Annotated in this window: 49 protein-coding genes, 5 tRNA genes and 1 pseudogene (1 of these 55 cut by a window edge); 26 read left to right on the top strand and 29 right to left on the bottom strand. The window is 64.6% G+C overall.

The annotated features are described in order from the left end of the window. From ASC81_RS13080 to ASC81_RS13025, 12 genes are all read left to right on the top strand, one after another. Positions 1–1,660 carry the 3' portion of a glycoside hydrolase family 127 protein gene (locus tag ASC81_RS13080; RefSeq protein WP_056267710.1) on the top strand. The gene continues 689 nt to the left of window position 1, outside the view, so the window shows 1,660 of its 2,349 coding nt (coding positions 690–2,349); its start codon lies off the left edge, out of view; its stop codon occupies positions 1,658–1,660. 303 nt (positions 1,661–1,963) lie between these two features. Then, complete coding sequence (locus ASC81_RS13075) at positions 1,964–2,704, top strand: ABC transporter substrate-binding protein (protein WP_056267707.1); 741 nt, start codon at positions 1,964–1,966, stop codon at positions 2,702–2,704. A 109-nt stretch (positions 2,705–2,813) separates the two neighbouring features. Further along, on the top strand, positions 2,814–3,764 hold the full coding sequence (locus ASC81_RS13070) for an ABC transporter substrate-binding protein (protein ID WP_056268991.1): 951 nt from the start codon (positions 2,814–2,816) through the stop codon (positions 3,762–3,764). A gap of 196 nt (positions 3,765–3,960) precedes the next feature. Next, positions 3,961–5,493 carry a sugar ABC transporter ATP-binding protein gene (locus ASC81_RS13065; protein WP_056267703.1) on the top strand — a complete coding sequence of 511 codons (1,533 nt, stop codon included), beginning with the start codon at positions 3,961–3,963 and terminating at the stop codon, positions 5,491–5,493. Then, positions 5,490–6,503 carry an ABC transporter permease gene (locus tag ASC81_RS13060; RefSeq protein ID WP_056267701.1) on the top strand — a complete coding sequence of 338 codons (1,014 nt, stop codon included), beginning with the start codon at positions 5,490–5,492 and terminating at the stop codon, positions 6,501–6,503. Before ASC81_RS13065 ends, ASC81_RS13060 begins: the two co-directional genes overlap by 4 nt. Further along, positions 6,500–7,471 carry a galactofuranose ABC transporter, permease protein YjfF gene (yjfF, locus tag ASC81_RS13055; protein WP_056267698.1) on the top strand — a complete coding sequence of 324 codons (972 nt, stop codon included), beginning with the start codon at positions 6,500–6,502 and terminating at the stop codon, positions 7,469–7,471. The genes ASC81_RS13060 and yjfF overlap by 4 nt, the downstream gene beginning before the upstream one ends. A 19-nt stretch (positions 7,472–7,490) precedes the next feature. Continuing rightward, positions 7,491–8,270 (top strand): DUF1080 domain-containing protein, encoded by a 780-nt coding sequence (locus tag ASC81_RS13050; protein ID WP_056268990.1) that lies wholly within the window; start codon positions 7,491–7,493, stop codon positions 8,268–8,270. Between the two features lie 28 nt (positions 8,271–8,298). Beyond that, positions 8,299–9,270, top strand: a complete 972-nt coding sequence (locus ASC81_RS13045; protein ID WP_056267696.1) for a glycoside hydrolase family 43 protein — start codon at positions 8,299–8,301, stop codon at positions 9,268–9,270. A gap of 44 nt (positions 9,271–9,314) precedes the next feature. Continuing rightward, entirely contained in the window at positions 9,315–10,010 is a 696-nt protein-coding gene (locus ASC81_RS13040; protein ID WP_056267694.1) for a PAS domain-containing protein, read from the top strand. Between the two features lie 47 nt (positions 10,011–10,057). Further along, complete coding sequence (locus ASC81_RS13035) at positions 10,058–10,471, top strand: YbjQ family protein (RefSeq protein WP_235533651.1); 414 nt, start codon at positions 10,058–10,060, stop codon at positions 10,469–10,471. Positions 10,472–10,490: 19 nt separating this feature from the next. Continuing rightward, positions 10,491–10,985: a YbjQ family protein gene (locus ASC81_RS13030; RefSeq protein ID WP_056267690.1), complete on the top strand. Its 495-nt coding sequence runs from the start codon at positions 10,491–10,493 to the stop codon at positions 10,983–10,985. A 10-nt stretch (positions 10,986–10,995) separates the two neighbouring features. Continuing rightward, entirely contained in the window at positions 10,996–11,880 is an 885-nt protein-coding gene (locus ASC81_RS13025) for a M48 family metallopeptidase (protein ID WP_156392083.1), read from the top strand. A gap of 100 nt (positions 11,881–11,980) precedes the next feature. Here the strand turns inward: ASC81_RS13025 and ASC81_RS13020 are convergent, their stop codons facing one another. Then, positions 11,981–13,588 (bottom strand): NAD(P)/FAD-dependent oxidoreductase, encoded by a 1,608-nt coding sequence (locus tag ASC81_RS13020; protein ID WP_162245897.1) that lies wholly within the window; start codon positions 13,586–13,588, stop codon positions 11,981–11,983. Positions 13,589–13,905: 317 nt separating this feature from the next. Here ASC81_RS13020 and ASC81_RS26580 point away from each other — a divergent pair, with 317 nt between their 5' ends. From ASC81_RS26580 to ASC81_RS27050, 4 genes are all read left to right on the top strand, one after another. After that, positions 13,906–14,139, top strand: a complete 234-nt coding sequence (locus ASC81_RS26580; protein WP_369820859.1) for a helix-turn-helix transcriptional regulator — start codon at positions 13,906–13,908, stop codon at positions 14,137–14,139. Positions 14,140–14,187: 48 nt separating this feature from the next. Then, positions 14,188–14,379, top strand: coding sequence for a hypothetical protein (locus tag ASC81_RS13015; RefSeq protein WP_056267681.1), 192 nt, complete (start codon positions 14,188–14,190; stop codon positions 14,377–14,379). Positions 14,380–14,496: 117 nt separating this feature from the next. After that, positions 14,497–15,069, top strand: coding sequence for an H-NS family nucleoid-associated regulatory protein (locus tag ASC81_RS13010; protein WP_056267678.1), 573 nt, complete (start codon positions 14,497–14,499; stop codon positions 15,067–15,069). 209 nt (positions 15,070–15,278) lie between these two features. Continuing rightward, positions 15,279–15,494, top strand: a complete 216-nt coding sequence (locus tag ASC81_RS27050) for a hypothetical protein (protein WP_156392081.1) — start codon at positions 15,279–15,281, stop codon at positions 15,492–15,494. A 91-nt stretch (positions 15,495–15,585) separates the two neighbouring features. On the opposite strand, the gene ASC81_RS13000 is transcribed toward ASC81_RS27050, so the two are convergent. From ASC81_RS13000 to ASC81_RS12975, 8 genes are all read right to left on the bottom strand, one after another. After that, entirely contained in the window at positions 15,586–17,583 is a 1,998-nt protein-coding gene (locus ASC81_RS13000) for an AAA family ATPase (RefSeq protein WP_082536493.1), read from the bottom strand. Next, the gene (locus ASC81_RS26575; RefSeq protein WP_082536557.1) at positions 17,576–17,818 is read right to left on the bottom strand and encodes a hypothetical protein; all 243 of its coding nucleotides are present in this window, start codon (positions 17,816–17,818) and stop codon (positions 17,576–17,578) included. The genes ASC81_RS13000 and ASC81_RS26575 overlap by 8 nt, the downstream gene beginning before the upstream one ends. A 271-nt stretch (positions 17,819–18,089) precedes the next feature. Next, positions 18,090–18,650 (bottom strand): HNH endonuclease, encoded by a 561-nt coding sequence (locus tag ASC81_RS12995; protein ID WP_056267672.1) that lies wholly within the window; start codon positions 18,648–18,650, stop codon positions 18,090–18,092. A 124-nt stretch (positions 18,651–18,774) separates the two neighbouring features. Further along, a tRNA-His gene (locus tag ASC81_RS12990) sits at positions 18,775–18,847 on the bottom strand. A 31-nt stretch (positions 18,848–18,878) separates the two neighbouring features. Next, positions 18,879–18,954: transfer RNA gene (locus ASC81_RS12985), tRNA-Asp, on the bottom strand. Between the two features lie 11 nt (positions 18,955–18,965). Beyond that, positions 18,966–19,042, bottom strand: a tRNA-Pro gene (locus ASC81_RS12980). Positions 19,043–19,151: 109 nt separating this feature from the next. Next, positions 19,152–19,226, bottom strand: a tRNA-Glu gene (locus tag ASC81_RS27045). Positions 19,227–19,233: 7 nt separating this feature from the next. Continuing rightward, positions 19,234–19,310 (bottom strand) — tRNA-Arg (locus tag ASC81_RS12975). A gap of 548 nt (positions 19,311–19,858) precedes the next feature. Here ASC81_RS12975 and ASC81_RS12970 point away from each other — a divergent pair. Further along, a complete protein-coding gene (locus tag ASC81_RS12970) occupies positions 19,859–20,221 on the top strand; it encodes a hypothetical protein (RefSeq protein ID WP_235533650.1) in 363 nt (120 codons plus the stop codon). 41 nt (positions 20,222–20,262) lie between these two features. On the opposite strand, the gene rtcA is transcribed toward ASC81_RS12970, so the two are convergent. The 4 genes from rtcA to ASC81_RS12950 all read right to left on the bottom strand — a co-directional run bounded on the left by rtcA (position 20,263) and on the right by ASC81_RS12950 (position 25,649). After that, the gene (gene rtcA / locus ASC81_RS12965; protein ID WP_056267666.1) at positions 20,263–21,300 is read right to left on the bottom strand and encodes an RNA 3'-terminal phosphate cyclase; all 1,038 of its coding nucleotides are present in this window, start codon (positions 21,298–21,300) and stop codon (positions 20,263–20,265) included. A gap of 17 nt (positions 21,301–21,317) precedes the next feature. Further along, positions 21,318–22,133: a nucleotidyltransferase domain-containing protein gene (locus ASC81_RS12960; protein WP_056267663.1), complete on the bottom strand. Its 816-nt coding sequence runs from the start codon at positions 22,131–22,133 to the stop codon at positions 21,318–21,320. A gap of 55 nt (positions 22,134–22,188) precedes the next feature. After that, positions 22,189–23,415, bottom strand: coding sequence for an RtcB family protein (locus tag ASC81_RS12955; protein WP_056267661.1), 1,227 nt, complete (start codon positions 23,413–23,415; stop codon positions 22,189–22,191). A gap of 659 nt (positions 23,416–24,074) precedes the next feature. Then, positions 24,075–25,649 (bottom strand): RNA-binding protein, encoded by a 1,575-nt coding sequence (locus ASC81_RS12950; protein ID WP_056267659.1) that lies wholly within the window; start codon positions 25,647–25,649, stop codon positions 24,075–24,077. 205 nt (positions 25,650–25,854) lie between these two features. Here ASC81_RS12950 and rtcR point away from each other — a divergent pair, with 205 nt between their 5' ends. Beyond that, the gene (rtcR, locus tag ASC81_RS12945) at positions 25,855–27,459 is read left to right on the top strand and encodes an RNA repair transcriptional activator RtcR (protein ID WP_056267657.1); all 1,605 of its coding nucleotides are present in this window, start codon (positions 25,855–25,857) and stop codon (positions 27,457–27,459) included. Between the two features lie 206 nt (positions 27,460–27,665). Here the strand turns inward: rtcR and ASC81_RS12940 are convergent, their stop codons facing one another. From ASC81_RS12940 to ASC81_RS27040, 3 genes and pseudogenes are all read right to left on the bottom strand, one after another. Then, a complete protein-coding gene (locus ASC81_RS12940; protein WP_056267655.1) occupies positions 27,666–28,259 on the bottom strand; it encodes a DedA family protein in 594 nt (197 codons plus the stop codon). Positions 28,260–28,626: 367 nt separating this feature from the next. Then, positions 28,627–29,367, bottom strand: coding sequence for a hypothetical protein (locus ASC81_RS12935; protein ID WP_235533649.1), 741 nt, complete (start codon positions 29,365–29,367; stop codon positions 28,627–28,629). Between the two features lie 126 nt (positions 29,368–29,493). Beyond that, positions 29,494–29,648: pseudogene (locus ASC81_RS27040) on the bottom strand (IS110 family transposase); the annotation flags it as partial. A gap of 134 nt (positions 29,649–29,782) precedes the next feature. Between ASC81_RS27040 and ASC81_RS12930 the strand changes: the two are divergent. Then, positions 29,783–30,244 (top strand): hypothetical protein, encoded by a 462-nt coding sequence (locus ASC81_RS12930; RefSeq protein WP_056267651.1) that lies wholly within the window; start codon positions 29,783–29,785, stop codon positions 30,242–30,244. 326 nt (positions 30,245–30,570) lie between these two features. Here the strand turns inward: ASC81_RS12930 and ASC81_RS12925 are convergent, their stop codons facing one another. The 6 genes from ASC81_RS12925 to ASC81_RS12900 all read right to left on the bottom strand — a co-directional run bounded on the left by ASC81_RS12925 (position 30,571) and on the right by ASC81_RS12900 (position 36,158). Continuing rightward, complete coding sequence (locus ASC81_RS12925; protein WP_056267648.1) at positions 30,571–31,653, bottom strand: IS110 family transposase; 1,083 nt, start codon at positions 31,651–31,653, stop codon at positions 30,571–30,573. Between the two features lie 506 nt (positions 31,654–32,159). Further along, positions 32,160–33,173 (bottom strand): thioredoxin family protein, encoded by a 1,014-nt coding sequence (locus ASC81_RS12920; RefSeq protein WP_082536492.1) that lies wholly within the window; start codon positions 33,171–33,173, stop codon positions 32,160–32,162. 9 nt (positions 33,174–33,182) lie between these two features. Continuing rightward, a complete protein-coding gene (locus ASC81_RS12915; RefSeq protein WP_056267643.1) occupies positions 33,183–34,010 on the bottom strand; it encodes an alpha/beta fold hydrolase in 828 nt (275 codons plus the stop codon). 144 nt (positions 34,011–34,154) lie between these two features. Next, positions 34,155–34,580 (bottom strand): cupin domain-containing protein, encoded by a 426-nt coding sequence (locus tag ASC81_RS12910; protein WP_056267640.1) that lies wholly within the window; start codon positions 34,578–34,580, stop codon positions 34,155–34,157. A 126-nt stretch (positions 34,581–34,706) separates the two neighbouring features. Next, positions 34,707–35,057, bottom strand: coding sequence for a DUF4148 domain-containing protein (locus tag ASC81_RS12905; protein WP_056267637.1), 351 nt, complete (start codon positions 35,055–35,057; stop codon positions 34,707–34,709). Positions 35,058–35,213: 156 nt separating this feature from the next. After that, entirely contained in the window at positions 35,214–36,158 is a 945-nt protein-coding gene (locus ASC81_RS12900) for an alpha/beta fold hydrolase (RefSeq protein ID WP_056267636.1), read from the bottom strand. 243 nt (positions 36,159–36,401) lie between these two features. On the opposite strand from ASC81_RS12900, the gene ASC81_RS12895 reads away from it, so the two are divergent. Continuing rightward, entirely contained in the window at positions 36,402–39,050 is a 2,649-nt protein-coding gene (locus ASC81_RS12895) for a winged helix-turn-helix domain-containing protein (RefSeq protein WP_082536490.1), read from the top strand. A 133-nt stretch (positions 39,051–39,183) separates the two neighbouring features. Beyond that, positions 39,184–40,629, top strand: a complete 1,446-nt coding sequence (locus ASC81_RS12890; RefSeq protein ID WP_056267631.1) for a peptide MFS transporter — start codon at positions 39,184–39,186, stop codon at positions 40,627–40,629. 1,786 nt (positions 40,630–42,415) lie between these two features. On the opposite strand, the gene ASC81_RS12880 is transcribed toward ASC81_RS12890, so the two are convergent. From ASC81_RS12880 to ASC81_RS12875, 4 genes are all read right to left on the bottom strand, one after another. After that, on the bottom strand, positions 42,416–42,679 hold the full coding sequence (locus tag ASC81_RS12880; protein WP_156392079.1) for a hypothetical protein: 264 nt from the start codon (positions 42,677–42,679) through the stop codon (positions 42,416–42,418). A 12-nt stretch (positions 42,680–42,691) separates the two neighbouring features. Further along, positions 42,692–43,006 (bottom strand): hypothetical protein, encoded by a 315-nt coding sequence (locus ASC81_RS27035; protein WP_156392077.1) that lies wholly within the window; start codon positions 43,004–43,006, stop codon positions 42,692–42,694. Between the two features lie 563 nt (positions 43,007–43,569). After that, a complete protein-coding gene (locus ASC81_RS27030) occupies positions 43,570–43,866 on the bottom strand; it encodes a hypothetical protein (RefSeq protein WP_156392075.1) in 297 nt (98 codons plus the stop codon). Between the two features lie 495 nt (positions 43,867–44,361). Continuing rightward, a complete protein-coding gene (locus tag ASC81_RS12875) occupies positions 44,362–44,583 on the bottom strand; it encodes a hypothetical protein (protein ID WP_056267623.1) in 222 nt (73 codons plus the stop codon). 258 nt (positions 44,584–44,841) lie between these two features. Here ASC81_RS12875 and ASC81_RS27025 point away from each other — a divergent pair, with 258 nt between their 5' ends. The 4 genes from ASC81_RS27025 to ASC81_RS12860 all read left to right on the top strand — a co-directional run bounded on the left by ASC81_RS27025 (position 44,842) and on the right by ASC81_RS12860 (position 53,523). Beyond that, complete coding sequence (locus ASC81_RS27025) at positions 44,842–45,447, top strand: hypothetical protein (RefSeq protein ID WP_156392073.1); 606 nt, start codon at positions 44,842–44,844, stop codon at positions 45,445–45,447. Positions 45,448–46,097: 650 nt separating this feature from the next. Continuing rightward, the gene (locus tag ASC81_RS12870) at positions 46,098–47,927 is read left to right on the top strand and encodes a patatin-like phospholipase family protein (protein ID WP_162245896.1); all 1,830 of its coding nucleotides are present in this window, start codon (positions 46,098–46,100) and stop codon (positions 47,925–47,927) included. Between the two features lie 95 nt (positions 47,928–48,022). Continuing rightward, entirely contained in the window at positions 48,023–49,864 is a 1,842-nt protein-coding gene (locus ASC81_RS12865) for a bifunctional acetyl-CoA hydrolase/transferase family protein/GNAT family N-acetyltransferase (protein ID WP_056267621.1), read from the top strand. A 311-nt stretch (positions 49,865–50,175) separates the two neighbouring features. Further along, the gene (locus ASC81_RS12860; RefSeq protein WP_056267618.1) at positions 50,176–53,523 is read left to right on the top strand and encodes an adenylate/guanylate cyclase domain-containing protein; all 3,348 of its coding nucleotides are present in this window, start codon (positions 50,176–50,178) and stop codon (positions 53,521–53,523) included. Here the strand turns inward: ASC81_RS12860 and ASC81_RS28095 are convergent. The 3 genes from ASC81_RS28095 to ASC81_RS28290 all read right to left on the bottom strand — a co-directional run bounded on the left by ASC81_RS28095 (position 53,516) and on the right by ASC81_RS28290 (position 55,955). Then, positions 53,516–53,641 (bottom strand): hypothetical protein, encoded by a 126-nt coding sequence (locus ASC81_RS28095; protein WP_255354422.1) that lies wholly within the window; start codon positions 53,639–53,641, stop codon positions 53,516–53,518. The two genes, ASC81_RS12860 and ASC81_RS28095, sit on opposite strands and share 8 nt — an antisense overlap. Before the next feature lie 542 nt (positions 53,642–54,183). Next, positions 54,184–55,476 carry a type II toxin-antitoxin system HipA family toxin gene (locus tag ASC81_RS12855; protein WP_056267615.1) on the bottom strand — a complete coding sequence of 431 codons (1,293 nt, stop codon included), beginning with the start codon at positions 55,474–55,476 and terminating at the stop codon, positions 54,184–54,186. After that, positions 55,473–55,955, bottom strand: coding sequence for a helix-turn-helix transcriptional regulator (locus ASC81_RS28290; RefSeq protein ID WP_369820854.1), 483 nt, complete (start codon positions 55,953–55,955; stop codon positions 55,473–55,475). Before ASC81_RS28290 ends, ASC81_RS12855 begins: the two co-directional genes overlap by 4 nt. A gap of 206 nt (positions 55,956–56,161) precedes the next feature. Here ASC81_RS28290 and ASC81_RS28090 point away from each other — a divergent pair, with 206 nt between their 5' ends. Continuing rightward, positions 56,162–56,290 carry a hypothetical protein gene (locus tag ASC81_RS28090; protein WP_255354421.1) on the top strand — a complete coding sequence of 43 codons (129 nt, stop codon included), beginning with the start codon at positions 56,162–56,164 and terminating at the stop codon, positions 56,288–56,290. The last annotated feature ends 489 nt before the right edge of the window (positions 56,291–56,779 follow it).

Below are 56,779 nucleotides of genomic sequence, written 5' to 3'. Positions count from 1 at the left end.
CTACCTGGCGCTGGCCCGGCGCTTCTCGCACCAGGCCATCCTGCAGCCGCTTGCCAGCCAGCAGGACAAGCTGACCGGCCTGCATGCCAACACGCAGATCCCAAAGGTCATCGGCTTCGCGCGCATCGCGCAGATCTCGGGTGAGGACGAGGGCCGGCAGGCGGCCGAGTTCTTCTGGCGCACGGTGGTCGAGAAGCGTTCGGTCGCCATCGGCGGCAACAGCGTCAAGGAGCACTTCCACCCGGCCGACGACTTCAAGCCCATGCTCAACGAGGTGGAGGGGCCCGAGACCTGCAACAGCTACAACATGCTGAAGCTGACCGCGCTGCTGCAGCAGGCCGCGCCGGGTCAGGGCCGGTATGCCGACTACTACGAGCGCACTCTCTACAACCACATCCTCGCGTCCCAGCATCCGCAGGGCGGCTTCGTCTACTTCACGCCGGTGCGGCCACAGCACTACCGCGTCTACTCGCAGGTGCACGAAGGCATGTGGTGCTGCGTGGGGTCGGGCATTGAAAGCCACGCGCGCCATGGCGAGTTCATCTACGCGCATGACGGCGATGCGCTGCACGTCAACCTCTTCGTCGCGTCGACGCTGGACTGGCGCGAGCGCGGCGTGAAGCTGACGCAGTCCACGCGCTTTCCCGACGAGTCGCGCACGCGGCTGACGGTGGACGGTGCCGGCAGCTTCGCGCTGAAGATCCGCTATCCCGGCTGGGTTGCGCCCGGCGCGCTGAAGGTCAGGCTCAACGGCAAGCCGGTCGCCGTCAAGGCCAGGCCCGGCGGGCATGTCGAGCTGCGCCGCGACTGGAAGGCGGGCGACCAGGTCGACGTCGAGCTGCCGATGCGCACGACGCTGGAGCCCATGCCGGCGCTGAAGAACTACGTGGCCGTGCTGCACGGCCCTATCGTGCTGGCCGCCAAGACGCCGCAGCCCGGAGAGAAGCTCGACTTCCGCGCCGATGGCTCCCGCATGGGCCACATCGCGCACGGCGCTGTCTGCCCGCAGGACAGCGCGCCCGTCTTCGTCAGTGACAAGGCGGACTTCATGCGCCGCTTCAAGCCCGTGCCCGGCCAGCCGCTGACCTTCGTCGCACCCGGCCTGATCCAGGGCGGCAGGGGAGCCGAGGATCTGCAGCTCATCCCCTTCTTTCGCCTTCACGACTCGCGCTACATGCTCTATTGGGCGCGCAGCACACCCGCCCAGCAGAGCCTGCTGCGCCTGGAGCTGGCCAAGGCCGAGGAGGCGCGTCTGGCGCTGGACGCACAAACCATCGACCAGGTCGCCCCTGGCGAGCAGCAGCCCGAGTCCGACCATGGCTTCAAGGGCGAAGGTGCCGAAAGCGGCATCGCCCCGGCCGGCCGCTGGCGGCATGCCAAGCAGTGGTTCAGCTATGTGCTGAACGACCGCGAGGCGCAGGCCCGCACGCTGCGCCTGACACTGGCCAGCAGCGACGCCGGCCGGCGCTTCGACGTGATCGTGAATGGCCAGCTGCTGGCCGAGCTGGTGCTGGCCGCCGAGACCGCGCCGCTGTACAGCCGCGACATTGCGTTGCCGGACGAACTGGTGCGTGCTGCGGGCGGCAAGCTGGAGGTGCGCTTCGTCGCCAAGCCGGGTTCCCTCGCGGGCGGGCTCTACGGCCTGCGCTTGTTGCGGTAGGGCCTGTTAACGCCACGGCAACGGGTCGCGTTGCGGCCAGAAAGGCCGCGAGCAAGGCGCAAAGCGGAGCCGGGTTGGGCACCCGGCGAGCATTTGCAACGCCGCGCGCGGCCTTTCTGGCCGCAACCCGAAGGGAAGGCCTGCCGCCAGGGGCCACTCGGCGTTGCGCCACTTGCCCGCACATGAGTGCGGGCGGCGTGTCGCGCCTTGATTGGCCCCTGGCGGCAGGCCTTCGCGACCCATTGCCGTGGCGTTAACAGGCCCAGGCTTGACGAAGCGGTGCGGCGGACTTCAACTTCCCCCATGCCGCTGACCCGCCGCACCTGTCTGGCCCTCGCTGCCGCGCCGCTGGCCGCACGCGCTACGGCGGAGCTCGTCATCGCCATCGACGTGCAGAACCCGCCCTTCATGTACGCCGGCCGCGACGGCCAGCCGCGCGGCGTCTACCCGCTGTTGTTGCGCACGGTGTTCGCCCAGCTGGGTGTGCCCATGCGAGTCATCTGTCTGCCGTGGACACGCGCGCTGGCCGGGCTGGAGCGCGCCGAACATGGCGTGGGCGGGCTGTACTCGACGGCTGAGCGTCTGGCGCGCTGCGACTTCAGCCAGCCGCTGCATGTCGAGACGCTGAAGATCTACGCGCGGCGCGGCAGCCTGCGCGTGTTCGACCGCATCGAGGATCTGCGCGGCCTTCGCGTGGGCGTGCTGCGGGGCTGGAGCTATGGCGACGCCTTCGACGCGGCCGCCCGCGCCAGCCTCTTCCTGGCCGAGCCAGTGGCGTCCGACGTGCAGAACTTCGGCAAGCTGGAGCGCGGTTTCCTGGATGTGGCCGTCGTCATCGAACAGTCGGGCGACGCGCTGCTGGCCGGCGGCGAGTTCCCGTCAGTGCGCTCGCTGCCCAACCCGCTGACCGAAAACCCGACCTTCATCGCCTTCAACAAGTCGGCCCAGCAGCGCCCGCTGCTGGGCCGCGTGGACGAGCAGTTGGAGAAACTGCGCCGCAACGGCGAGCATGCGCGCCTGGTCAGCCTGGGCCTGAGAGACTGAGGGACGAGGGATATCGGAAACGACATGCCTTCGGCGACAAATGTCATTGGTCGCGCATCACCGGGCTTCCTACCATCGGCCGTCACAAGATCACGATATGGAGACAACCATGAACTTCCTGCGTCGCAGCCTGCTCGCTGCCGCCTTGCTGACCCCCGCGGTCAGCGCCTTTGCCGCCCCGCTCGTCATGGGCTTCTCCCAGGTCGGCGCCGAGAGCGAATGGCGCACCGCCAACACCGCCTCCATCAAGTCCGCGGCCAAGGCCGCCGGTGTGACGCTGAAGTTCGCCGACGCGCAGCAGAAGCAGGAAAACCAGGTCAAGGCCATCCGCAGCTTCATCGCGCAGAAGGTGGACGTGATCGCCTTCTCGCCGGTGGTCGAGTCCGGGTGGGACACGGTGCTGAAGGAAGCCCAGAAGGCCGGCATTCCCGTCATCCTGACCGACCGCGCCGTCAAGGTCGCCGACCCGTCGCTGTACGTGACCTTCATCGGCTCCGACTTCGTCGAGGAAGGCCGCAAGGCCGCGCGTTGGCTGCTGGAGCGTGCCGCCAAGACGCCGGGAGCTGCGCTGAATATCGTCGAGCTGCAGGGCACCGTGGGTTCGGCGCCGGCCATCGACCGCAAGAAGGGCTTCGAGGAGGTCATCAAGACCAACCCCAAGCTGCAGATCATCCGTTCGCAGTCCGGCGAGTTCACGCGCGCCAAGGGCAAGGAAGTCATGGAGTCCTTCCTGAAGCAGCGCGACAAGAAGATCGACGTGCTGTACGCGCACAACGACGACATGGCGATCGGCGCCATTCAGGCCATCGAGGAAGCCGGCCTGAAGCCGGGCAAGGACATCGTCATCATCTCGATCGACGGCGTGCGCGGTGCCTTTGAAGCCATGAAGGCGGGCAAGCTCAACGTGACCGTCGAGTGCAACCCGCTGCTCGGGCCGCAGCTGATGCAGCTGGCCAAGGATGTGGTGGCCAAGAAGCCGGTGGAGAAGCGGATCACGGTGGAAGAGGGCGTGTTCACGGCGGATATGGCGGCGAAGGAATTGCCGAATCGGAAGTATTGATTTCCGTCGCGGTTGATTCGGCTCGCTCGTCGTGGGAGCAGGCAAAACCGCCCCTGCGCAATGCCCTTCGCGCCGGTTCTGAAGGGAAAGTTCCAAGAACAGCCGAACAGCCAACACGCCCTAGCCAAACCCGAGGGTCGCCCGCCGGGGCGAACTCTCGGCATCACTCGTGGCACCAAGCCAGAGGTGAACAGACATGACAACGCCTCAGCCCGTGCTGGCACTGACCGGCATCCACAAATCCTTCCCCGGCGTCAAAGCCCTGACCGATGTCAGCCTGCGCCTGTACCCCGGCGAAGTCCACGCGCTGATGGGCCAGAACGGCGCCGGCAAGTCCACGCTGATCAAGGTGCTGACGGGCCTCTACACGCCCGAGGCCGGTCGCATCACGCTCGACGGCGAAACCATCGCCCCAAGGCGCACCGAGGAGGCCCAGGCCCTCGGTATCCAGACCGTCTACCAGGAAGTCAACCTCTGCACCAACCTCAGCGTCGCAGAGAACATCTGCGCCGGCCGCTTCCCACGCAAATGGGGCCGCATTGATTGGCAAGCCGTCAACGCCGAAGCCAAGCGCGTGCTCGCGCAGATGGACCTGGACATCGACGTGACGGCGCCGTTGTCGCGCTATTCGCTTTCCGTCCAGCAGATGGTCGCCATCGCCCGCGCGCTGCGTGTGCAGGCCAAGGTGCTCATCCTCGACGAGCCTACGTCCAGCCTGGACGATGCCGCGGTGCAGCGCCTGTTCACCGTGCTGAAGCGCCTGCGCAGCCAGGGCCTGGCGATCCTCTTCGTCACCCACTTCCTCGACCAGACCTATGCGCTCGCCGACCGCATCACGGTGATGCGCAATGGCGAGACCGAGGGCGAGTACCTGGCGAGCGACCTCAGCCGTCTGGCACTCGTCAACAAGATGGTGGGCGCGCCGCCCGATCAGCAACCCACCCGGTTGGACAGCCGCGCCCCGAAAACCGGTGCCCCTGTCCTGAAGGCACAAGGGTTGTCCCGGCGTGGCGCGCTTCACCCGCTTGACCTTGAACTGCGCCGCGGCGAGGTGCTCGGCCTGGCCGGCCTGCTCGGCTCCGGCCGCACCGAGGCCGCGCGGCTGCTGTTTGGTGCGGACACCGCCGACGCGGGCCATGTCGAGACCGGCGAGCACAGCGGCCGCTGGCACTCGCCGCGTCAGGCCATCGCCGCCGGCATTGCCTTCTGCTCCGAGGACCGCAAGCACGAAGGCGCCATCCTCGATCTCTCGGTGCGCGACAACATCCTGCTCGCGCTGCAGGCCAGGGCCGGCCTGCGTCTCGTCATGAACCATGAGCAGCAGCAGGCGCTGGCCGACGACTACATCCAGCGCCTGGGCATCAAGACGCCGAACGCCGACACGCCGATCGGACAGTTGTCGGGCGGCAACCAGCAGAAGGCCCTGATGGCTCGTTGGCTCGCAACCGATCCTGCCGTCCTCATCCTCGACGAGCCCACCCGCGGCATCGACGTGCGCGCCAAGGAAGACCTGATGGACGCCGTGCGTGCACTCGCCCACCGTGAAGACGGGCAGGGCATGTCGATCCTCTTCATTTCTTCCGAACTGCCCGAGGTCCTGCACTGCAGCGACCGCGTCCTCGTGCTGCGCGACCGCCGCGCTGCCGGCGAATACCGCCGCGGCGAGCTGGACGAACGCAGCGTGCTCGAAGTCATCGCCGCCGAGCCCGCCGCGACCGAAGCCGCATGAATTCCCAGAGTCTTCCCATGTCCACGCCAAGCGCCCCTTCCGCAGTTTCCAGGGCCTGGAATCACCCGCTCGCGCGGCCCGTCGCCGCGCTCGCGCTGCTGCTCGCCGTCGCGGCCATCTTCGTGCCGGGCTTCCTGCACCTGGAGATCAAGGACGGCCACCTCTACGGCAGCCTCATCGACATCCTGCATCGCGCAGCACCCTTGATGCTCGCGGCCCTCGGCATGACGCTGGTCATCGCCACGCGCGGCATCGACGTCTCGGTGGGGGCCGTCGTGGCCATCTCCGGTACCGTCGCCTGCGTGCTGGTGGGCTCGCACGGCTTGCTCATCGCCTTCGCCGCCGCGCTGGCCGCCGCGCTGCTGTGCGGGCTCTGGAACGGCCTGCTCGTGTCCGCACTCGGCCTGCAGCCCATCATCGCCACACTGATCCTGATGGTCGCCGGCCGGGGCCTGGCTCAACTGCTGACCGACGGCCAGATCATCACCGTCTACGAGCCGGAGTCCTTCTTCTGGCTGGGCGGCGGCTATCTGCTGGGCCTGCCGGTGTCGCTGTTCGTCGTGGCCGCCGTGGCCGGCCTCACGGCGCTGCTGATGAAGCGCACGGCGCTGGGCCTGTTCATCCAGACCGTCGGCATCAACCCTGTCGCCGCGCGCCTGGCCGGCGTCCGCACGGCGGCCATCGTGTTCTTCGTCTACGTCTACTGCAGCCTCGGCGCGGGGCTGGCCGGGCTGATGATCTCGTCCAACATCAAGAGCGCCGACGCCAACAACGCCGGCATGCTGTTGGAGCTGGACGCCATCCTCGCCGTCACCCTCGGCGGCGGCCAGCTCAATGGCGGCAAGTTCAGCTTGCTCGGCAGCCTCATCGGCGCGCTGATCATCCAGACGCTGACGTCCGCGATCTACGCTTTGGGCGTGCCGCCGCAGGTGACCATGGTCGTCAAAGCCGTCGTCGTGTTCGCGGTCTGCATCTCGCAGTCGTCGTTCTGGTCGCGGAGGTCCGCATGAAGCGCCTCCTCTCAGCGCCGTCCTTCACCACCTGGGTCAGCGTCGTGCTGATGGTGCTGCTCTTCGTCGCGGGTGCGACCAGCTACACCGGCTTCGGCTCCACCCAGGTCGTGCTCAACCTGCTGATCGACAACGCCTTCCTGCTGGTCATCGCGGTGGGCATGAGCTTCGTCATCCTGTCCGGCGGCATCGACCTGTCGGTGGGCTCCGTGCTGGCGCTGACCACCATGGTGGCCGCCTGGCTGTTGCAGGTGGCGCAGTGGCCGGCCGAGCTGGTCATCGTGGTCGTGTTGTTGGGCGGCGCGGCCTTCGGCGCGCTACAGGGCGTGGTGATTCACGTCTTCAAGCTGCAGCCCTTCATCGTCACGCTGGCGGGCATGTTCCTGGCGCGCGGGCTGTGCTTCCTGATCAGCGTCGACAGCATCACCATCGATGCGCCGCTGTTCGTCACGCTGTCGCAGACGCAGATCCCGCTGCCCTTCGGCGACGCCTTCCTGTCGCCCGGCGCGGTGATCGCGCTCGTCATGCTGGGCATCGGCCTGTGGGTGGCGCATTGCACCGCCTTCGGCCGCACTGTCTACGCGTTGGGCGGCAGCGAGCAGTCGGCGCTGATGATGGGCCTGAACGTCGGCCGCGCCAAGGTCGCTGTGTATGGCCTGAGCGGCTTGTGCGCGTCGCTGGCCGGCCTGCTGTTCGCGTTCTACATGCTCAGCGGCTATGGCCAGCATGCGCAGGGCGTGGAGCTGGACGCGATTGCCGCGGTGGTCATCGGCGGCACCGTGCTGACGGGCGGCTATGGCTATGTGGCCGGCGCGCTGTCCGGCGTGCTGGTGCTGGGCCTGATCCAGACGCTGATCGCCTTCGACGGCACGCTCAGCTCCTGGTGGACCAAGATCGTCATCGGTGCGCTGCTGTTCGTCTTCTGCGCCGTGCAACGGCTGCTGTCGCTCAAGAAGGCAGTGGCCTGATCGCCGCATGGAGTCCTTGATGAAAATGCTTTGCGCATCGTTGCTGGCGGGCCTGGCCTTCGCAGCGTCGCCCGCCCGGAGCGCGGACGAAGGCGAATGGCAGTCGCTGTTCAACGGGCGCGACCTCTCCGGCTGGACCGTCAAGATCAACAAGCATCCGCTGGGCGACAACCACGCGAACACCTTTCGCGTCGAAGACGGCGTGCTCAAGGTCAGCTACGACGGCTACGGCAAGTTCGACGAGCGATTCGGCCACCTCTACTCCAACCTCGCCTACTCGCACTACATCCTGCGGCTCGACTACCGCATCACCGGCGCGGCCATGGCCGATGCGCCGCCCTGGGCCAAGCTCAACAGCGGCGTGATGGTCCATGCGCAGTCGCCGCTGACCCTGGGCCTGAACCAGGCCTGGCCGGTCAGCATGGAGTTCCAGTTCCTCAGCCAGGGCGCAAGAGCCGGCCGGCAGACGGGCAACGTGGTCACACCGGGCACCAACCTCCAGATCGACGGCAAGCTGCGCACCGACCACATCGTGGAATCGACGGCCAAGCTGTTCCCGCTTGACGAGTGGGTGGCCGTCGAAGTCGAGGTGCGCGGCAACGAGGAAGTCATCCACCGCGTCAACGGCGTCGAAGTGCTGCGCTACCAGCGCCCGCAGCTCGACCCGAGGGACGACAGCGCCAAGGCCTTGCTCGCTGCGGGCGCGCCGCTGCAGCTGTCGTTCGGCCATATCGCGCTGCAGGCCGAGTCGCAGCCGGTGTGGTTTCGCAATATCCGGATTCGCCCGCTCGCGCGCTGACCGCATCCCTCCGAGAGAGCCCCACACGATGTTCAAGAAGATCGCCGCTGCGGCGGCGCTGTCGCTGCTCGCCACGGCCGCCACCCATGCCGCCAACCCGCTGTTCGCGCCGCTCTACACCGCCGACCCCGCCGTGCTGGTCGACGGCGGTCGCGTCTACCTCTTCACCGGGCGCGACGAGGCGCTGCCGGCGGGCAAGGACTTCGTCATGCATGAGTGGCGCGTGTTCTCCAGCTGCGACATGGTGAACTGGCAGGACCACGGCGTGCCGCTGAACGTCAAGACCTTCGCCTGGGCCAAGGCCCGCGCCTGGGCATCGGACATCGTCAAGCGCGATGGCAAGTACTGGTTCTATTCGACGGTGGAGCACGCCACGGTGCCGGGCTTTGCCGTGGGCGTGGCGGTGTCCGACTCACCCACCGGTCCCTTCGTCGATGCGCGCGGCTCCGCGCTTGTCACCAACGACATGACCAAGCAGACCGACATTGCCTGGGACGACATCGACCCCGGCGTGTTCGTCGACGATGACGGCCAGGCGTATCTGTACTGGGGCAACACGGTGCTCAAGTACGCCAAGCTCAAGGCCAACATGACCGAGCTCGACGGGCCGATCCAGGTGCTGCCGGTGAAGGACTTCGTCGAGGCGCCCTACGTGCACAAGCGCAAGGTCGATGGCAAGAGCACCTACTACCTCAGCTACTCGGAGTTCTTCCCCGAGCAGACGGCCTATCTGACCGGCCCGTCGCCCACCGGCCCGTGGACGCCGCGCGGCGTCATCATGGCCAAGAACCTCAAGACACCGACCATCCACCAGGCGATCTTCGACTTCAACGGCAAGAGCTACATCGCGTATCACAACGCCGAACTGCCGGGCGGTGGCGAGTACCGTCGCTCGGTGGCCATCGAGGAGTTCTCGTATCGCGCGGATGGCAGCATCCCGTTCATCGAGCAGACCCGAGCGGGGCCGAAGCCCAATCCCACTTCGACCTGCAAACCTTGAGCGTGGCCGGCGGGCGGGAGCACGGTCTTCCAGACGCGTAATCCGTGCCGAAGTTCACCCGGCGCGCGCGGGCGGGCGTGGACGCCGGCGGCCGCGCGGCGTGGACCGTGACAATGCCGCCCATGGACATGAAGGCCCACCCCCACACGCTGCGCTTGCGAGCGGCTGTCGACGCGGGTGATATCGGGCTTTGGGACCTTCGCCCCGAGCTGGAGACCGTCCACTACTCTGCGCAGTGGAAATTGCGGCTCGGCTTCCCCGAGCCTGACAGCGCCGACAGCACGCACTTCTGGCGCTGCCGCGTGCATCCGGGCGACCTGCAAGGCATGCTGGCGGCGATGCTGGCGCATATGCGTGGCGCCGAACCGATGTACCAAGCCACGTTCCGCGTGCGCAGCAACGGTTCGGGCTACCGCCTGATGCATTCCCGCGGGCGCGTCATCGAGTCGGCCAGCGACGGTCGTGCAACCCGCATGGTCGGGACGATGGTGGACCTCAGCCCGACGCCCTGTGCGCCCCGGTGCGGCTTGGCGGACGGACCGCGTGACGCGATGGCCGGCACACCGATGGCGTTGCCGTTCCATCTGCTGCTGGGGGCCTACCGGGTCTGCGATGGCACCGACGCGGCTGCCGTGGCTGCGGCTGAGCGCGAGCGCGTGCTCGCCCTCCTGGACGATGTGGTGCGCGCCACGCTGACGCAGCTCGATGAGCTGCGCACTGCCGGACCGCGCATGGGTTGATCGGTGGGCCGACTGCGGTCGGGCGCTGGCAGGGCTGATCCGGCGTCTTGCCGAGCGTCTGGCGGGGAGGATTCACCGGCCTGCGCCGCCGCGCCTCGGGCATCATCACGGCCGCAAACAACACCGGGGAGTTCACCGCCATGCTCGTCAGCAACCTTGAAACCGCCCCCGGGCACCGCATCACCGGCCACCTGGGCATCGTGCAGGGCAGCACGGTGCGCGCCAAGCACGCCGGCAAGGACATCCTGGCCGGGCTGAAGAACATCGTGGGCGGCGAGCTCAAGGCCTACACCGACCTGATGCAGGAGGCCCGCGCCGAGGCCGTGGAGCGCATGACGGCCGAAGCGCGTGCGGTAGGCGCCAATGCGGTGCTCAACGTGCGCTTCGTCACCACCAGCATCACGATGGGCGCAGCCGAGATCCTGGCCTATGGCTCTGCCGTGACGGTCGAACCGACCTGAACCCCGCCCGCTCATCGTCATGGATTGGAAATTCTGGCTCGAGACCTTCAACCTGTGGGTGGTGCTGGTCCCGCTGGTGTTCGGCTACGGCATCGGGCGCTGGCTGGAGCGGCGCCATTACCAGAGCATCCGCGAGCGTGAGCAGGCGCTGCGCCACGTCGTGGCGCTGAACACGCGCTATGTGCCCGAGGGTGTGGTGGCCGGCTCGGCGCAGCTGGTGACGGGTGGCGTGGTCATCTCGTCGGACTACTTCAAGACCTTCGTCGCCGGCTTCCGCTCCTTCTTCGGCGGGCGCTTCCGCGGCTACGAGACGCTGCTGGAGCGCGCGCGCCGCGAAGCGCTGCTGCGCCTGAAGGCGCAGGCCCAGGCCGCGGGCAGCACGCTGGTCATCGGTGTGCGCTTCCAGACTACCACCATCGCGGGGTCCGCCACGCCTTCGGTGGAGATCCTGGCCTTCGGCACCGCGCTGATCGGACCAATGGGTCAGGCGGCAGCGGCCACGCGTGCGCCGTGAGCGCTGCTGCATGACCCCACCGACCCTGGAAAACCGGCTGCCACCGGAAGACCTCCTGGAGCGCGACGACCACCCGCTGCGCGAGCTGGCCTGGCTGGTGGCCGCCAGCCTCGCGGTCCTGGCTGTGCTGGTGCTCGTGACGGGCCTGTCCGCGCGCTGGCTCGCGCCCAAGTTGCCCTTCGAATACGAAGTCGCGCTGGCCGAACGGGTGTTCGACGCTGAACCGAAAGCCGCTGCTTCGGCAGACGCTGCCGCCGAGCGCGAGCGTCGGGTCGCCCTGCAGTCGCTGGCCGACCGGGTGGCCGCGGTGATGGCGCTGCCGCCCGGCATGAAGGTGGTGGTCAGCGACGACGCCTCGGAGCTGGTGAACGCCTACGCAACCGTGGGCGGCCGTATCCGCGTCTTCCACGGCCTGCTGCGCAAGCTCGACAGCGAGCAGGCCCTGGCCGCGCTGCTCGCCCATGAGATCGCCCACGTCAAGCACCGGCACGTTGCCGCCAACATGGGGCACGGTCTGGCCGTGTCGCTGTTGCTTTCGGTGGTGATGCCCGAAGGCGCTGCTCAGGCCGCACAGGGCCTGCTGGGCGGTGCTGCGCAGTTGGCGCTGCTCGGCTATTCACGCGACGCCGAGCGGCAGGCCGACGCCGAGGCGCTGGCGGCAAGCCTCGCTCTTTACGGCCACGCCGGCGGGCTGGCTGCGCTGTTCACCGTGCTGCCACAAGCCGACCATGCGCCGTCAGGGACGGCGTGGTTGAGGAGCCATCCGGATACCGTTGAGCGGTTGGCGGTGCTGAAGGCGGCGGCGGGCGCGAGGGGGGCGGCGATGGTGGGGGCGGTGACGCCATTGCCGGGGGCGTTGAGGGCGTTGCCGCCCGCTGCGGCGCACAAGTCCTGAGTCTCCATTCGCTTGTTCGGCGATTGCATCGCCCGGACCTTTGACCGGTCGGAGAACGTCAGGTCAGGCCGCAGTTCTCGTGCTCAGACACGGCGTCGCCCTAGGCTCTGGATTGAACGGCCCGAAGCACTTGATCCGCGGCCCGAGCGCCTGACAACAACGCGCCTTCCATGAAGCCTTGATAGGTGTAGAACGAATCGGTGTGCTCGCCCGCGAAGTGGACGTTGCCTGCCGGTTGGGCATACAGACCTTCGATGGTCGTGAAGTAGCCCGGTTGGTTGTTGCTGTAGGCGCCCTGGAAGAGCGGCAGTCGAGCCCAGTTTTCCAGATGCGCCTGCACACGACCGCTGTTGTCCCGGCGTGCAAGCACGCTGCTGCCGGGATAGACCCGGTCGAGGTCGCCAAGGAACGCTGCGGCTTCCGATTGCACCTTCGATGGGTCGAGCCGCGCGCCCCGCTCACCGCCGGAAAAGTCGGTGAGAACACCTCGGCTGAACGCCCTGGCCTGTGAGGGGTTGGTTTCCCAGGTCGATTGATGGTTGCTCAGGTCGCTGTAGCTGGCGCCATTGCTGTTGCCACGTTCGTACCAAGGGCGACCGTTGAAGCCGATCATGAGCTTGGAACTGGTGCCGTAGTCGAACTGGTCAATGGCAAAGCGGTTGCTCGCAGGCAGGGCAACGCTGGCCGCGAATTCGATGTGCCGCATCATCGGTGCTGGCAGCGTGAGCACCACGGCATCATGGACCGTTTCCACCGTGCCACCTGCGGTTGCGAAGCTCAGGCGCACGCGGCCGTCGGACTGGCGGGCGACGCGAAGCAGTCGGTGGCCCAGCGTGACTGGCTGCGGCAGTGCGGCAGCCATGGCATGTGCCACAGCGTCGTTGCCCTCGACGATATGAAATCGCTCGTCGCTGAACACGCCGAACGGTGTGAAAGCCTGGCGCTTGTTGGTCGCGATGAAGAACAGCATTGACAGTGCGCTCTGGCGGTTGATCTCGCGGCCGAACTCGATCGTGTAGGCCACGTCGAGCACGGCGCGAATCAGCGGGCCGGCGCCTCGTTGCGCCAAATAGTCTTCCAGCGAAGTGAAGTCGAGCCGCCGGTCGGTCGCGTTGTACGACAGTGCCGTCGGCCCGTTGCTGAGCTTGCTCAGGTCATCCCTCAGGGCGGGAATGAAGGCACGGAACTCGTCGACGACTTGCGCTTCGGTCCAGTGGCGGCCGAAGAAGTAGAAAGCCTCTTCTCCGGGCAGCTTGCTGGGCGCGTAGCTTTCCAGCGTGAGGCCGTACGCGCCCGCCAGGCCTCGCAACGTTGAGTGCGTGGTGTCGATCAATTCGGCACCACGCTCGGCAACCTGGCCCGGAAAGACGCCGCGAAGCGACCAGACGCGGCCACCGACACGGTCGCCTGCTTCAAACACCTGTGGCCGAGCGCCCTTGCTCGCCAGCAAGGTGGCGGCGTACAGACCTGCGAAGCCGGCGCCGACCACCGCAACATCTGTACCTCGGGCGCCTGGGGCCGCTCTTGCAGGCAGCGCGGACGCCAGCCCCAGTCCAGCGGCAGCCTGCAATACACGCCGACGCGGCGTCATCGCCGCCTGCGAACGCAGTCGCTGCAACGCTTCTTCACCTTGCTCTCCTGAGGCGGCGCAGTGCGCGGCAACACGAATGAGCTGTTGGATCTTGTGAAAATAGCGGGATCGAGCCATGACCTGTTTCAGTGTTGGATGAACCATTTGACGTTAGCAGGACGTCGTCCAAACAGGCCGCTTGGTACCCCCCTGGTCCTGGTGCTCTGAAGCGCCGGCGGACTGGTGATCTCTGCAGGCACATTGCTGCTGGACGGATGCCGACCGCGGCCGTCAGCACCCGTTGTGAAGCGCACGTCGACTTCCTGAGCTTGCCGGATCACTAGCGCGGCCCGCCCAGCGCTGTTGCAAGGAAACAGCTCAGGACCCGTAGATTGCAAAACAGCTCTTGGGGCGTCAGCTGACGAGAACACATCAGGAGCTGTAATTTGCTCTGACTGCTTCCAGTCTGTATCTCTCAATTCTCCGTCCGAACCGCCGAGCGGTTCCCCTCGCTACTTCAAGGCTTCCGAAAGCGGGCCGGCTTCACGCAAGGGGAGGTCGCACTTCGCTTGGACGTTTCGCAGCAAACCTACTCCGCGATGGAGCGCAACGCCGACAAGGTGAGCGGCGCCAACTACGTGAATGCCAGCCGGAAGCGTGCGGCACTTAGTCGCAGTTCCCAAGGCTGACGAGGAGGCCTGGGAAGGCACAGAGATCGATTTCCGCCGGACGGTGCTGTGAAGTTCACCGACTTGGCCCAGGCCTCCGTCCAGCAGCTGCGCGAGACCATCCGGCGCGTGACATTGGCAAACGTTCCCGCGGCTGACCAGCTCGACGAAGACGAGTTCCTTGCGGGCGTCGTCGTCACCGATTCCTGCTCGGCGGATTGGCAGGAGACGAACTTCGACGTGCGCCAGTTGCCTGGCTGAAGGAGACCGTTCGCAATCCGCGCGCCCATCGCATCGCGGGGCCGCTCGTGTGCGAGGTGCTCACTGAAAAGCGATTCCAGTAGATAGACTCCAGCCATAACTATTTTGGAGTTGTGAATGGCAAAGTCCCTCGCGAAACTGAACGAGCAGATCGCAAAGCTTCAAAAAGAGGTCGACTCGATTCAGTCGACTGTCATCGCGCGCATCAAGCGCGAGATTGCACAGCACGGACTCACCGCCGAGCATCTTTTCAGCTCGACTGACAGCACGTTCATCGGCAATGGCCGAAAGGCTGCTGCGAAGACAGCAAAGACCAGCGCAGCCAAGAAGCCTGGTGCTGCCAAGCCAGCGAAGTACGCTGACGACCAGGGCAACAGCTGGCATGGAATCGGCAAGCGCCCACAGTGGATTCACGCGGCGCTGAATGCTGGGCATGCACTCGAGAGCTTTCTCGTGTCGTCAACGAAGGCAGCGGCGAAGAAGCCGACTGCCACGGTGACGCCGACTTCCAAGACGGCAAAGAAGAGCGTCGCCAGGAAGAAGGCGGCACCTGCCAAGAAGGCGACCAAAGCCGCGGTTGCCGCGAAGACACCCGTCAAGAAGGCCGTCAAAGCTGCTCCCGTGAAGAAGGCCGCAGGGAAGAAGTCCACGAAGGCGAAAGCCGATCTTGCACCGTCCTCAGAAGCTTGACGCTGGGTCGGCCAATTCGCCTTGAACTGCGCCGCGCCCGCCGGCGCTGTGCGCAACGCCGTTGAGTACCGGCGCGTCCAGGCCAACTTCGCTTGGCGTTGCGACGCGTCCCTGGCCGAGTATGAGCGCACAGGAGTGTTCATCCCAGCCGCTCAGGTCATCGCCAAGCTCGAATCCAAGTCGGCCGAGCGCCGTAAGCAGCTGGGCGGATGAGATACGCCGTTGAATTCACGGCAGGCGCCGAAGAAGCGCGACTGGCGCGGGCGACGTCGAGGAGAACTTCGGACCGCTTCCGCACCGACGGCGGGAGCCGGCCGATGCCGGCGGTGCATGCCTTGCGGCCCTTGCCTTGCTCCTGTGACCACGTCGCCACCGACGCGCTGCGCGAAGTGATGAGCCGCCTGGAGAACTTGCTGCCGTCGTGAGGCCCACGCCGCGGCGCACTCCCTTGAGGTCGCCGACATCTTCCGCCGCCACGGCCACGCTTTGCGTGTCGCCCAGCGCGGGCAGCCTGGGTCAGCTCAACGTCATGTCGGCCATCGCGATGTCCGCCACGCAAAAGCCAGCGTTGTCGGCCGGCATCGATCCCCCCAGCGCGTCACCGCTCTGCGCCCGCGTCCGCTCTCTCGCTTTGACACCCGCCTGTCGGAACGATGCCAGCCGGTTGGCATAGGGATCCAGTGCATCCTCGGGCATCTCCAACGGCAGCTCGACCACGGTTGCAAACCGTGCCGGCGTGACCTGGCCGTGATCGATCAGCTCGTCCACCAGCGCCAGCAGCGCGTCGCGGTGCTCCTCCATCAGCCTCGTCGCTCGCTCATGCTCAGCCTGCAGCAATGTCTCGATCGGCGCGTTGGTGGCTTCAACGTCGGTGCACAGGTTGTCGTCACTGTCTCGGGACACGTCGCTGCGACCGACGCGCGTGCCGTGACCCAAATGGCGCAGCATGCGCGCGGCGGTTTCGGTCGCTTTGCGAAGGTCGCTCTCGGCGCCGCTGGAACTGAGTTCCGGCCCGAAAACGAACAACTCGGCGGCGCGCCCGGCGAGGCTGGTGCAGATGGAATCCAGCAGGTTGCGACGCGACCAGACCTTTCTCGAGGTGTAGGCGTTGTAGCCGCCCTCGAAACTCGCGACGTGGATCTTGATCTCGCTCGGGGCACGGCCGAACAGCAGGGCGTGGACCAGGCCGTGACCGGCCTCGTGCACGGCGAGCAGGGCACGGAAGTCGGCGTTGCTGCGCTGGCGCAGACGGTTGATCTCGAACGGCGCAGCGATAGCATGCGTTTGACCGTGCCAGTGCGCGATGAGACTGCGGCCGTCGGCCGTCAGGCCAACCCTGTCGCCTGTCGTGGCGCCCTGTTCGAAGGCCCATAGCGCCGCCTTGGCCAGGCCGGACCCAAGGACGGCGTGCAGTGACGAAAAGAGCGGCCGCGTGCCTTGGGCCGGGAAAACGGCGTTGGCGTAGATCTGCTCGCCCACGCTGGTGGCCAACTCGAAATGCAGGCCGCAACGCTCCCCCGTCTCGCGGGCGTAGCGGGTGCAACCCTGCTCGATCAATTGCTCGTAGGCATGCCGCGACAGCGATGGATACACCACGTGTTCGTTGCCCAGCCGCGCCACCTGCTCGGGCTTGAAGCGCTTGTTGAGCGCCTGCTTGACGTCAATGACACTCAGCTTGCCGGTGACGGTGTGGAAAGTGTCGGCATCGCTGTCGCAGTCGTCCACGCTGGTGGCGAGGTCTTCATACATCTCGTCGAGGTTGCCGCACACGAAGACGAGCAGGCGGCTGTAGTCGGTATCCCACTGCTGCTGGCCGCTTTCGCGGAAGGCATGCAGGCGCTGCTGGATCTGCTCGGGCGTCCAGGCCATGATTTCCAGCAGCGGCTCGTCGAGCTTGAGGTTGCGCTGCAGTTCCTGCGCCTCCCAGCTGCGCAGCTTGAAGCGGTGCTTGGCTTCATCCGCATCGACGCGCTCGGCGTCGAACGCCGCCTCGGCGATGGACGACTCGATGTCGCCCAGCAGTGAGAGCGCGGGCGGCAGGCGGCCGTCGGACAGGAGTGCCCAGACGTCCTGGTAACGCTCGACGCGCATCTCGTTGCGCTTGCCGTCGATGGTCCGAAAGCGCTGGAACTCGTCGAGCGCCAGGATGCCCGGCTCGCCCTCGCGCACGCCGGATTGCGCCAGCATGCCCGAGATGCTCTGCGCACCGCGCCAGCCGGCCCCATTGGAGAAGCCGTCCATCTGCACCTCGACGAAGCGGTCATAGAACCCCAGCAGTTGCGCCAGGCGGCGCACCAGTTGGGTCTTGCCCGTACCGGTCAGGCCCCACAGGCAGACGATGACGGGCCGGGAGACGAGCCCAGGCAGCACGTACCAGGCGCGCACCGAGTCAATGACGCGATCGATGATGGCATCGATGCCGAACAACTCGGTCTTAAGCTGGGCGGCGATCTCTTGCAGCTGCTGGTTCCTCTGCGCCAGCTGCGCGCGCAGTTCATTCTGGGATTCAATCATCCCAATCCTTTCTTCGCGCCAGCGCCTGGAGCGCGATGCGGTCGGCACGGCGCTGGGCACCGCGGCTTTGGATGTGCTGGCCTGCGCCACGCAGGCCACGTTGAGCGAGGGCGCGAGCGACAGGATCGCGGGCACCAAGACTGGTTTCGAGCACCAGCGTCATCGGCTGTTTCATGCGGCGCAGGGCCTTGACGCGCCCCTCCTGGAGGGCGCGGGAACGGAGTTGTGCACTCATTGCGGTTTCCGAAAAGCGATGCCCCGGCTCCATGGCCACGGGCGATGAACGCTGCGCGAGCCGAAGCCGTATCTGTGAACGGACACGGTTCGGCCGGGGCTCGGAACCGTGTTCAGTCGATCGTCGAGATGGACTGGTAGGACATATGCGTGATCTCCGTCTCGCGTGCGCTGTCGTGGGCGCCTTCCGCAGGTGTCGATGATGTGGAGCGACGCACGCAACCGCGCGTCGCTGTCTGAGAAACAGGTCTCGGCCTGAGCCGACGTTTCGGTCAGCTCAGACGCGACTCCTTCGGTAGCCGTGCGGCCAGCCATTCATGCACGTCCGCCCGGATGCGCCTGCCCTTGAGCAGGAAGTCCTCGAAGCGGCTGGGCACGTAGGGCGCGAACAGCAGCGGCGTGCGCGACTCTTCCGGCGTGCGGTCGGCTTTCAATGCGTTGCAGGCGCGGCAGGCCGCGACCGTGTTCATCCAGCTCAGCGCTCCGCCTCGAGAGGCCGGCAGGATGTGGTCGACCGTGAGGTCACGCAGCTCCTGCTGGCAGCCGCAGTAGGCGCAGGTCAGTCGGTCACGCCGGATCACCTTGGCTTTGCTGAAGCATGGCGTCACGTCGAAAAGGTTCAGGCGCGAGCTGCCCCGCAGGGCCATGATGGCCGGCACCTCCAGCATCGACTGCTGGCCGGTGCGCACGTTCATGCCGCCGCGCAGTACGGCCACCGGCGTGTCGCCCAGAGACCAGGCGATAGAGCGGGTGGCCACATGGCCGGCCGCCTGCTCGATCGAGATCCAGGCCTGGGGCAGGCCGGTGATGTCCAACTGCAATACGTCGTGCATGGCGTCCTCCCTTTCTTCGACTGGGCACGATGGAGTTCCCTGGCTTGATCCGGCATGCCGCGAGGCACGCGCTTTTCAATCCACTGTTTATGCGACGCACCCAGTGGGGTGGCATGCGCTTGGGGGTGGCCGGCCGGATTCGAACCGGCGATGCAAGGATCACAACCTTGAGCCTTCGACCGCTAGGCGACGGCCACACCCAAACGCACGCTGCGCTTTTCTTGCCTATGGCGTCGCCAGCGGGTCTCGATCCCGCGACCTCCGGTTCGACAGACCGGCGCTCTTCCAACTGAGCTATGGCGACGTACTCTCAACTGGTCCGTGCGGCAGGACTTGAACCTGCAACTCTCTGCTCCCAAAGCAGTTGCGCTCGCTGGTTGCACCACGCACGGCTTCTTCTCGATGCTCCGAAAGGTTGTCGGTGACGGGTTCCGACGCCGCCCAATCGTTGCGGCCGGTTTGCGCCTGTCGAAGCGTGAGCTCGACGACAGGCTTCTGGTCTGGCATCCCGTGCGGGAGTCGAACCCGCCTCTTCGGCTTGAAGGGCCGAGGACCTCACCCGAAGTCCAACGGGACATAAAACTGGCGCCTCGTGAAGGAGTCGAACCTCCGGCCTCCGGCTTCGTAGGCCGGCGCTCTTCTCCACTGAGCTAACGAGGCGATGCCATCTCGGCTGTGTCCGCACGCGACCAGGGCAAGGGTGGCTTGCCTTCACCGCTGCATGCCGGCTCCGTCTGCAGAACGTGCTCGGCACACATGCACACCGGGCCAGCCGGTGCTTGTGCACGGGCACACCCGAGATGGGTCCATCGGGATTCACGTCGTCCTGCAGGTAAGGCCTGCGCGGCTGATGAATCGGACTGAACAGCAGGAGCAAAGCAAAAAGCCCGGTTCCTGCAGGAGACCGGGCTTCATGGGATCACGAGATCCCTTGAGTCTGAAAGCTTCAGTGGGCTGGAGCTTTCCCCGGTTGCGTTGAATCACCGAATCGGTCGTGGCGTGCGCCCTCATCGCGATGCGCAGCGCCGTACAAGGCCATCTCGCCCGGGTGGGGGCGCTTGGCGATGGAGGTGCGGGCTGTGCGAAGCATGATTGAACCGTCTGGTGTGGGTGAATCAACGAATGCATGGATTGTGAAGAGTGTTCACGGGCGCGTCAACGCGATTCGACACCTAGAATGAATGTGAAGGTTTTTAACAACACCCGCCGTGGCCAGCCTCTCGACCTTTCGACGACTCAATGCGATTGCACTCTTCCAAATGTTTGCGGAAGAGCGCATCGCCGCGGGCGATCCGCCCAAGGGGCTGGAGTCCGCCTGGGCCCTGAAGATCGAGGTCAGCGGCGCGACCTGGTCGATGGCCAAGAGCGGCGCCAGGCCAATCGGCGACAAGCTGGCCAGGCAGATTGAGCGGCATTGCGGCAAGGAGGCTGGCTGGCTCGACGACGAGCGGGAGCCGGCGGGGCTGACGCCGGGCGAGCAGCAGTTCCTGTCACTCGCTTTGAGCACCTTCCGACAGACGAACAGCGATGGCCGCAAGCGACTGAAGCAGCTGCTCAAGAGTTTTGGCTGAACAGTGCGGCGGGTGGTTCGCAACCGGCCCGCCTCCTGCTCTCAGCGAGCCTCGACGCTGACGCACCAGTGGCTTCCTGATCCAGACGTCGAGAACCTCACCGGCAGGAACAGCTCGATGGTCTCGAAGTTGGTCAGCGCGTGAGGCGTCAGCTCCGTGCAGGTATATGACGCCGCTCCCCCGCGCCGCCACACGGCAAGCGCCAGCGGCAGTGTCCACTGGTCGGCCAGGTGAGGCCCGAGCGCACCGTCACTGACTTGGTACGACCGCACCTCGCGCACGACGTCGCGCGCGACCTGCTCGGCGCTGACACCCTTCTCGCCAAACCCGGTGACGACCTCGCAGACGTTTTCGTACACCAGCGTCGCCAGAAGCGCATTGCCAGGGCCTTCGTTCTGGCGGCTGGCTGCCTCGCGCAGCTGCTCGTCACTCCAGCCGAGGTCCGCACCCAGTTGCTGCAGCTCGCGCCGGGCCACCGAGCGCGGCAGCGCCGGCGCAAAGCATTCGGCGTACCCCTCAAGCTTGGCACCCCTCTCGATCAGATCGAAAGGCTGCAGTCGGTCGCCCGCGGGCCAGACCTTGACTTCGATCTCGCCTCCGCCGGCCGGGTAGAAGCCCAAGCGACGCAGTTCGAGTTCGACCTCCGCGCCGAGCTTGCGCAGCAGCGGCGCATAGCTGCGCTCCAGGAAGTGGAACGGCGGCGCCATGGGGTTGTGTGTCCCCCCGCTGAGCTTCAGCTGGCTGTTTGCATCGGCGAGCATCAGTGCCGGCCAGACGGTCTGCAGCACGAGCGTGCAGCTGCCCGCAGTACCGACATTGAAGGTGTAGTCGCCCGCGAGGACCCGGCCTGGCGTGAACGTCAGGGACTGCGAATTCAGCTCGGCGCCCTCTACCTCGGCGCCAGAGATCTCCGCCGCCGCGTTGACGCACGTCAGGTGCTGCCGCATCAAGCCGGGCTTGGCGCGGCCCGCGCGAATCTTGCTCAGCGCGAAGGGCTGGCCTGTGCACATGGACAGGGCCAGCGAAGTCCGCAGGATTTGTCCTCCGCCCTCACCGACAGAGCCATCAATTTCAATCATGTCGTTCTCTTCTTGTTCTAGGTTCGGCTGTCGAAGCGCAGCGCGGCGTCGTGCAGGTACTGGTCCAACTGCCGCTCGTCCGCCTTCGGGCCCTTGTCGGGTGTGTGGTCCATGGCTTCGGCCAGCTCCGCTTCGATGAAGTCGTGGATGCCCACCCAGCGGGGGCTCGTCGCAGACTCACCCGCGCGCATCTTCACTTCCAGCAGCGCGTTGACTTCAGTCAGCACCGCGCTGTCGGTCAGGATTTGGCTCGCCAGCTCTGCAAAGCGCATGGGCGGCACACCGCGCCCCTCGCGTATCCAGCGGGCCGCTAGCAAGGGCCTCAGCACATAGAGGTACTTCTTGTAGCGGACGGCCTCGCCATAGAGGTGCTCGCGCAGGTTCTTCCTGGCCATCGACACGTAGTGGTGATAGCCCCGCACCGGCGAGAAGCCTTCCTCGGCCAGCGTGCGCAGCCGAGCGACCCAGTCCGCTTCCTGCTGATAGACGATGGGCGAGCGCAGCCACTCCAGCAGCGTCGGGTTGGATTCCCGCAGCAGCTGCAGCGTCTTGCGAAGGTCCCAGCCATTGATGTCCAGCTCGCCGCTGATGGGCTGCTCGATGACGTCGCGGCCCGGCTCCACGGTCAGGTACCAGGGCAGCCGGTTGATGTAGACGAACCTGACGTCGTAGTCGCTATCCGGCGACGCGAAACCCCAGCCACGGCTGCCTGACTCGCACGCGAACAACACCTTCACCTGATGCTGCCGCTCCAGCGCGGCGAGGTTTTCGATGACGGTGGCGCGCATCTCGTCGGAGACGGGATGCGCGCTCAGTACGGTTTCGTTGTTCATGCTCTTCCTCACCATCTCACTTTGATGAGGGTGAGAGCATGAAGCTCTCACCCGTTCATCCCTTCACGCACACCACCTGCTTCAAGGTGTGCACCACTTCCACGAGGTCGCTCTGCGCGGCCATGACGGCGTCGATGTCCTTGTAGGCCATCGGGATCTCGTCGATGACGTCCGCGTCCTTGCGGCACTCGACGCCTTCCGTCGCCTTGACCTGGTCCTCAACCGTGAACATCTTCTTGGCCTTGGTACGGCTCATCACGCGACCCGCACCGTGGCTGCAGCTCTCGAAGCTTTCGGGGTTGCCCAGGCCACGAACGATGTAGCTGCGCGCACCCATGCTGCCCGGGATGATGCCCATCTCGCCGCGCTTGGCGCTCACCGCGCCCTTGCGGGTCACGAACACGTCCTGGCCGAAGTGGCGCTCCTGCTGCACATAGTTGTGATGGCAGTTCACCGCCTCGACATGAGCCTCGAAGGGCTTGGCGATGACCGAGCGCACGGTGGCGATCAGGTTGGTCATCATCACTTCGCGGTTCTTCATCGCGAACTTCTGGGCCCAGGACACGCCGCGCACGTAGTCGCCGAAGTACTGAGCGCCCTCCTCGAAGTAGGCCAGGTCCTTGTCCGGCAGGTTGCGCATGTTGCGCTCCGCGTCCTTCTTGGCCAGCTCGATGAAGTGCGTGCCGATGGCGTTGCCCACGCCGCGCGAGCCCGAGTGCAGCATGAACCAGACGAAGCCAGCCTCGTCGAGGCAGACCTCGATGAAGTGGTTGCCCGTGCCCAGCGTACCCAGGTGCTTGCGGTTGTTCGTGTTCTTCAGGCGCGGGTGCAGCTCGCACAGCGCGTTGAACTCGTCGACCAGCGTGGCCCAGATCTGGTCCACCGTCTCGGGCGGGTTCTCCCAGCTGCCGGGGTCACGGCCACGGTGCTTCGGCGCCGAACCGTGCGGCACGGCCTTCTCGATGGCCGAGCGCAGCGGGCCCAGATTGTCCGGCAAGTCTTCGGCGCGCAGCGTGGTCTTCGCGGCCATCATGCCGCAGCCGATGTCCACGCCGACGGCTGCCGGGATGATGGCTTTCAGCGTCGGGATCACCGAGCCGACGGTCGCGCCGATGCCCAGGTGCACGTCCGGCATGGCCGCGATGTGCTTGAAGACGATCGGCAGACGAGCGGCGTTGGCGAGCTGCTCGCGAGCCGCGTCCTCGACGGGGACGCCCTTGGTCCACATCTTCACCGGCACGCCGCCGGCGACTTGTTCGACGTTGTAGTTCTGATCGTTCATGTTGTTCTTCCCATCAAAAAGGTGCGGTGACCAGAGGCGATGAAATCTTCACTCCGCCATCCATTGCTGGACCGGGACTTGAACCCGGGCGCCTCAGGATCGCTCCCAAGGCACGCAGCTTGCGCCGCGTGCGTCTACCTGTAATTCCATCCGCATTCACCACCGAACGGGTGATGCCTTGCCGCGACAAGGATTGGTGAAACGTCGTGCTCTACCAACTGAGCTACGGTCCCCCTGATTTGGGACCGGCGGGATTCGAACCCGCGACCACGAGATTAAGAGTCTGTAGTTCCACCTGCATTCGCAGCAGGGCATCTCAAAAAGGCGCGACAAGAGGGGCAAGACACTGCCATGCCGGTTTCCCGGTTGAGGATTCGAACCCCCGGCGCTCCAGATGTAGTCCTGCCAGCATTCGCGCAAAACCTGGTGGCCCCCGCGTGGCGACAAACAGTCGGTGAGACACGTTTTGGATGTAGTCCCACCTGCATTCGCCACGCGACGACGCGTGTTCTGTTGTGAGATTGGTGCCCCAGGCGACAAGAGTTGCAAGAGCGGCCTACGAGTTCTCCGTTGCGGGCTTGCGGGCCCGCGCGGCCAAGTTGCGCTGTACTCCTGCAGGCATTCGCCTGAGACACCTTCCAATTGGCGGTGTCGTGGCCCTACTGGGCGGCCAACGACACCTTTTCGATCTCACCGACCCAGTGCTCGGCGTCCATGTTTCCGGCGGCGAAGTTCGCCACCATGGTGAACACCGCGTCCGAGAAGCCGCCGACATTCAAGATGTCGTGCCGCTCCGCCGCCTGCGTGGTCGCCGTCGGCTGGATGTCGATGCACACCAGGCGCGCTTTCGGATTGCGCTGCTTCAGCACTTCCCACTCGCGCATGGTCTGCGTCGCGCCGCGCCGGTTGGCGTCGACCCAGGACTCGTTGTCTGAGACCAGGATCACCAGATCCACCTCCGCACCTTGGCGGTTCAGCAGAGCCAGCGGCGCGCTGCAGTTGGTACCGCCGCCACCGATCTTGGCCAGCGCCTGGGCGTTGGTCATGACCGAATCACGAGCGTTCAGCTGCAACTTCACGACATCCTGCTCGAACGGCAGCACACGGGCCTGCGGGTTCTTGCGCAGCACCGCAGCAGCCACCAGGGCAGCCACGTCGATGCAACGCACGCTAGAGGTCGCCGAGCCGCGATAGCCGGTCACGGACGAGCTCATCGAGCCCGACACGTCAGGGCACACCACGACACGACCCGCCAGGCTGGGCACGTTGACCAGAGCCAGTTCCATCGCATCCTGCAACGCATCGCGAACTTGGGCCGGCACCGCCTCGCCGGCCGCCATGAAGGCGGACATCAGCTGGTACGGCATCACCCGCGCCTTGGCCACGGCTTGCGCATCGCTCAGCTTGGCGGCCACCGCCTCGGCCATACCGGAGATGTTGAACACGCCATGCCGGGCGAAGGTGTTCAGGTTCTGACGCACCATCTGCCACGAGCCCGAGCGGGCGATCTGCGCCCATTGCGCCGACGTCAATTCCAGCGCAGTCAGCATCTGGAACGGAACGTCCGGCACTTCGGCGGCCACGTCCTGGGCGACGTCACGCTTGAAGCGCTCGAACGCTAGGGTGATGGGCGGCAAAGTCGCTTCATCAACCGGCTTGCCGATCAGCCATGCAAACCACGCCGCACGCCACGCCTCAGCGGGCTTGGGATGAACCATCTTGACCACGTCGGCCAGCGACGGCGTGTTGCCCACCGCGGCGTTCAACAGTTGCTTCTCGGTGGCCGTCAGCAGCCAGTGCTGAACCAGCTTCTTCGGGCGGGAACCCAGCGACTTGCGACCCACAGCGCCGCTGCGCAGGATCTGCACGAAGTTGCGCAGCATCTTGCCGTTGTCGACAACGCGAGAGAACACCTGGCTCAGCAGCGCGACGTCGCTCACGGCCAAACTGGCCGCCAGCAGAGCCGGCATGTCCTTCATGTGGCCGGATTGGCGGCTGTAGATCGCGGTCTTGGCGACGAAGGCGGGCTCGAGCTTCTGGGCCAATGCCAGCACTCGGTCGAGCTGGTTCTCGGCGTTGGCGTAGAAGGTCTGGCTCAGGCAACCGGTGGCTGCCAGTTGCGCCAGCTGCTGACGGGGACCGAAGGCGTAGGCCGGAGCTTGGTGAGCATTGCGCGCCGTGGCAGCGGGCAGCAGGGCGCCTTTGATCGTATGGAAGAGCTGCGTGTTGACCATGAGGTTCTCCTCGTCGCATTCAACTTGTTGTTCGTGCTGTTCTTGTTGCAACCGGTGTGCCAGCTTTCTGAGTCGCCGCCGATTCACTGCCCAAGCCATTGATCCGATTGAGAAAAGTTTCGAATATGGAGCAAAGCTGGAAACGAGGGCTTGCCGATCATCTTGCAAAAACTAGAATCTCCGCTAGTCTGATAGCTCCATAGATATGACCAAGAAGAAAGTAGTCGTCGGGTTCATGGGTACCCAACTGGACTCCGGCCAAGGCGCTGGCCGCTGGGAGAAATGGCGTCCGACGGTCTCGTTGGTACAGCACGAAGACACGCTGATCGACCGCCTGGAACTCCTTTATCCGACGCGGCACCAGGCGCTTGCCCAGATCCTTGCGAGCGACATCGTCAACGTATCGCCGGACACCGTCGTCAACCTCGTCCCCATGGACGTCGCAGATCCTTGGGACTTCGGTGAGATGTATGCCGCCCTGTACGACTGGGCGCGCAGCTATCGCTTCGATCCAATCCATGAGCAGTACTGGGCGCATATCACCACGGGCACGCACGTGGCTCAGATCTGCATGTTCCTGATGGTGGAGTCGCGCTTCATCCCCGGGGTGCTGCTGCAGACAGCGCCGCCCAAGAAGCAGCAGCGAGGTGACCCGGGCAGCTACACCCTGATCGACCTGGACCTTTCACGCTATGACGTACTGGCGCGGCGCTTCGACCAAGCTCATGCCGAGGCGCTGGAGTTCCTGAAGAGCGGCATCGCGACCCGCAACAAGCGTTTCAACGCCCTCATCGAGGAGATCGAGCGCGTCGCAGTTCGCTCACGGGCGCCGGTCCTGCTGACGGGGCCCACGGGCGCCGGCAAGTCCCATCTCGCACGGCGGATGTTCGAACTCAAGAAGTCGCGGCACCAGGTGCAGGGCGACTTCGTCGAGGTGAACTGCGCCACGCTGCGCGGCGACGGTGCCGCGTCGACGCTGTTCGGCCACAAGAAGGGAGCGTTCACGGGCGCTGCGGTGGACCGGGCTGGCCTGCTGCGGACGGCACATCAGGGGGTGCTGTTCCTCGACGAGATCGGCGAGCTCGGGCTTGATGAGCAGGCCATGCTGCTCAAGGCGGTCGAGGAGAAGCGCTTCCTGCCGATGGGTAGCGACCGAGAGGTCAGCAGCGACTTCCAGTTGATCGCCGGCACCAACCGGGACTTGCGCATCGACGTGGCGCGGGGACGGTTTCGGGAAGACTTGTTCGCGCGTATCAACCTCTGGTCGTACACCCTTCCCGGCCTGGCGCAGCGGCCAGAAGACATCGAGCCGAATGTGGAGCACCTGCTGGTGCGCGTGGCCGCGGAGTCGGGACGGGCCGTTCGCTTCAACGCCGAGGCCAAGGCGAAATACCTGGAGTTCGCTCGGTCGAAGGAGGCGCTCTGGAGCGGCAATTTCCGTGACCTGATGGCCAGCGTGACACGGATGGCGACGCTCGCGGATGGCGGGCGGATATCAGTCGACTTGGTCGGAGCAGAAATACAGCGGCTTCAATGGCTCTGGCAACCGGCAGGGGATGCTGAGCCTTCCGAAGACAGACTCGACGATCTGCTATCGGACCAAGTTGCCAAGGATCTCGACCTGTTCGACCGGCTTCAACTGGAGGCGGTAGTTCGCATGTGCCGCGGCGAAGCAACGCTTTCAGATGCCGGCCGACGGCTGTTCGATCGATCTCGCCTACAGCGCACCGTCATCAATGATGCGGACCGGCTCCGCAAGTACCTTCTGAAATTCGGGTTGAGCTGGGAAGAGGTCAGGAGTCGCGAGTGAAGGCGGCGCCGCAGCGACGCGGCCGAGCCAAGCAAGGACTCTCGCTTGACTATGGCCGCTTCTGTTTAGTTTTGTCAGACACCTGCCCGTCGCGCTGGACGGGTCTGGGGCGGCACACCGCCCTGAGGGCAGGTGTCGGATAAACCTAAACAATGTCAGGCGCATCGGCACAAACTTAGACAGCCCCACCTTGCGCCGTTGGGCGTCTAGTGGCGGAACCGGATCACCCGCCACGCGTACCAGACCACCAACACCACCACGATGCCGGTGCTCACGGGGCCCATGACCTTCCCGATGCGCTCGTACTGGCTTTCCAGCACGAAGCCGGCCGCGGTCAGCGCGGAGCACCAGAGCACGGAGCCGACCGCCGTCCACAGGCAGAAGCGCCAGAACGGCAGGCGCGAGATGCCTGCCGGCAACGAGATCACGGTTCGCAGCGCGGGCACCAGCCGGCCGAAGACGAGTGCGGCCGTACCCTTGTTGACGAACCATTCCTCTGCACGCTCGATGTCCTCGCGCTTTAGCGTGAGCCACCGGCCATACCGGTCAGAGAACCTCAGCACCCGCTCCAGTCCGACGCGTCGCCCCACGTAGTACCAGGGCAGCGCGCCCACCAGGGAACCGGCGGCGCCGGCGAAGACGACGAGCACCCAGTGCAGCTCGCCCCGCGCCGCCTGGAAAGCGGCGAAAGGCATGATGAGCTCCGACGGCAGTGGCGGGAAGATGTTCTCCGCCACCATCAACAGGGAGACGCCCAGGTAGCCGTACTCCTCGATGAAGCGGATCACCCAATCGGCCATGCACCGCTGCCTTCAGGCATGCATCCGCTGATGGAAACGGTGTCTGCGCTGCGGATCATGACGGCCACGATAGCATGCGCTCGACCGGTCGTTTAGCATCGCCAGGCCCCGCTCAGAGGTGGCCCAGGTCGCGCTGCGTAGTGCCGATCTACGGCACCAGCGGCAGATCGCCGGCCGGCACGGCATCCACCTAGCGAGGGTCGCGGCCAGCTGGTCGACCGACGTCGTCCCGCTTCAGGCTGGGTGCTGTCGCAGGCAATCGGCGCCTGAGAGTCAGCAAAGTGCCCAAACCCGAATTGAACCCGCTAAAGAAATTGGCTAGATGCCGCTACCCGCCGGCCTGCCCGTTGGCCTGCCCGTTGGCAGCTTAGAGCGCCGTATCAAGCGAGATGGTTCGCGCGACCTGGCCCTTGTCATTGAGCATCTGAATGCTCGGCTTGCCATCCGCAGTGACTAGCAGCAAAAGCCGCGGCCGCCCCAGTGCATCGCTCAACTGCAAAGCTGATGCGCGGTCGGCGGTGGTCCCTATACGCACTCGGTTCTGCGGCAGCAAGCCCTCTGCCCGAAGCTTTGTCATCTCGGCACGGCGCTCCTCGGTCGGCAATGTCGAGAACTCGCGCATCAACTCCTTGCGTTGTGTCAGGTCCAGCTTGAGCGGGTCCGCTTCGTCGTTGATTGCGAACTCGGTGCGGACACGTCCATCCTGTTCAGCATGAAGCAGTTGGAGCACCTGGTCCGTCCGGAAGCGGTCGAATGTCAGGCTGAGCCCGGCATTCACCTTGCCGTCCGCACCAATGGAACCCTTCTGGATCAGCCCGCCGTTCTCGGTGCCTTCATCGTTGACGAAAAGCATGCCCGCCATGGTGCGTCGGTCTGGTCTTGGCTGCTCTGCCCCCTTCCACGGTGTGCCAGGGAACCGCTCGCGGTTGGAAATGACCATGCGCAACTGTCCATCGGGCTCGCGGATGTTGATGCGACCAACATCGATCTCTTCGAACTTGCTCGGCGGCGCCTTGGCACCCGTCAAAAGCGTGACGGCGGCGATGAGCGTGGCGCAGGCAGTCATGCCAGCAAAAAAGCTTCGTGTTCGGCTCAAAACGATCTCCATGCAAAAAGGGGACTACAGCCTAGTGAATCGAATCACAAGCGTTCTGCAGGTCATCCCACCGAAACGACGTTTCGTCGGCTTCTACGCTTGGCGGCCTAGGACTGAGAGATCAGCCGAGCAGGCTTACATGCCGATCACACAGGGTGGCAGCGCGGCGATGAACTCGTGAAGCTTGTCGCGGGCACGTCGGGTCCGAACAGCTCCGCCTTGCCGGCCTTGTTCACGCCACGGACCGCAAGAACGTTCTTGGCGAGGTCAATACCTACAGTCAAAATCGTCATGGACATCCCCTTCCGAAAGAGTTGATGAGAGAACGCGCTTCCCATCGTGGCGCTTGGTTGCCGTCTGCCGCAACGCGGCTGGTTCGGGACGTGGAAGTCCCTTTCATTCGTTGGGCCGTGCAAACCATCGCGCCATGACAAAGACCGAGAGGATCCTCGCCGCCTATGAGCGCTTCGGCGTCGCGATTGCCGAAATTCCAGACAGGCACGCTCAGACCCTTCATCGAGTTTCGTCGGGTGCGCGCGAGTTTGTGGCGGGAGCCCGCTCTCTCGACCCTAAGAGCACAACATCGCAGGCGAGCGCCGGGTTGGAGCAAGGACTCAGGGAGACGCCCGAGCTGATTCAGGCGATTGCACCCGAATGGCGATCTGCCGTTGCGAGAGCCTTCTATGACGCGCTCGCACATAACTACCCAGAGTTTCTTGCTCTGGAATCTGAGAGGTTGAAGAGGGTTCTCGCACGAGCGAAGATTCGCTCCGAGGCTGAGTACCACCGCGTGCGCCACGAGGTCGACGTGGTCGAAGGTGATCCAAGTAGACACGGTGAGTTAAATGAGCTGTATGGCCTCATTGACGCCTTTGACTCCCGCGCCTAACAGGTGTACAGGGACTTCCGAGTTAATCAACCGGATTGAAGTGGGCGGTATTCGATAGTCGCCTTTGCTGTTTCCTCCAGACCTGGTTCGGGTTTGATGCAGCACCACAGAGAACAGACTGCACATCTACAGGCGGTCTTGTTGCACTCGTGATGGGTGCGGGCCCAGATACCAACCGCTCAGCAGGGCTCCATTCGTTCGCCGCTGTCGCCATGCATGGCGCAGCAACCAGTTAGTCGAGCTTGCCTGCTGCCGGTCTGACCTGTGTGATGCATCTTCGAACGCACGTCTTCTTGAAGTACAACTTGTTGGTTGTTGATTCGGTCTCAGCCCGCAGTCGAGGCCGCTATTGGTGGCACAACGCCTGGTTTGACCGACACGTAGTTCGGATCAAACTGTCGCCCCTTGGCCAGCAGCGCCCACACGATGCGCGCGTTTTTGTTGGCCAACGCCACGACCGCCTTCTGCCAGCCCACGCGGGCCAGCAGCTGCACCAGCCACTGCGAGATGGCGTCCTTGCGTTTGTGCGCTGTCATCACGGCCGACTTCGCGCCTTGGATGAGCAGCGTGCGCAGATAGTCGTCGCCGCGTTTGGTGATGCGCCCAAGCTGCGTCTTGCCGCCGCTAGAGTTCTGCCGAGGCACCAAGCCAAGCCAGGCGCCGAACTGCGCGCCGTTCTTGAACTGCGTGAAGTCGCCCACCGTGGCGACCAAAGCCGAGGCGGTCACAGGGCCGATGCCGCTGAGTTGTGCCGCCGCCTTGGCTTGCTCGTCGGTGCGCACGTGGGCTGTAGTGCGCTCATCGCAGCTGGCGATGTGGCATTCCAGTTCGATCCATTGCAGCCGCGCCTCCTGCAGCGCAAGCCGCGCGATACCGGGCAACTCGTTGCTGGCGTCTTCCAGTACGTCGGCCAGCCCCAGGCGCAGCGCGTCGGGGCTTTGCGCGAAGACGACGCCGAACTCGGTGAGCAGGCCGCGGATGCGGTTGATGCAGGCGGTGCGGTCTTCCTTGTAGCCCTCGCGCAGCCGGTGGATGGCCAGCAGAGCTTGCTGCGCAGGCGTCTTCACGGGAACGAAGCGCATGTGCGGGCGACCGGCGGCTTCGCAGATCGCGGCGGCGTCATTGGCGTCGTTCTTGCCGCCCTTGCCGGACATGCGGTAGGGCGTGACGAAGTGGCCTGCGATGAGGCGCGCATCCAGGCCGAAGCCGCAGAGCTTGCGTGCCCAGTGGTGGGCGCCGGCGCAGGCCTCCATGGCGACCAGGCAGCCGGCGGGCAGCTGCACGCACCAGGCGGCGAACCTGTCGGCAGGCAGGGCCTTGGCGACGACCACGCGGCCGGCGACATTGATGGCGTGGACCTGGATCAGGCGCTTGGCCAGATCGACCCCGACTCGGGTAATCTCGTTCATGGGGCTTCCCCTTTCACATGGCTGCAGATTGATGATCTTGAACACCACCAATCTAGGCGCTTTGACGCCGTTTGCCCGAAGGTGGGAAGTCCCTTCGTATTCGTTCGACACGGACACGCAACGGCATTGCGTTGCGAAGCGTGCTGGTGGGCGTACGTCTCCCGGCGCAATGCCGTTCCGCGCCGGTCAACTCCAACGTTGAGCGGCAGCTTTCTGGAAGTTTGGTAGGTCTGTGCCGGCATCTGCTTCCGGCACCACGCTGCCGACGGCCTGCCGGTCCGCGCCTCGGAGGGCAGGTCAGTGCCCGATGCCGAAGCTCGGGATCGGCAGCGACCGACGGCATGGGGTGCTGCAGTCGTCCAGGGTCGCTGCACGCCGGCCGTCGCAGTCATCAATAGCTCGTTGAAGCTCATGCTGAGCAACGACATCGGAGCCATGACAGCACAGACGCGCGACGTTGATGACGACCGATTTGCGGACGCGCCAGCAGCACCTACAAAAAGGAATCACCCGAAGGTGAAGGCGTAGGCACGGACGCCCGAAGCGGCAAAACGGATGTCGAACCTTCGCTCGCGGATCGAGCTGCGCTGACGGACGAGTTGGTAAAGGCGCTCCCTCGTGACCATTCCTCGCCCGCTTGCGTCGACATCGAGACCGGCGTCAGGTCCTGGCGGCTGACCGTCGACGGTGACGACAAATGGATGTGGCGCTCCCTGCACAGCGGGTGCCAGGACCAGATGCAAGTCACGCGCGTGAAAGCGCAGGGTGATGCTGCCGGCGTCACCCGAGATTTCCGCGTACTCAGAACGTACCGTCCAGTCTCCCGAGAGGAGCCATTGGTTGAGCCGCGGCTCGCCACCGGGATAGCGCTTGATGCGGTCCGGCTGGACGCGGCTGCCTTCCCCTCGCGCGTAGCCCAGATAGGTCTCTGGTGAGCGCACGTTGGAGGAGTCGGACGGCAGGCCGACTCCTGCGGGGACTGCTTCTGCAGTGCCCGGCTCGAGCGTTCTGCCTGATTCCATCAGCAGTTCGCGGATAACGCGCTCGGCGCCCTCATAGTTGCCTTCGCCAATTTGCTGATGACGCACGCGGCCCTGGGCGTCGACGAAGTAGAAGGCGGGCCAGGCGCGGTTCTCGAACGCGCGCCAGATCGAGAAGTCGTTGTCGAGCACGATGGGGTAGTTGAGCCGCCCAGCCATGGCAGCTTCACGCACTCTGCGGACATCGCGCTCGAACCCGAACTCGGGTGCATGCACGCCGATCACCACCAGCCCTTGCGGACCGTACTTCTGCGCCCAGGCCCTCAGGTACGGCAGCGTTCGCTGGCAGTTGATGCATGAGTAGGTCCAGAAGTCCACGAGCACCACCTTGCCCCTCAGTGCCGGGAAGGTAAGCGGACTTGAATTGATCCACTCCCCGCCACCGTCCAGGCGAGGCTGCAGGGGCAGAACTGGCAAAGGGGTGGCACTGCTCATAGCAGGCATCAAGCACAGGGTCAGAATGGCGTTGCGACGTTTCATGACGGATTCTCACGACGAGACGAATTCAAGCAAGTCGGCGTTCAAGCGGTCCTTGTGCGTGTCAGGCAGCCCATGCGGAGCACCTTCGTAGACTTTCAGCGTTGAGCAGCGCAGCACGGCGGCAGCCATCTTGGCCGAGGCGTGAAGCGGAACGATCTGATCATCGTCACCATGCACCAGCAGCGTCGGTACGCTGACCTGTTGAAGATCGACATGAAAATCGGTTTCCGAGAACGCCGCGATGCATTCGTAGGTGCTGCGGTGACTTGCCTGCAGTCCCTGAGCGACGAAGCGGTCGATCAGTGCCGGCGAAGGCGTCGCACCCGGCCGGTTGAACCCGAAGAATGGGCCGGCGGCGATGTCGGCATACAGCTGCGAGCGGTTGTCCAGCTCAGCCTTTCTCAGGCTGTCGAACACGGTGAGCGGCTGACCGCCCAGGTTCTCCGGCGTACGCAGCATCAGCGGCGGCACGGCGCCCACCAGCACCAGCTTGGCGACGCGTCGGGTGCCGTGGCGCCCGATGTACCTGACCACTTCGCCACCGCCCGTGGAGAACCCGACCAGCACCACGTTGCGCAGGTCCAGCACTTCCAGCAGGCTCGCCAGGTCGTCTGCGTAGGCGTTCATGTCGTTGCCGTCCCAGGTCTGGGTGGAGCGGCCGTGGCCGCGTCGGTCATGGGCGATGGTGCGGAAGTCGTGCCTGGCTAGAAACATCATCTGGGATTCCCAGCTGTCCGAATTGAGCGGCCAGCCATGGCTGAAGACCACGGGCTGTCCGCTGCCCCAGTCCTTGTAGAAAATGCGCGCGCCGTCTCGGGCGGTGAAGTAGTGGTTCAAGCTTAGGGTCCTGTCAGCGTTTGGACGCCCGCTTTGGTCGGGGCGACTTGATGAGCGGCGTATTGCGATGGCGAGCAATGAGCGGGGCGCTTCGCGCGCGGATCTCCAGCGTGCGGCAGCGCCGCGCGAGACGAGCGGCCCCGTTCAGTCATCGATCTTGACGAGGGGGGCATCCTTCCTGACGAAGTAGGTGGCCAACTCCGACGCCTTGCCCTGGCCGACATTGCGAGCGACGTGCGGCATACCTGCGGGAATGACGAGCGCTTGTCCAGCCTTCAGCGTGACCGGTGGCCGGCCGGCCAACTGGTACTCCACCTCGCCCTCCAGCACGAAGGCAACCTCCTCTCCCGGATGGGAGTGGCGAGGGGAAGCGACGCCGGTCTCGAAATCGACGCGCGACTGGATGAGTTCGTAGCCGGTCTTCGACACATCGTGGCGGGCGAGGTCGGTGCGCGTCAGGCCGACGCGCCAGCGCGGGGCCTCCGAGGCGTGGGTGTCGTGGACCTGGGCCTGGCTGGCCGTGACCGACGCCAGGAGGCAGCCGGCGAGAACAAGAAAATTGAGCTTCATGGTGTGCAGATTGGTGTGGGTTGCGCCGGCACGAGGCGAAGGGCGGGAGCGAGGCGGCACACAGGCAGGACCCGTGCGACCCTGAACGCCGTCTATTCGGCTCGTGCTTTTCAGGGGCTGTGACGATCAGGCGCCGAGCGGTTGGCGGACCGGCTCGCCCGTCCTTTGGGCGATTTCGGCGACCAGCGTGGCGTAGCGGTGTCCTTGTCGCAGCTGCGCATAGCGCTGGCGTGCACCGCGCAGCGCGGGGGTCTCGAGCCCGGTTTCGGTGAAAACACGCTCGGCGGCGGCCAGGCCGGACTCCTGGTAGATCTTCAGATCCGCCAGTACTTCGGCACGCGTCAGCTGCGACTCGGAAGTGCTCTGGATCGCGATGTGCGAGTCGGGATAGTTGTCTGCTTGGACGGCCGAGTGGCCGAACGCAGCGACGGTGAATGCAAGTGCAGTGACAGCGCGGCTCAGGATGGATCGTTGCATGGTGGAACTCCTTCAGGGATGGGTGGCGGGGGGCCGGGGACAGGGGACTCAGGGCGCGGCGATGCCCGACAAGCTGATGTCGACATCGCCACGGATTGCGTTGGCGTAGGGGCCGGCGGGGAGCTGGTGAGCGCCCTGCCTGGCTTTAAAGGTGGATCAGCCGCGGACGAAGGCCAGCAGGTCCTGGTTGAGGCGGTCCTTGTGCGTGTCGGTGATGCCGTGAGGGCCGTCGGCGTACTCGATGAGGCGCGCGCCCTTGACGAGCCGGGCCGTTGCCCGGCCGGTGGTTTCAATGGGCACGATCTGGTCGTCGGCACCATGGATGACCAGCGTGGGCACATCGAACTTCTTCAGGTCATCCCGGAAGTCGGAGTAGAAGAAGGCATCGATGCAGTCGTAAGTCGCCTTGCTGCTGGCCTGCATGCCCTGCACGTAGAAGCTGTCGGCCAGCCCGGCGGAGGCCTTGGCACCGGGCCGGTTGAAACCGAAGAAAGGACCGCCAGCGATGTCCTTGTAGAGCTGGGCGCGGTTTTCCAGGGAGGCTTTGCGCAGGCTGTCGAAGACGGCGGTCGGCACACCGTTCGGATTCGTCGGCGTCTGACCCATGATGGGCGTGATGGCGCCGACCAGCACGGTCTTGGCGACGCGGGCAGTGCCGTGGCGCCCGATGTAGCGCGCGACCTCGCCGCCCCCGGTCGAAAAGCCCACCAGCGTCACGCGCTTGACGTCCAGGCTGCGCAGCACGGTGTCGAGGTCGTCGGCGTATTGGTCGATGTTGTTGCCTGCCCAGGGTTGGCCGGAACGTCCATGGCCGCGGCGGTCATGCGCGATGACGCGCATGCCCTTCTCGGCCAGGAACTGCATCTGCGATTCCCAGCTGTCTGCGTTCAGCGGCCAGCCGTGGCTGAAGACAACCACCGCACCGTTGCGGGGGCCCCAGTCCTTCACATACAGCGGCGTTCCATCCGCAGCGGCGACGTACTGGGAGGCCGCGGCTTGTGGCGGCCGTGAGGGCGTTGCGGCCGATGCCGACTGCAACTGGACGCCCACGCTGCCCACGGCGATCGCGGAGGTGAGAACAAGGCGAGAAATGCTGTGCATGGTGTATTCCTGAGGCTTGAGGGTTTGACTTAGAAGCCGCCTTTTGTGCGGCCCGGATGAAGTCTCGAAGCGGCACGGCTTTAACGCCAGTAAAGCGATGCAAGGCGTTATTAATGAGCTTGCACGGCGTCGGGAGGCTGCGTTGGATGACCTGCTGGCCGCGTCTGCGCGGACGTGGTCGGCGACGGTTCACAGATACTTGCGCCTAGCCCTCCTCATCGCACTTAGAAGCCCGACCCGTCCGTGCAAGAACCTCTATTGATCGCGGGTGAGATTTCCGCCAGCACGCCGGTGCCAGGCCGCCTTCGGTTCGACGACTATGAGTTGCGCCTGGAAGCGCGGCAGCTGCTGAGGAAGGGGCAGGAGGTCACGCTCGGAGCGCGCGCATTCGATCTCCTCGCAGCGCTGGTTCAGCGCCAGGGCAGGGTGGTCTCCAAGCGCGAACTCATGACCCTGGTGTGGCCGACCACGGTCGTGGAAGAGGCCAACCTGCGCGTCGGGATGAGCGGCATTCGCAAGGAGCTGGGCCCCGATCTCATCGCCACTATCCCTGGCCGTGGTTACCAGTTCACCGCCCCCGTCCACACAGATCTGACGGCACCTTCAGGCCAAGTGCCTGCGCCGGCGGCGCCATCCGTTGGCGCTTCCGCCACGCTGCCGGCCTTCAAGCATCTGATCGGCAGAGACGCTTTGCTGGACCAGCTTCGCACCACATTGGGGATCACCCGGTTGGTGACGCTTACCGGTCACTCCGGGAGCGGCAAGACAAGCCTCGCCCGCGAGCTGCGCACCATGGAACAGGCTGTCGCGGCTGCCCCTGACCGATCGATTCATTGGGTAGACCTGACTGCGTCCAACGACAGCGACCTGCTTCCCCTCACGATCGCTCATGCATGCGGCGTGCCGCTGCTGGAGCAATGCAGTGCCAACGCGCTGGTCGCGGCAATGCGAAGCGTCCGTGGCTTGTTGATCCTCGATAACGCCGAACATCTCGTGGACGCGGTCGCGGCCATAGCCCACGCGCTTCTGGAGGGCTGTCCGCACGTGAGCCTGCTGGTCACCAGCCAAGTCCGGCTGAAGCTGGATAGGGAGACGGTCATTGCGGTGCCTCCGCTGGATATTGCGGCGCTCGGAACCGAGTGCGACGAAGCGCAGCGGTGGCCAGCACAAGCGCTGTTCCTGCGCCATTGCCAGCGTGCCGGGCGACCGCTGCCGATAGACCAGCGGACACTTGACCTCATCGGTGACATCTGCAGCCGCGTCGACGGTGTGCCCTTGGCGATCGAGTACGCGGCCGCCGCAGTGCCGCTGCTCGGCGTCCAGGGCGTTGCCGCCGCGCTTGAGGAGCGACGCCTCGCGCTGACGTCCGGACGCCGAGACGCGCCACAGCGCCATCGAACCTTGAGGACCGCGCTGGCTTGGAGCGTCTCGTTGCTCGGCCCGTACGAGCAACAGGTGTTCCGGCGCTTCGGCGTGTTCGCGGGCAGTTGCTCCATGGCGTTACTGGACCCGGTCATCAACCTCGAAGGGGAGGACTCGTGGCGGTTGATGGAGGCCGTATCGGAGCTGATCGATCGGTCGCTGGTCGTTGCCGACGACGACCATTCGCCGCGCTATCGCCTGCTGGAAAGCGCGCGCGCATTCGCCGTCGAGCAGTTGAATCAACGCGGCGAGATGTCGGACCTTCGCACGCGTCATGCGCACGGCGTCGAACGACTCTTTGCGACGACACGCCAGTCGGCCATGGTGGGCGAACTCTTCATGGATGCGGCGCTGAGTCGCTTGCAGGCGGAGGTCAACAACGCGCGTACGGCGCTGCAATGGGCGCTTGAGCACGATGCCAAAGTTGCGTTGAGCCTTGTCGCCGGCATGGCCTTCGTCTTGCGTCGAACAGGTGGCATCAGCGAAGCCGGACAGTGTTTTGCGAAGACCGAGAGGATGGCCGATCAACTGCCCGAGTTTGCCGTGCGCAGTGGCTGGGCGCGGGAAGCCATCGTGCACTGGACCTACAGCGACTCGGCGCGCGCGACGCGCTGGATCAACATCGCCGAGCCGCTCGTCCGCTCGGCCGGTGAGCCGTTAGCGCTTGTCGAAATGCTGGCGCTGAAGGCCAACGCCATCGATGTTGTGCAAGGTGACGACGTGACCTTGGCGGCCGTCCTCGATGAGATTCAGGGCATGGATCTGTCCCGCCTTCCAGCACGGCTTCGAATCCTCAGTGCAGCCTGCATCCTGTTGGGCGCCAACCGGCTGGGTCGGGAGCAGGACGTGCGCTGGGTGGAACGCTGCATTTCCAATTGCCCGCCCGGGGACCTGCACGGCCGGATGAGCCTGGCCGCACGACTGATGGGTATCTACATCTCAAGCGGCAGGATCGACGAAGCCATCGGCCTTGGAGCGCCGCTGTACGCGGAGTTGCGTGGCGGTCTGTATCAGCATGCGCTGCACTGGCTGCCGATCAACCTCGTGCAGGCACACCTTCTCCTCCACAACCACGGACCGGCGGCGGCTATCGCGCTGGAGTGCATGCGGTCGTCGAAGGCGAACGGGCTTCTTTACGGCTGGGGAGACGTCCTCGCCTTCATGGCCTGTGTCGCGCAGATGCCGGACTCCGCTGCGGGCATGCACGGCTTTACCGATTCCGTCTACGAGGTCACCGGCGGCGCGCGCGGCACGGTCGAAAGCCATTTTCGAGATGCATCGCACCAATCCGTCAGCCAACTGCTTGAAGGCGACGAATACTCAGAAGCCTATGCCCTGGGTCAGCGTTGGACGGACGAAACCATGTTCGAGTTAGCGGTTCGGGTGGTAGCCGCCTTTGCGGCAACGAACGGCGACGCTGCGAACTCGGATTATCTCACGTCCAACGCCGTCGGCGCAGCGCAGCGCTAGCACTGATCACGTGGCGCGCCGGAGTTGATGGCCGGGCTAATATTTCTGATGGCCTACGCATACTGACTCATCTGTCTTGGGGTAGCGCTATCATTTCGGCCGGCGCGCATTATTTTTCCACCAGCAGTTCTCCATGACCCGAGCGATTGAAATCGTCCAGATAAAGCCCGATTCGCCTGAAGACAACACTTTCTTCGGCCACCCGGCAGGTTTGGGCTGGCTTTCATTTTGCGAGCTTTGGGAGCGATTTTCGTTCTACGGCATGCAGACGCTGCTCATTCTTTACCTCAGCGACTATCTATTTTTGCCCGAAAACTCGGCGCACGTTTGGGGTTTTCAAGAACTTCGGTCTGGAATCGAGAGCGTTACCGGTCCGCGGTCACCCGAACAGCTGGCCTCAATTGTTTTTGGCTTATATGCCGGTTTGGTTTACCTTTTGCCGATATTTGGCGGGTTGCTTGCCGACCGTTGGATAGGTCGCACGCGCAGTGTTGTTATTGGTGCTATTGCCATGGCCATGGGGCACTTTCTCATGGCATTTGAATCGTCATTGCTGCCGGCGTTGACACTGCTGGTTCTAGGAGTCGCCGCCTTCAAGGGAAACATCGCTGTGCAGGTTAGCGATCTCTTCAAGGAGGGAGATCCTAGGCGGGCCACGGCCTTCCAGATCTTCATTCTTTCAGTTCAGGCGGCAGCCATCATCGCCCCCTTGGTCTGTGGGACCCTGGGCGAAAAGGTGGCGTGGCACTGGGGTTTCGGCGCAGCTGGATTTGGCATGCTTATCGGCTTGGCCGTTTATATCCAAGGGCTCAAGTATCTGCCGCGCGATCGACTGGAAAGAGGTCGCGGAAGAACAGCAGGACCCCGTCTAACGCAGGCCGAAAAATCAAGGCTGGCGATTCTCTTCCTCATGATGCCAGTGCTTACCGTTTCCATCGTCGGCTATGGGCAGTTCGGCAACGCGTTTCCACTGTGGTCCCGAGGGAACATGGACATGGTGGTGGCGGGGTTCGCCGTTCCTTTGACATGGCTGCAGGCCGTCGACGGCGTCTGTCGCCTGGCAAGCATGGTTGCGGCGATATGGTTCTGGCGATGGTGGGACACCAAGTACAAACCAATAAATGATCTGCTGAAGATCTCTTGCGCATGCCTCGTTGCCGCCAGCGCGCCAGCGCTTCTGATGATTCCGGCGTTTTTGATCGAACACGGCGGAGATAAGGTTAGCATCTTGTGGACGGTGGCATACAGTCTCGTGAATGCGATGGCCTTTGCAACACTGGTGCCAGTCGGGCTGGCACTCTACGCGCACGCTTCGCCACGAAGGCTTCAAGGTTTCATGATTGGCATCTATTTCCTCCACATATTTGTTGGAAATATTCTTGTCGGCTGGCTTGCCGGTTTCTTGAGCGAAATGTCGGGGACGAGTTTCTGGGGGCTACACGCAATACTTGTGGCGACGGCGGGTGGCGTCCTGCTCGTTATCAATCTGATGTTCAGCAAAATCTTCAAGCCGGCGCCTCCGCCAGTTCATGTTTCGCTGGACAAGAGGGGTATATCCGGCGAGCGCACTCCAGTTTAAAGATGCTCTGGAACTAAGGGGACAGGGCGAACGGCGACGTCAACGTGCAAGCCCACTTTTGTTGACTCGGTCCGCAGGCCGGTGCGCAGATGCGCCGTCATTCACTTAGAGGCGCCATATCGTCCTCGGCTGTGGTCCGGTATGCAGGAAGCGGTCGCCCGATAAAACTGCAGTGAACCGCCGCAACCAGCCTCCTCCTGCTGCCAGCCGTCCAATCTCGGCTTTGGGCACCTTGCTGTTGCACGGGCCCCGGCCACGGCCGTCAGCAACTGCTGCACAGCCGGCGACCGCGGCAGCCTCGTGCGAGCCGGTCAGAGTGCTTGCTGACCGATAGAGCTTTCTCGCTTGACGCTATCAGGCGGGATGGAAACTCGAAACCAGAAGATTTTGCATACATCCGTGGGCGGGGCAGTGCCGAATGAGACTAGCACTTGACCTGCTTTAGTCGTCTGTACTGCATAGGACTTGGGGCTGAACGCGTACCCCGTTGCTTTAGCGTTAGCACCGATCGTGATTTCCAGGGCACTTGGGACGTAGGGACTTCGAACGCTGACCAAAGATGCGACAGTTCCCAATGTTGATCGGATCTTGGTGACGGATTCTCGAACCTCCGCCGTCTCCTCTGGCGTCAGTGCATTTCCATTCGGATTCGAGAACAGGCTTACAGGTACCACTGGCGACAGTAAGACTGAGGAAAGCGTCTCTTCGGAGCAGGAGTTGGCGACGCAGTCCTGCGCCGCAACGCATGCGAGTGCTGCAAGGCTTACATTCCAAAGTGACATGGTCGAGGGGCGATCCATAGGTCAGTAAGTGGAGGTTTTGTAACGCCCGGAGTATGTGCCTTCCAACTCACGTTGAGATATCCGCCCAACGACCGCTATCGCTGCCGTGCCGTCCTCCGTCGTCGAGCTCGGAGTTCGGGTGCGGGCACTGACCTGCCTCACGAGACGCGAACCGGCAGGCCGTCGGCAGCTTGGTGCCCAAAGCGGACACCGGCACAGGCCTACCAAGCTTCCCGAAAGCTGCCGCTCAACGTCGGAGTTCAGCCAACCGGACGGCGCAGCCGGTCAGGGTTGGATGCAATGACAGGTTAAGCGGCATTCCGTCGCCCAAAANGGTGCTTCGACTGCGGCTCGACCAAGCTTCCCGAAAGCTGCCGCTCAACGTCGGAGTTCAGCCAACCGGACGGCGCAGCCGGTCAGGGTTGGATGCAATGACAGGTTAAGCGGCATTCCGTCGCCCAAAAAGGCGGGCCAGCAGGGGCGGGAGCCGCACCGAAAGAACTTCGAACCGAAGAACATGCTTGGCTGCGAGCTCCTCGACCAAAGCGAGCGCATCGGCAGATGCCCACATGTTGCGTGGCCCGTCGTGAAAGCCTAGTAGCTCTGCCTTGCCATCACGGGCCCCTGCTGCGCTTGTTCTGCCGCCTGGCGCTGTGGCGCNCTTCGAACCGAAGAACATGCTTGGCTGCGAGCTCCTCGACCAAAGCGAGCGCATCGGCAGATGCCCACATGTTGCGTGGCCCGTCGTGAAAGCCTAGTAGCTCTGCCTTGCCATCACGCAATGAGAAGTTGATAGCCCCAAGCAGTTTGGCATTGGTACACCACTGAGAGATAGGGCGCGCCTGGGCGCGCTTATCGAGCAAGGCAATCGCCAGGGGGTAGCGTTCCGCGAAAGCCGCCACCACAGTTGAGTAGCGAGTGGTCTCAATAGAGATCATGTCGTTCAGGACGCCGCTTAACGTCTGCGCTCAGCGGGCGGCGAAGCCGTCCGCTGCAGCAATGGGTTAGAAAGCATTGTCTTGCTCCTGCGGAGAAGGCCTGCCACTACCAATCACCGCCTTGTAGTAGTACGCCTCCCTAGGGATGTCAAAAATCAACTTGCGGGTAGTCGCGTCATCCAACGGGCCGAAGTTGAACGTCACCAGATCCGCACTTTCGAGCACCGCCTCTTCCTGGTACGACAAGCCGTGCTTGACGGCGACTTGACGAACCAGGTCTGCGTTCGTTCGAAGCGCTGTTATGAGTGCGGGATGCTTGACTTGCCGCATGATTTCTAACTTCTAGTTTATCCAGCACGTCCTGCCGCAGAACTCCGGCGGCTGCCGCTTAACCAAGCCGATGTCATCCACCATAACCCCTTGTGCGGCAACAAGAATTTTCGGGACCTGCCGGTGTTCAATGCCATTAAATTGATATGGAAAGCGGCACTCATTGACGGCACTGTGCCAGCCAGTAGGACCCGGCGCAACGGTGGAAATTCCCGCGCAGCCACCGCTGTCGTGCTGTGCCCTGTCGTCGGTCGCGGGCTTCGGCTTTGGGAACTGCCCTGCCTCACCAGACGCGAAACGGCAGGCCATCGGCAGCTTGGTGCCCATAGCCGAAGTCCGAGCTTGACGACGGAGGACGGCACGGCAGCGCGAGCGGCCACTGGACTAGTCACCGCTACTGCATCAGCGAGCTCCCTCTTCTTCGATATGCTCTATTGGCTCTACTGGTTTGGTGGCAATACCCCTGGCACCGACGAATACGTGTGCTATTGATCGATGATGAAGGGTACTGGAATCGATACGTCGAGATCAGTTCTACGGGCGAAGCGCTTCGCTAATGGCGAGACTACGCTGCAGACAATCGCGGAGTACTTCCGGAGGGGCGCTGGGACGAGCACGAGGATTCATTAAAGGAATTCGGATCGGTGATCTCCATTTCCGCGAAGCTATTTGACGCCGTCTGGGCATCGATTCAGCCTGTTGCTGTAGCTCAGTGCGTTTCGGCTTCGGCACAGAGCCGTCCGCCGTAGTCAGGAACGTGCCCGAAGCAGACGCCGGCACAGACCTACCGGGCTTCCAGAAAGCTGCCGCTCAACGTTTGACATGAGGGGCAAACAGCGGCGGCACCAGCTTGGATGGAAAGCCCGAATCGAAACCGAGGATATTTGCTGTCATTTGGTCCAAACCGCGAAGAGCACTACAACGGATACTTCGAGCAATACGAAGCCCAGAATATAAACAGTTCGAGAGAACTTCCTGTAGCGTTGTTGATTGTTGCGGACATCGTAATGATCAACAACTGCACATACCAGGTTTGCCGCCGCGGCGAGCATTGCCGCGTAGAGTAGAAAGGCCCCAACATCAGTGAACGACGTGCCCAAAGTGCGTTTCCCTGGTAATGTAATGCCCCCTGTGGCTAGACCAAAGGCTCCGTAGACGACTAGACAAATAGAAAGTGCGACGTTCAAGCATCGCTTGGTCGGCGGAATATAGTTGGGTTCTCATATTCGCGCTGCTCGTCTTCCGACGCATCGGAAACGCAGTCAATGAAATTCGTCAGGTCATTCCACGGCTCGTCGAATGGAAAACGCTTCGCAAGGTCGCCAACCATGCCCTCAGCCTCGCCCCATTGAACAAAATCCCACCCACTGTCAATTTCACCCAGCTTAAAGAAATCATCTCCGCCATTTCCTCTGTTTAGGGTATGACGACAGGGCCAATCTCGAGGGGCTGCGTCCCCTCTTGAGTAATGGTGAGAGGGTTGGATTTCTATTACCGTGCACTTGACGGCGCGTTGCCTCTGGCACATCTCGGCTGTGCAATTCGCCTATGGCTCGTCGTTACTGGTGCGCTGGGATTCCGGCAATGGGTAATTTAGCAAGACCTGCCCCCTGATGGCTAACCGTTTGACATGAGAGGCGGTGCGAAGGCGCAGCCCTTGCGACGTCCTCTGGATGGAAAGGTTAGGCGCCGGTGGCACCAAGGTTCCCATCACTGGATCTCTGCAGGCGCCTTCCAATAAAGTAGCCGAAGAGCCCGATGGCCAGGAAGTGCAAGGCGGTGTTGCTAGCGAAGGCGCCGTTGTGGAAGATGTCTTCTCCAAAGGAGGGCTGACGCTCTATAGATACGCCCGGTTGAGCGGATAGGAATGCGACCGGGAAACCGCCTTTCAGCACTGGCTTCATGCATGGATCGTTGAATCTCGCTCCGCATAGATCTCCGTACTGCGCTGATTCGGGACCGGTGCGCTCGACAAAAACCGAGGCAACTGACAAGGCTAGCGAAAGGGAGGACAGAACAAGCCATCTGGTGAACTTAGTCAAGCGTCCTCCATTTGGGTATCACTGCCGCCGAGTAGCACCCGAGTCAGGGGGTACTGCGCTCCAAACGTGCTTTGGCAGTCACGTATCCTCCGCCCGTCAAAAAAACGCAGGGAGAGAGCCATGAATGGGTTTGCGACTAAGCGCTGCGCGGCGCTGGCCGTGCTGGTCACTTGCGCTGGCGCCGCAAATGCGGTGTACGTCGTGGACACGGGTCAACCGGCTTATACAGGCGTTGGATCCACCTCATCGCCCATTGGGTCCGTCTTTGATGGAACCGTGAGTACTGGCGGGACGTTTTCGATCAGTTCATCGACGACTATCTCGGCGATCCAAGGCTTCATGGTTGTGTATGGAGGTGGCAACCTGGCAGTGTCGTTGCACGCTGGTTCGCCCACAGGTCCGCTGCTCTTTAGCGCGCAGAAATCCGTTGCTTGGCCAACATCCTTCCCCTACGAATGGGTGGGCATTGATGGCTTGAACTGGACCGTCCCTGCAGGCACGTATGGTTTCACAATTGGCTCACCTGACTGGTTCTCGGCAAGCATGCCATGGGGCGCCCCAATGCCGCTCGGGGAAGAATGGCAGGGATTCAACGGCGGTTGGAATCGATCCGATGAGATGGACCTCGGCTTTAGAGTCAGTGCGGTTCCTGAGGCTGCGACCCATGCGCTACTAGGCGCCGGCTTGGCGCTGATTTTTGCTTTGAGGGTTCGGCGCAAGGTCTAACTCGCGCCAAGCCTGCAGCTACAGCAACACGCAGGTTGCCGTTGTTCGCGGCCGCGTTGCTGAGCGGCAGTGGTCGCTGCGGCGCCGTCTATCGCGGCCGATCTCGGCCTTCCGCTATGGGCACCGACCTGCCCCTGCGGCGCGGACCGGCAGGCCGTCTGCAACTTGGTGCCCTACCCCGGTCGAACTACAGGTCCAGGCTGGCTGCCAACAACCAGTTTCGGTGGCTCGAAGAACGCTACCGCCAGCAGCGGTCATTGGACTGATTGCGGGCTGAGCGACCGCTGCACATCCAAGACCTGCCCCTCTGCGGAACTCGTCGCTGAGGCAACTCAAATCCCACGCCTTACGCTCGTCATGGGCAGCGCTGAAGTGCCTCGATCTGGCGGTATCGACCCACTTCAACACTCGCGGGAATTGCTGCCGAAAGCCGACGCTGGACATTCCGTCCAGCCGCCAGCTGCATGACATCAAGCAAGGTGCGCTACCGCGACATTCATGGCCAGATGTTTAAGGCGGCCCGCTCAGCGCACAGCCCGAACACGCACGCACAATGCGTGCTTTCGGACATCACCGTGCCGCCGTGCCGTCTGAAATTCTCGAAGGATTCCATGCAGGCCTCGACGGAACGTCACGCGCACCAGGAGCCCTTGCTCCAGCGTCTGCTCACTGCTTGTTTTGCCGAGGTTGACCACAGCACTTTGCAACTGCTGCGCGAGCGCCTGGAGTGGGTCGATGTCGCGGGTGGCGAAACGCTGATCCGGCAGGGCGCGCCGGGCGACGCCCTGTACCTGTCCGTCAGCGGCCGGCTGCGCGCCTATCGGCGTGACGAGCAGGGTGTGCAGCGCGTGGTTCGCGAGTTCGCGCGCGGGCAGATTTTCGGTGAGATGAGTTTGCTCACTGGCGAGCCGCGAGCGGCCGACGTGGTGGCCATCCGAGAGAGCGTGCTGGTGCGCCTCAGCAAACAATCCTTCGAGGAGCTGAACGCGCGCAACCCCTTGGTCTTCGCAACAGTGACGCAGCAACTCATACGTCGCCTGTTCGGCAAGCCGGTATCCCCGCTTCTCGAACGGCCGGTGACACTGGGGCTGCTGCCCATCAGCGACGAGGTCGACATGGCGGCCTTCTGCGAGCGGCTGGCCGCGCCATTGGCGAGCCGCGGCCGGGTGAGAACGGTAGACGCCCGCGCCATGCAAGCGGCCCTGCAGCCCCATGGTGCGAGCCTGGACCATGAGGGCCCCGATCTGACCCGCGCGGTATCCCTGGTGCTGGACGAGATCGAAGCCAGCGCCGATTTCGTGCTGCTGGTGGGTGACGACCGGCCCAGCGCCTGGACACAGCGCTGCACCCGCCACTGTGACGAACTGCTGCTGGTGGCGAATGCGGCGCACGCGCCCGAGTTGCACGCCACCGAGCAGCACTTTCTGCTGAACCGACCACCACACACCGGCGTTGCCGAGGTGCTGGTGCTGCTTCACGGCCCGCGACGCGCGCCGGTCGCGCAGGTGGGCCGCTGGCTCCAGCGCCGCCCTATCGCCGACCATGTGCATGTGCGTCTGCAAGGGGAGCAGGACTTCGAGCGCCTGGCTCGCTTGCAAAGCCGCACGGCCGTCGGCCTGGTGTTCAGTGGCGGCGGCGCGCGCGGCTTTGCCCACCTGGGCGTGCTCAAGGCCTTGGAAGAACGTGGCATCAAGATTGATTGCGTCGGCGGCACTAGTATGGGTGCGGTGATGGCGGCGCTGGTGGCTGCCGACCAGCCGGTGGCGAGGGTCACCGACTTGGCGCGCCGGGCGTTCGCACTCAATCCCACCAGCGACATTAATCCGCTACCCGTCATCTCGCTGATCCGGGGCCGGCGCCTGCAGCGCGTTCTGAAGGATGCGATGCAGGAGCTGCTGGGCGCCCATGCCGACATCGAGGAGCTGTGGAAGTCCTACTTCTGCATCGCCACCAACTACACCCGCGCCCGCGAAGAGCGCTTGCGCACAGGCCCGCTGCTCGAAGCACTGCTCGCGAGCATCGCCATCCCCGGGGCGCTGGCGCCGGTGGTGCGTGACGGCGACCTGCTTTGCGACGGCGGCACCTTGAACAACTTTCCGGTGGACGTGATCCGTGCGCAGCGCGGTGTCGGCGTGGTCATTGGCGTGGACCTGGGCAGCAGCAAGGTGCGCAGCATCGAGTTCGGGCAGATGCCGGGTTGGTGGCAGTTGGCGCTGGACAAGCTGCGGCCGCGCTCACGCAGGCGCTACCGGCTGCCCAGCCTGACGGCCTACCTGATGAACGTGACCAACCTGTACAGCCAGTCACGGCGTGAAGAGTCACGAGCCGGCGTCGACCTGTACTTCAACCCGGCCATGTCGCGGGTTGGCATGCTGGCCTGGCACCGATTCGAAAGCATTGCGCAGCAGGGCTACGACCATGCACAGGAAGTGCTGGCGCAGGCCCCACCCGAGTTGCTGAACCGACTGGGCGCACGATGAGTACTGGTCCATCAAAGTGGCTGGGCAGGGCCGCCGCGGGTTTGCGATCGCTGGCGGCGGGACCGTCGCAGCCCGTTGAGGCAGAACCGCTGTGGATGAACAAGTACGCCGCCAAGCGCCTGAGCGCCGAAGAGGCCGCCGCCCTGGTTCGCCATGGCGAGCATGTCTTCATCGGCACGGGCTGTGCCACGCCGCGGCGGCTCGTGGCGGCGCTTGAGGCGCTGGCGTTGCCCCAGGGTGATGTGGAACTGGTGCACTTGCTCGCTGACGGGGCGATGCCGCATAACGCCACAGGCGAGTGCACCAGCCACTACCGGCACCGTTGCTTCTTCGTCGGCAACGACGTGCGGGCCGCGGTCCGTCAGGGCCAGTGCGAGTACGTGCCGCTGTCGGCCGCACGCCTGCCTCAGCTCATTGCCAATGGCCGCATGCGGGTGGACGTGGCAATGATCCAGGTCTCGCCGCCCGACGAATTCGGGTATGTCAGCCTGGGCGTGTCGGTCGACGTGATTCCCGCTGCGGTCGCGAAGGCGCGGCTGGTCCTCGCCGAGATCAACCCGGCCATGCCGCGTTCGATGGGAGACAGCGCGCTGCACATTGACGAGATTGACCATTGGGTGCCCGTGCCGGCGCAGCTCATTGAGCACTTCCAACCCGAAGCGCAGAGCGAGGTTGTGCAGGCGATCGCCGGCTACATCAGCAGCATCATCGACGACGGTTCTACGCTGCAGATTGGCCTCGGCCGCTTCAGCACGGCGGCGCTGGCACTGCTGAGCGACCGCAAGGATCTGGGCGTGCACTCCGACGTCATCACCGACGCCATCGTGCCGCTGCTGGAAAAGGGCGTGCTCACCGGGCGCATGAAGAGCCATCACCGCGGCAAGATCGTGGCCAGCTTTGCTCGGGGCTCGCAGCGATTGCATGCGCTGATTGATCGCAACCCGCTCTTCTGCTTCCAGACGCTCGATGCGGTGTGCGACCCCGCCGTGCTGGCGGCTCAGCACAAACTGGTGTCGTTGACGCAGGCTTTCTCGGTCGACCTGACGGGTCAGGTTTGCGTGGACCAACTCGCGGGTGAGTTCTATGGCGGGCTGATGTCGCAGGCCGAGTTCCTGCAGGGCGCTTCACGCTCGGTGGGCGGCAAGGCCATCATCTGTCTGGCCTCGACCACTGCCGACGGGCAGAACTCGCAGATCAAGCTTGCCCTGGCCGACGGCGAGGCCGCCGGCATTGCTCGCAGCGACGTTCACTACGTCATCACCGAGTACGGCATCGCCTACCTGTTCGGCAAGTCCATCCGCGAGCGCGCAGCTGCACTCATCGACCTGGCGCACCCGAAGTTCCGTGCCGCGCTGCTTGCCCAGGCCCAGTCCAAGGGCTGGCTGCCGGCCGAGCAGCAGCTCAAGCATCTGCAGGCCTATCCCGTTGGCGATGAGCGGCGTGTGGTGCTCAGTGATGAGCGCGCGCTGCTGCTGCGCCCAGCCATGGGTACGGACGATGTCTACGTGCGCGAGCTCTTCCACCATCTGTCTGACCGCGACGTCTACACACGCTTCTTTCGCAAGGTCAGGGGCCTGCCACACCGCGACGCCCAGCGCCTGTGCAACCTCAATCTGGAAACCGAGGTGGCCTTCGTGGCGGTGTTCGGGCCCCGTGAAGATCCGCAGGTCGTCGGCCACGCCTGCTACTTCGTCGACGCCGCGACCAACATCGCCGAGACCGCCTTCATGGTGCATCCGGACTGGCAGGGCAAGGGTCTCGGTGCAGCGCTGCAACAGCGCCTGCTGGAGCATGCACGCGGCAGAAACGTGCAGGGCTTCGTGGCCGAGATCCTCGACACCAACGAAAAGATGATCCGCCTGGCGCGCGCCGGCGCTGGCGACGTCAGTCTGGCCGCTGAGGGCAGCGTGGTGCGCGTGACAACGATGTTCCGATAACGCCGCGTCGACCTGTTGCGTTGCTGACGTCGTGGCGGCATTCATGCCGAACACCTCCTGGGGTCACCACCTTGCCGTCGTTGAGGACCGAAGTGCCAGGTTCCATGTGCGCGTCTCGCCAAGCTTCGCTAGTTCGGCCAGGATTTCGTCCACTCGTTGCACCGTCGCTCCCCATCTTCATCACCGCCATGGACGCACGGTCGCAAGGGGACGGTAGCGAGGGCCAGCGTCGCGGGCGTGCGGCGAACGCGATGCCTAGAATCCGCCCCCACGCGTTGGACCCACGGGGACCACGCCAGGGAGCAGCGCAGATGAAGACCAACGAAATCGAGGTGCTGCAGGGCACCATCGCGATGCTTCAGTCCCAGCGGGCGACGTTGGGTGCCACGCTGGTCGATTCAGCGTTGGCGCCATTGCTGGAGCAACTCCATCAGCTGACGTCCCAGGCCGCACCTGCCGAGCCCGTGCGCCGGCTGCGCCAGGTGAGCGTGCTCTTCCTCGACCTGGTCGGCTCGACGGAGCTGATCCGGCACCTGGACCCGGAAGATGTTCAGTCGGTGGTGGACGGCGCGCTCGCGGCCTTCACCACTCTCGTCACCCGGCATGGTGGCGAGGTGCTGCGCTACGCCGGTGACAGCCTGAAGGCAGCCTTCGGCGCCGACGTCACGCGCGAGGACGATGCCGAACGCGCGGTGTGCTGCGGTCTGGCCTTGCTGCAGGAAGCGGCTTCGCGCGGCCAAGCCGTGCGGAAGGCGCATGGACTGACCGGCTTCGATGCCCGTGTCGGCGTCCACACGGGGGCGGTGGTGCGGGGTGGTGGCGTGGAGCAGGCCAACAGCCTCAGCGGCTTGGCCGTCAACGTCGCAGCGCGCATGGAGCAGGCGGCACTGCCAGGCAGCCTGCGCATCAGCATCGACACCTACCGGCTGGTGCAAGGCCGCTTCGACGTGCTGGAGCAGCCGGCCCTGCAGGTCAAGGGCCTGCCGGAGCCGATGCGGACCTTCCTGGTGCAGGGCGTTCGTGAGCGGAGGCTGCGCGGCTTGCGCCATGGCGCCGACGGCGTGACCACCGCCATGGTCGGCCGTGGCGACGAACTGGCCCGGTTTCATCAGGTGGCCACTGCTGTGCTTGCGCCCGGCGGCGCGCTGGGCGCGGCCACCGTGATCGGCGATGCGGGCCTTGGTAAAAGCCGCCTGCTGGCCGAGATTCAGGCCACGCTGCCGGAGCAAGCTGGGGCCCTCTGGCGTGCCAGCAGCCACCCCCAGGCGCTGCACCAGCCCTACGGCCTGCTGCGCGACCTGCTGTTCTGGCAACTCGGCGTGCGAGACAGCGCCTCGCAGGCCGAGGCGCAGCAGACCTTTGCCGCCGCCCTGCTGCCGTCCTTCGGTGCGGCGGCCGATGAGCAAACCGCCCTGCTGGGTCAACTCATTGGCCTGGACTACAGCGCGAGCCCCTTCATCGCCGGCATCCTGAGCGACGGCAAACAGTTGCAGAGCCGCGGCTTGAATGCCTGGGTGCGCTACCTGCAGTCGCAGGCCGCCGTACAGCCCCTGGTTCTGGTGCTGGACGACTTGCAATGGGCCGACGACGAATCCCTCAATGCGCTCGACCACCTCGTGGCCACGGTGCCGGAGTTGTCGCTGCTGCTGCTGTGTGCCGCCCGCCCTGAACTGCTGCAGCGCCGGCCGCAGTGGGGCGGGAACTGGCCGGGACACGAACTGATCCAACTGTCGCCGCTGACGACCCAAAGCAGCGATGTGCTGGCCACCGCCCTGCTGACGCGCTTCGCCACGCCGGTGCCGACTCTGCAGGCCCTGCTGGCTGAGCAGGCCGCCGGCAACCCCTTCTACATGGAAGCGCTGTTGCAGATGCTGGTGGACACCGGCGTCATCGAGACCGCGGGTGAGCATTGGCAAGTGCGGGCCGATGGGCTGCACGGCGTGAAGGTGCCGGCCACGTTGGTGGGCGTGCTGCAGGCCACGTTGGACGCGCTGGACGCCGAGCAACGCCGCAGCCTGCAGCAGGCCAGCGTCGTCGGCGCGCAGTTCTGGGACGAAGCCCTGGCAGCCATCGACCCGCAGGCGCCCGAGCAACTTTCCGGGCTCAGCCGGCGTGAACTGGCGCTCCCGCAGGCGCAGAGCGCGTTCGAGGGCGCACGCGAATACAGCTTTCGCCACCACCTGCTTCACCAAGTGACCTACGGCACCGTGCTCAAGGCCGACAAGCGCATAGCGCATGGTCATGCCGCGCGTTGGCTGCAGGGCCGCAGCCCGGGTCGCGAGAACGAGTTGGCCAGCCAGATCGCCGAGCACTTCGAGCGCGCCGGCGACACGGAGCAAGCCATTGCCTACTGGTTGCGTGCGGCCGAGGATGCGTCGAGCCGGCAGGCTGACACCGCAGCCATGGCCCACGCCGACCGCGCCCTGGCGCTGGACGACGGCAGCAATCTGCAGCGCCAGGTGCGCCTGCATCTCGTGCGATGTGACGTCTTCATTCGCGCAGGCGACTCGGTCGGGCATGGGCAGGAGCTTGAAATTCTTGAGACGTTGGCCGACCGCACTGACGACGACGTGCTGCGCCTGACGCTGGCCAAGGACGGGGCCTGGCGCCTGTTCATGGAAGCGCGTTTCGAAGAAGCGGTCGCACTGGCCGAGCCTCGCCTGAGGCGCGCAGAGGAGCGCGCACCGCGCGAAGCTGGACGCGTGCGCAATGTGACCTATTTGTGCCTGACCCGGCTGGGGCGGCACGACGAAGCCCTTGTCCACGCCCTCAAGGGCCTGGAGCACGCCCGGGCCGCCGGCGACGACAACTGCGAGGGGGCCATTCACAACAACATGGGCGTCGTCAGCGTCCAGGTCAACCGCATGGGCCCGGCACTGGCCCACTACCAGCAGGCGCTCGACGCCTATCAAGCAGCGCGCAGCCGCAGAGGCGTCGCCAACGTGCGGATCAATCTGGCTCAGGTCGAAATGAACCTAGGGCGCAACGCAAACGCGCGCGACCTCTTGCAGCAGGTCGCGCACGAGTGCCGCGAGATCGGTTCGCGCAGTTTGGAGGCCATTGCCTGCACGAACCTGGCAGAGGTGCTTTGTGAACTTGGTGAGGCCGAGAGCGGTTACGACGCCGCGCTGGAGGGGTTGCGCCTGGGGCGCATCAGTGGCGACACAAGAGTCCAGGCCTATGGGCACCAGAGCGCGCAACTGGCCTCGCACGTGCTGGGCCGCTTGTCGCAAGCGCTGGATCACGCTGAGGCGGCTGGCGCTGGCTTCAGGGCCCACAACGACCTGGGCACGGCGTGGCTTAACGCCAGCGCAGCCGTTCGCTACCTGCAAGGCCTGGGCCGAAACGAGGAGGCGCTTGCTGCAGCGGATTCGCTGCTGGCCGAGGTGGAGGTACATGGTGGCTGGGACGGTGCGTTCGAGCCGCCGTACCACCTCTACCGCGCGCTGGCGCCGCTGGGCGACCCTCGCGCCGATGACCTGCTGGCGTGCTCATACAGCGCCTTGACTGCCCGGGCCGACCTTTTCTCCGAATACGTGCCACGCGACAGCTTCATGCAAAGCACCATGGTCGCCCGAGGCGTCTGCGAGCACTGGGCTGCGGCCCAGGGGGGCGGCGCGATCCGGGCTGATCGCAACGGCCCCGGGATAGTCAGCTGACGCGCACGCAGTGCTGCTCCATCGGGCTTTCGCGCTTCGTCCATGGCCCCAACGTCGGCCGCTGGGACGGCAGCTTGACAATGTTGCCCTGCAACATCTTGATTTCGTTGGTCTTCATCTGCGCTCCCTGGCGTGGTTCCCGCGGGTCCGCCCGAAGCCGACCTCGGTCGAAGTACGGGTCCAGGGCACGTAGCAGCCGTCGGTTTGACGACGGTCCGGAATGTGCGCCCAAAGGAGCCGTTGGCCACCTGCGGCGACGCGGTGCAGCCGCTGCTGGCCGTCATCGCGTCGCCGGCGCACTGGAGCATGGCGTCCCTGCCCCGAGGCCTGAAGCCCGAGGAAGTCGATCGGCTGTTGAATTCGTCACCGATGCGCTGCCGTGTAAGCGAGCGGTGAACTCCTTGACGTGCAACAAGCGAGGCTGGTTGGCCTTTCCCCTGACACCGGGGATGGGAATCGGCGTCCAGCGGCGAAGAGACTCAGCTCGGGGACCAACGGTGGGGCAACAGCTCGTCGATGCGGCTGGGCACTGTCACTCTCAAGCGAACGAAGTCGAGTCGCCAGGATCTGCTGCCCTTAGACACCTGTGAGCCTCAAACTTGAAGAGGCTACGGCGTCGCCTTCCGTGGCCGCAGGAAAGCTCATTCACCACGACTGGCCTCAATCGAACAAGGCCACACCTCCGGCCATGCGCTCCATCACCGCCAATCGCACCGGCTCTGGGGCGGTCTGCAGCACCTGGGGCCAGGTCTTCTTGGCCTTGATCACGAACTTCTTGGCCTGGTTCAGCACACGGGCGTGGGACTGGATGCCTGCGACTTGAAGCAGCTGCTGCAAATCCGCCCAGGTGAAGGAGCGCAGTCGCTTGTCGATCGCCTTGTTGTGGGCGTAGGTGTTGTCGTCGGTGCCGGGAAAGAAGGCCGCCACGCATACGGGGTCGTAGAGAGGAGCCAGTCGCGGATTGCGACCGTCCGGGTAGATCAACGCCCAATTCTTGAAGTGAGCGTCGACATTGCCCATGCCGATGAAGGCCACGAAGCGGTTCACGAACTCTGCAATATCCGCAGGGCGGGTGCTGTAGGTCTGCAGCAGGCTCAGCGCCGTCGCGAAGTCCACGATGAGGTCGGTGCCGTACTTGTGCCGCGGCTCCAGACCCATGGCCTGAGCGAACTCCTCGGCGTGGATCCGCTGCCCCACCGGGCCGCGGTCGAAACGGCTCACGACCAGAACCTCGGGGAAGGGAATCGCCTCGGGCAGATCCACGTCCGCACTCGGAACCACCAATGCTTGCGCGCAGTCAAGGCCCTGGGCCTCGCAGAGCCGGTAGCCGGTGATCTCGTTGGCGACCAAATCGGGGTGCGTAGAAGTCGGCAGCTTGATGATGAAGCTGCCAGCTTGGTCGTGGCGCTTGACTGTGTAGCGGCGCCCCTCCTGGATCGCGGAAAACTTGGTCACCACGCCGGGGAGCGACGCGCCGTCGATGACCGGCGTGTCCACAAAGCCGGGCTCCAGTACATCAAAACCCATCGTCGTGTGCCAGTGGCGCACATCGTTGGGCACGCCGTCGTTGGCCGGCTCGACCTCGAGGGCTCCGAGCAGGTCGTGGCCCGCCGCCGCGAGCAGCTCGAACTCTTGGTCGGTGGCGCACCCGCGTTGATCGGCCAGACGCTGGCGGTTCACGCCTTCGGGCAAGAGGTTGCTCAGGTAGGTCGGAAGGCGGTAGCCCTGGTTGAGCACGCGCCGATCCCGCTGGGCACGCAGCACGGCCCGGGCGTCCTCACCCTCCCCTGGCTCCAAGGCCAAGGACAGGCGCGGGCGGTTGTCGTCAGCGATGTAGTCCTCGTCGAAGCTCACGCGCAGAATGTCGCCGTACTCGGACAGGTAGCCTATGGCACGCCGGCCGCCGTGGGGCTGGTGCAGGTAGAGGCGCAGGTAGCGAACGGAGGTGCTCATGCGCCGCGCCCTTTCTTGGTGGGCGTCGCAGGTGGGTTTTCAGGCTCATCAGCATCCGCTTTCTGGCCTCGCTGGATGCGGTCCAAGACCTCCCGGTTCACCTTGAAGCTGATGGGCTTGGAGGCGACGTTCTCCAAGTCTTCTTTGGTCAGCCCGCCGGTGGCGCCCAATCGTTCGAGCACCTTGGCGCGCAGGTCCTGAACGGCCGTCTTGGGGGCATCAATGCCCGGCTCCCGGCCGAAGAACTTGCCGCCGGCCCGGATGAAGTCCTCGATCTCCGCGCGCAGCGAGGCGGGCACCAGCATCATTTCCAGACCCACGCATCGGGCCACGTCCACCACGGTGCTGAGCTTGGCGTCGACCTGGTCGCTCTCCAGGCGCTGGATGGTCATGCGCGAGAGGCCCGCCTGCTCAGCCAGCTCGGCCTGAGTGAGGGCCCGGGCCCGCCGTGCTCGCTGAAGTGATTCGCCAATGCTCATTTGGAGTTGCATAGTGCCTATGATGCTACTCCAGCTTAGCATTTCCGCCACTATTGAGCCAATTCCGAGTGGCATTGCACCCGGAAAGCTGCATTGATGTGGCTTTACTGCTTTGGCGCCTCTTTGCTGGCGCTCGCTGGCGGGCAATGCGTCAGCGCGCCAGTGAGGTGGCTGGGTGAAATGATTCGCTGGTCGAGGGCGAGGAAATGGCCAAGAAGAAGTCGAATGGCGGGCTGACGGTGCTCATCGCCGGGGTGCTGGTGCTGATGGGCACCGTCCCGGCGTCAAGGCCAGATGGGCTTTGGACGTTATGGCGTGTGGGGCTTCTTGATTAGATGCTTTTGCAATATAGACCCTGCTCTGGGCGGGAGCTGGCTCCGCTAACCGGTCGCGCGAGCCGACGTCCGTCGACAAGCCTCCGTCTGCGGCTGAGCTTCAACGTTGAGCGGCAGCTTTCTGGATGCTTGGTAGGCCTGTGCCGACGTCAGCTTCGGGCACTTTTCTGACGCCCGCTACGGCCAGGCCCGCGGCTGCACCGAATCGTCACCGCCACTCCAACGCTTAGAGCAACAGGCAATCCGGAGTAAGTTGACGGCGACAGCAGCGGGCAGCCAGCCTGGACGATCGCAGCACCTCGACGCCGGTCGTTGAAGCCGTCAGCCGGTCATGGGCGCCCGCGACTCGTTCATGCCAGGCAGCGTGCAGGTGATCTTGCCCCTGCATAACCGGACACGGTCTATGCGCTGGTTGGCGCGCTCCCGGTCTGGGTGACGCGCTGTTGATGTTGCCTGAACTCCCTGGGTGACCGCATCCGCAGGCTCGAG

It is taken from the genome of Pelomonas sp. Root405, assembly GCF_001425165.1.
In the GTDB taxonomy this organism is placed as follows: Bacteria; Pseudomonadota; Gammaproteobacteria; order Burkholderiales; family Burkholderiaceae_C; genus Pelomonas.
Note: the sequence above shows the minus strand (reverse complement) of the source record. Positions and strands in the feature narration are given on the sequence as shown.

Bases quoted from the DNA above. Each gene is read 5' to 3' on its own strand.
- ASC81_RS13010 (WP_056267678.1), top strand. From the start codon at position 14,497: ATGGCAAAGTCCCTCGCGAAACTGAACGAGCAGATCGCAAAGCTTCAA.
- ASC81_RS27050 (WP_156392081.1), top strand. From the start codon at position 15,279: ATGAGATACGCCGTTGAATTCACGGCAGGCGCCGAAGAAGCGCGACTG.
- ASC81_RS13070 (WP_056268991.1), top strand. From the start codon at position 2,814: ATGAACTTCCTGCGTCGCAGCCTGCTCGCTGCCGCCTTGCTGACCCCC.
- ASC81_RS28090 (WP_255354421.1), top strand. From the start codon at position 56,162: ATGGCCAAGAAGAAGTCGAATGGCGGGCTGACGGTGCTCATCGCCGGG.
- ASC81_RS12955 (WP_056267661.1), bottom strand. From the start codon at position 23,415: ATGAACGATCAGAACTACAACGTCGAACAAGTCGCCGGCGGCGTGCCG.
- ASC81_RS26575 (WP_082536557.1), bottom strand. From the start codon at position 17,818: ATGAGTGCACAACTCCGTTCCCGCGCCCTCCAGGAGGGGCGCGTCAAG.
- ASC81_RS12940 (WP_056267655.1), bottom strand. From the start codon at position 28,259: ATGGCCGATTGGGTGATCCGCTTCATCGAGGAGTACGGCTACCTGGGC.
- rtcA (WP_056267666.1), bottom strand. From the start codon at position 21,300: ATGATTGAAATTGATGGCTCTGTCGGTGAGGGCGGAGGACAAATCCTG.
- yjfF (WP_056267698.1), top strand. From the start codon at position 6,500: ATGAAGCGCCTCCTCTCAGCGCCGTCCTTCACCACCTGGGTCAGCGTC.
- ASC81_RS12905 (WP_056267637.1), bottom strand. From the start codon at position 35,057: ATGCAACGATCCATCCTGAGCCGCGCTGTCACTGCACTTGCATTCACC.
- ASC81_RS12860 (WP_056267618.1), top strand. From the start codon at position 50,176: ATGAAGACCAACGAAATCGAGGTGCTGCAGGGCACCATCGCGATGCTT.
- ASC81_RS12960 (WP_056267663.1), bottom strand. From the start codon at position 22,133: ATGAACAACGAAACCGTACTGAGCGCGCATCCCGTCTCCGACGAGATG.
- ASC81_RS12935 (WP_235533649.1), bottom strand. From the start codon at position 29,367: ATGGAGATCGTTTTGAGCCGAACACGAAGCTTTTTTGCTGGCATGACT.
- ASC81_RS13065 (WP_056267703.1), top strand. From the start codon at position 3,961: ATGACAACGCCTCAGCCCGTGCTGGCACTGACCGGCATCCACAAATCC.
- ASC81_RS12950 (WP_056267659.1), bottom strand. From the start codon at position 25,649: ATGGTCAACACGCAGCTCTTCCATACGATCAAAGGCGCCCTGCTGCCC.
- ASC81_RS13060 (WP_056267701.1), top strand. From the start codon at position 5,490: ATGAATTCCCAGAGTCTTCCCATGTCCACGCCAAGCGCCCCTTCCGCA.
- ASC81_RS28095 (WP_255354422.1), bottom strand. From the start codon at position 53,641: ATGAAGACCAACGAAATCAAGATGTTGCAGGGCAACATTGTCAAGCTG.
- ASC81_RS12865 (WP_056267621.1), top strand. From the start codon at position 48,023: ATGAACAAGTACGCCGCCAAGCGCCTGAGCGCCGAAGAGGCCGCCGCC.
- ASC81_RS12925 (WP_056267648.1), bottom strand. From the start codon at position 31,653: ATGAACGAGATTACCCGAGTCGGGGTCGATCTGGCCAAGCGCCTGATC.
- ASC81_RS27025 (WP_156392073.1), top strand. From the start codon at position 44,842: ATGAATGGGTTTGCGACTAAGCGCTGCGCGGCGCTGGCCGTGCTGGTC.
- ASC81_RS12995 (WP_056267672.1), bottom strand. From the start codon at position 18,650: ATGCACGACGTATTGCAGTTGGACATCACCGGCCTGCCCCAGGCCTGG.
- ASC81_RS12900 (WP_056267636.1), bottom strand. From the start codon at position 36,158: ATGCACAGCATTTCTCGCCTTGTTCTCACCTCCGCGATCGCCGTGGGC.
- ASC81_RS12880 (WP_156392079.1), bottom strand. From the start codon at position 42,679: ATGCGGCAAGTCAAGCATCCCGCACTCATAACAGCGCTTCGAACGAAC.
- ASC81_RS27035 (WP_156392077.1), bottom strand. From the start codon at position 43,006: ATGGGCACCAAGCTGCCGATGGCCTGCCGTTTCGCGTCTGGTGAGGCA.
- ASC81_RS12890 (WP_056267631.1), top strand. From the start codon at position 39,184: ATGACCCGAGCGATTGAAATCGTCCAGATAAAGCCCGATTCGCCTGAA.
- ASC81_RS12875 (WP_056267623.1), bottom strand. From the start codon at position 44,583: ATGAAGCCAGTGCTGAAAGGCGGTTTCCCGGTCGCATTCCTATCCGCT.
- ASC81_RS12920 (WP_082536492.1), bottom strand. From the start codon at position 33,173: ATGAAACGTCGCAACGCCATTCTGACCCTGTGCTTGATGCCTGCTATG.
- ASC81_RS13050 (WP_056268990.1), top strand. From the start codon at position 7,491: ATGAAAATGCTTTGCGCATCGTTGCTGGCGGGCCTGGCCTTCGCAGCG.
- ASC81_RS12930 (WP_056267651.1), top strand. From the start codon at position 29,783: ATGACAAAGACCGAGAGGATCCTCGCCGCCTATGAGCGCTTCGGCGTC.
- ASC81_RS13045 (WP_056267696.1), top strand. From the start codon at position 8,299: ATGTTCAAGAAGATCGCCGCTGCGGCGGCGCTGTCGCTGCTCGCCACG.
- ASC81_RS13025 (WP_156392083.1), top strand. From the start codon at position 10,996: ATGACCCCACCGACCCTGGAAAACCGGCTGCCACCGGAAGACCTCCTG.
- ASC81_RS28290 (WP_369820854.1), bottom strand. From the start codon at position 55,955: ATGAGCATTGGCGAATCACTTCAGCGAGCACGGCGGGCCCGGGCCCTC.
- rtcR (WP_056267657.1), top strand. From the start codon at position 25,855: ATGACCAAGAAGAAAGTAGTCGTCGGGTTCATGGGTACCCAACTGGAC.
- ASC81_RS13075 (WP_056267707.1), top strand. From the start codon at position 1,964: ATGCCGCTGACCCGCCGCACCTGTCTGGCCCTCGCTGCCGCGCCGCTG.
- ASC81_RS12910 (WP_056267640.1), bottom strand. From the start codon at position 34,580: ATGAAGCTCAATTTTCTTGTTCTCGCCGGCTGCCTCCTGGCGTCGGTC.
- ASC81_RS13020 (WP_162245897.1), bottom strand. From the start codon at position 13,588: ATGGCTCGATCCCGCTATTTTCACAAGATCCAACAGCTCATTCGTGTT.
- ASC81_RS13000 (WP_082536493.1), bottom strand. From the start codon at position 17,583: ATGATTGAATCCCAGAATGAACTGCGCGCGCAGCTGGCGCAGAGGAAC.
- ASC81_RS12855 (WP_056267615.1), bottom strand. From the start codon at position 55,476: ATGAGCACCTCCGTTCGCTACCTGCGCCTCTACCTGCACCAGCCCCAC.
- ASC81_RS13030 (WP_056267690.1), top strand. From the start codon at position 10,491: ATGGATTGGAAATTCTGGCTCGAGACCTTCAACCTGTGGGTGGTGCTG.